This is a genomic window from Glycomyces tarimensis (genome assembly GCF_054776215.1).
This window is the reverse complement of sequence record NZ_BAAHCB010000005.1, coordinates 63,307-117,048: the sequence shown is the minus strand read 5'-3', so window position 1 is coordinate 117,048 and position 53,742 is coordinate 63,307. Positions and strand designations below refer to the sequence as shown.

48 protein-coding genes are annotated in these 53,742 nt (G+C 70.4%); 22 read left to right on the top strand and 26 right to left on the bottom strand.

What is annotated here, in order from left to right; all coding sequences use genetic code 11:
* The 3 genes from ACYVK3_RS06150 to ACYVK3_RS06140 form a co-directional block, all read left to right on the top strand.
* The coding region (locus tag ACYVK3_RS06150; protein WP_460496401.1) for a carbohydrate ABC transporter permease at window positions 1–909 on the top strand (909 nt) is incomplete at its 5' end.
* Complete coding sequence (locus ACYVK3_RS06145; protein WP_460496400.1) at window positions 909–1,754, top strand: carbohydrate ABC transporter permease; 846 nt, start codon at window positions 909–911, stop codon at window positions 1,752–1,754. The genes ACYVK3_RS06150 and ACYVK3_RS06145, both read left to right, overlap by 1 nt.
* 43 nt (window positions 1,755–1,797) lie before the next feature.
* Entirely contained in the window at window positions 1,798–3,681 is a 1,884-nt protein-coding gene (locus ACYVK3_RS06140; protein WP_460496399.1) for a beta-propeller domain-containing protein, read from the top strand.
* On the opposite strand, the gene ACYVK3_RS06135 is transcribed toward ACYVK3_RS06140, so the two are convergent.
* The 3 genes from ACYVK3_RS06135 to ACYVK3_RS06125 form a co-directional block, all read right to left on the bottom strand.
* Window positions 3,651–5,849: an HNH endonuclease signature motif containing protein gene (locus ACYVK3_RS06135; protein WP_460496398.1), complete on the bottom strand. Its 2,199-nt coding sequence runs from the start codon at window positions 5,847–5,849 to the stop codon at window positions 3,651–3,653. The genes ACYVK3_RS06140 and ACYVK3_RS06135 overlap by 31 nt on opposite strands.
* Before the next feature lie 467 nt (window positions 5,850–6,316).
* Window positions 6,317–7,153 carry an ABC transporter permease gene (locus ACYVK3_RS06130; protein WP_460496397.1) on the bottom strand — a complete coding sequence of 279 codons (837 nt, stop codon included), beginning with the start codon at window positions 7,151–7,153 and terminating at the stop codon, window positions 6,317–6,319.
* The gene (locus ACYVK3_RS06125; protein WP_460496396.1) at window positions 7,150–8,109 is read right to left on the bottom strand and encodes a DrrA family ABC transporter ATP-binding protein; all 960 of its coding nucleotides are present in this window, start codon (window positions 8,107–8,109) and stop codon (window positions 7,150–7,152) included. The genes ACYVK3_RS06130 and ACYVK3_RS06125 overlap by 4 nt, the downstream gene beginning before the upstream one ends.
* 86 nt (window positions 8,110–8,195) lie before the next feature.
* On the opposite strand from ACYVK3_RS06125, the gene ACYVK3_RS06120 reads away from it, so the two are divergent.
* Window positions 8,196–8,969 (top strand): TetR/AcrR family transcriptional regulator, encoded by a 774-nt coding sequence (locus ACYVK3_RS06120; protein WP_460496395.1) that lies wholly within the window; start codon window positions 8,196–8,198, stop codon window positions 8,967–8,969.
* A 51-nt stretch (window positions 8,970–9,020) separates the two neighbouring features.
* Here the strand turns inward: ACYVK3_RS06120 and ACYVK3_RS06115 are convergent, their stop codons facing one another.
* Window positions 9,021–10,658 (bottom strand): alpha/beta hydrolase family protein, encoded by a 1,638-nt coding sequence (locus tag ACYVK3_RS06115; RefSeq protein ID WP_460496394.1) that lies wholly within the window; start codon window positions 10,656–10,658, stop codon window positions 9,021–9,023.
* 10 nt (window positions 10,659–10,668) lie between these two features.
* Window positions 10,669–11,058, bottom strand: a complete 390-nt coding sequence (locus tag ACYVK3_RS06110; RefSeq protein WP_460496393.1) for a hypothetical protein — start codon at window positions 11,056–11,058, stop codon at window positions 10,669–10,671.
* A 232-nt stretch (window positions 11,059–11,290) separates the two neighbouring features.
* Between ACYVK3_RS06110 and ACYVK3_RS06105 the strand changes: the two genes are divergently transcribed.
* Entirely contained in the window at window positions 11,291–11,854 is a 564-nt protein-coding gene (locus ACYVK3_RS06105) for a TetR family transcriptional regulator C-terminal domain-containing protein (protein ID WP_460496391.1), read from the top strand.
* An 88-nt stretch (window positions 11,855–11,942) separates the two neighbouring features.
* Here ACYVK3_RS06105 and ACYVK3_RS06100 read toward each other — a convergent pair whose 3' ends face one another.
* From ACYVK3_RS06100 to ACYVK3_RS06085, 4 genes are all read right to left on the bottom strand, one after another.
* A complete protein-coding gene (locus ACYVK3_RS06100) occupies window positions 11,943–13,067 on the bottom strand; it encodes a DUF4253 domain-containing protein (RefSeq protein WP_460496390.1) in 1,125 nt (374 codons plus the stop codon).
* Between the two features lie 127 nt (window positions 13,068–13,194).
* Window positions 13,195–13,803 (bottom strand): DUF1349 domain-containing protein, encoded by a 609-nt coding sequence (locus tag ACYVK3_RS06095; protein ID WP_460496389.1) that lies wholly within the window; start codon window positions 13,801–13,803, stop codon window positions 13,195–13,197.
* Between the two features lie 132 nt (window positions 13,804–13,935).
* Window positions 13,936–14,697: an SGNH/GDSL hydrolase family protein gene (locus ACYVK3_RS06090; RefSeq protein WP_460496388.1), complete on the bottom strand. Its 762-nt coding sequence runs from the start codon at window positions 14,695–14,697 to the stop codon at window positions 13,936–13,938.
* Window positions 14,698–14,924: 227 nt separating this feature from the next.
* Entirely contained in the window at window positions 14,925–15,392 is a 468-nt protein-coding gene (locus tag ACYVK3_RS06085) for a VOC family protein (RefSeq protein ID WP_460496387.1), read from the bottom strand.
* A gap of 102 nt (window positions 15,393–15,494) precedes the next feature.
* On the opposite strand from ACYVK3_RS06085, the gene ACYVK3_RS06080 reads away from it, so the two are divergent.
* Complete coding sequence (locus ACYVK3_RS06080; protein ID WP_460496386.1) at window positions 15,495–16,475, top strand: helix-turn-helix transcriptional regulator; 981 nt, start codon at window positions 15,495–15,497, stop codon at window positions 16,473–16,475.
* Window positions 16,476–16,566: 91 nt separating this feature from the next.
* On the opposite strand, the gene ACYVK3_RS06075 is transcribed toward ACYVK3_RS06080, so the two are convergent.
* Together ACYVK3_RS06075 and ACYVK3_RS06070 are read right to left on the bottom strand one after the other, a co-directional pair.
* Window positions 16,567–18,489: a beta-galactosidase gene (locus ACYVK3_RS06075; RefSeq protein ID WP_460496385.1), complete on the bottom strand. Its 1,923-nt coding sequence runs from the start codon at window positions 18,487–18,489 to the stop codon at window positions 16,567–16,569.
* A 110-nt stretch (window positions 18,490–18,599) separates the two neighbouring features.
* On the bottom strand, window positions 18,600–19,424 hold the full coding sequence (locus tag ACYVK3_RS06070) for a diacylglycerol kinase family protein (protein WP_460496384.1): 825 nt from the start codon (window positions 19,422–19,424) through the stop codon (window positions 18,600–18,602).
* Window positions 19,425–19,550: 126 nt separating this feature from the next.
* Between ACYVK3_RS06070 and ACYVK3_RS06065 the strand changes: the two genes are divergently transcribed.
* The 7 genes from ACYVK3_RS06065 (at window position 19,551) to ACYVK3_RS06035 (ending at window position 28,456) form a co-directional block, all read left to right on the top strand.
* A complete protein-coding gene (locus ACYVK3_RS06065) occupies window positions 19,551–20,837 on the top strand; it encodes an adenylosuccinate synthetase (RefSeq protein ID WP_460496383.1) in 1,287 nt (428 codons plus the stop codon).
* Window positions 20,838–21,081: 244 nt separating this feature from the next.
* A complete protein-coding gene (locus ACYVK3_RS06060; RefSeq protein WP_460496382.1) occupies window positions 21,082–22,461 on the top strand; it encodes an ABC transporter substrate-binding protein in 1,380 nt (459 codons plus the stop codon).
* Window positions 22,458–23,411 carry a carbohydrate ABC transporter permease gene (locus ACYVK3_RS06055; RefSeq protein ID WP_460496381.1) on the top strand — a complete coding sequence of 318 codons (954 nt, stop codon included), beginning with the start codon at window positions 22,458–22,460 and terminating at the stop codon, window positions 23,409–23,411. Before ACYVK3_RS06060 ends, ACYVK3_RS06055 begins: the two co-directional genes overlap by 4 nt.
* Entirely contained in the window at window positions 23,408–24,247 is an 840-nt protein-coding gene (locus tag ACYVK3_RS06050) for a carbohydrate ABC transporter permease (RefSeq protein ID WP_460496380.1), read from the top strand. Before ACYVK3_RS06055 ends, ACYVK3_RS06050 begins: the two co-directional genes overlap by 4 nt.
* A 5-nt stretch (window positions 24,248–24,252) precedes the next feature.
* The gene (locus ACYVK3_RS06045) at window positions 24,253–25,584 is read left to right on the top strand and encodes a Gfo/Idh/MocA family oxidoreductase (RefSeq protein WP_460496379.1); all 1,332 of its coding nucleotides are present in this window, start codon (window positions 24,253–24,255) and stop codon (window positions 25,582–25,584) included.
* Complete coding sequence (locus ACYVK3_RS06040) at window positions 25,581–27,170, top strand: glycoside hydrolase family 13 protein (RefSeq protein ID WP_460496378.1); 1,590 nt, start codon at window positions 25,581–25,583, stop codon at window positions 27,168–27,170. Before ACYVK3_RS06045 ends, ACYVK3_RS06040 begins: the two co-directional genes overlap by 4 nt.
* Window positions 27,171–27,406: 236 nt before the next feature.
* Complete coding sequence (locus ACYVK3_RS06035; RefSeq protein WP_460496377.1) at window positions 27,407–28,456, top strand: fatty acid desaturase family protein; 1,050 nt, start codon at window positions 27,407–27,409, stop codon at window positions 28,454–28,456.
* Here the strand turns inward: ACYVK3_RS06035 and ACYVK3_RS06030 are convergent.
* The gene (locus ACYVK3_RS06030; RefSeq protein WP_460496376.1) at window positions 28,453–29,046 is read right to left on the bottom strand and encodes a hypothetical protein; all 594 of its coding nucleotides are present in this window, start codon (window positions 29,044–29,046) and stop codon (window positions 28,453–28,455) included. The genes ACYVK3_RS06035 and ACYVK3_RS06030 overlap by 4 nt on opposite strands.
* A gap of 304 nt (window positions 29,047–29,350) precedes the next feature.
* Here ACYVK3_RS06030 and disA point away from each other — a divergent pair, with 304 nt between their 5' ends.
* Window positions 29,351–30,442: a DNA integrity scanning diadenylate cyclase DisA gene (gene disA, locus ACYVK3_RS06025; protein WP_460496968.1), complete on the top strand. Its 1,092-nt coding sequence runs from the start codon at window positions 29,351–29,353 to the stop codon at window positions 30,440–30,442.
* Here disA and ACYVK3_RS06020 read toward each other — a convergent pair.
* Window positions 30,439–31,104, bottom strand: a complete 666-nt coding sequence (locus ACYVK3_RS06020) for a hypothetical protein (protein ID WP_460496375.1) — start codon at window positions 31,102–31,104, stop codon at window positions 30,439–30,441. The genes disA and ACYVK3_RS06020 overlap by 4 nt on opposite strands.
* Before the next feature lie 60 nt (window positions 31,105–31,164).
* Here ACYVK3_RS06020 and ACYVK3_RS06015 point away from each other — a divergent pair, with 60 nt between their 5' ends.
* A complete protein-coding gene (locus tag ACYVK3_RS06015) occupies window positions 31,165–32,037 on the top strand; it encodes an HhH-GPD family protein (RefSeq protein ID WP_460496374.1) in 873 nt (290 codons plus the stop codon).
* 535 nt (window positions 32,038–32,572) lie between these two features.
* On the opposite strand, the gene ACYVK3_RS06010 is transcribed toward ACYVK3_RS06015, so the two are convergent.
* Together ACYVK3_RS06010 and ACYVK3_RS06005 are read right to left on the bottom strand one after the other, a co-directional pair.
* Window positions 32,573–32,794, bottom strand: coding sequence for a BldC family transcriptional regulator (locus tag ACYVK3_RS06010; protein WP_460496373.1), 222 nt, complete (start codon window positions 32,792–32,794; stop codon window positions 32,573–32,575).
* 208 nt (window positions 32,795–33,002) lie between these two features.
* Window positions 33,003–33,839 carry a hypothetical protein gene (locus ACYVK3_RS06005; protein WP_460496372.1) on the bottom strand — a complete coding sequence of 279 codons (837 nt, stop codon included), beginning with the start codon at window positions 33,837–33,839 and terminating at the stop codon, window positions 33,003–33,005.
* A gap of 305 nt (window positions 33,840–34,144) precedes the next feature.
* Here ACYVK3_RS06005 and ACYVK3_RS06000 point away from each other — a divergent pair, with 305 nt between their 5' ends.
* Both ACYVK3_RS06000 and ACYVK3_RS05995 read left to right on the top strand, forming a co-directional pair.
* Window positions 34,145–35,215: a Glu/Leu/Phe/Val dehydrogenase dimerization domain-containing protein gene (locus tag ACYVK3_RS06000; protein WP_460496371.1), complete on the top strand. Its 1,071-nt coding sequence runs from the start codon at window positions 34,145–34,147 to the stop codon at window positions 35,213–35,215.
* A gap of 217 nt (window positions 35,216–35,432) precedes the next feature.
* Window positions 35,433–35,729 carry a DUF3073 domain-containing protein gene (locus ACYVK3_RS05995; protein ID WP_460496967.1) on the top strand — a complete coding sequence of 99 codons (297 nt, stop codon included), beginning with the start codon at window positions 35,433–35,435 and terminating at the stop codon, window positions 35,727–35,729.
* A 176-nt stretch (window positions 35,730–35,905) separates the two neighbouring features.
* On the opposite strand, the gene ACYVK3_RS05990 is transcribed toward ACYVK3_RS05995, so the two are convergent.
* The gene (locus ACYVK3_RS05990; protein ID WP_460496370.1) at window positions 35,906–36,619 is read right to left on the bottom strand and encodes a hypothetical protein; all 714 of its coding nucleotides are present in this window, start codon (window positions 36,617–36,619) and stop codon (window positions 35,906–35,908) included.
* Window positions 36,620–36,727: 108 nt separating this feature from the next.
* Between ACYVK3_RS05990 and ACYVK3_RS05985 the strand changes: the two genes are divergently transcribed.
* The 3 genes from ACYVK3_RS05985 (at window position 36,728) to ACYVK3_RS05975 (ending at window position 40,189) form a co-directional block, all read left to right on the top strand.
* Window positions 36,728–38,173, top strand: a complete 1,446-nt coding sequence (locus tag ACYVK3_RS05985) for an aldehyde dehydrogenase family protein (RefSeq protein ID WP_460496369.1) — start codon at window positions 36,728–36,730, stop codon at window positions 38,171–38,173.
* 90 nt (window positions 38,174–38,263) lie between these two features.
* Window positions 38,264–39,139: a hypothetical protein gene (locus tag ACYVK3_RS05980; protein WP_460496367.1), complete on the top strand. Its 876-nt coding sequence runs from the start codon at window positions 38,264–38,266 to the stop codon at window positions 39,137–39,139.
* Between the two features lie 57 nt (window positions 39,140–39,196).
* Window positions 39,197–40,189 carry a hypothetical protein gene (locus ACYVK3_RS05975; RefSeq protein WP_460496366.1) on the top strand — a complete coding sequence of 331 codons (993 nt, stop codon included), beginning with the start codon at window positions 39,197–39,199 and terminating at the stop codon, window positions 40,187–40,189.
* 46 nt (window positions 40,190–40,235) lie between these two features.
* Here the strand turns inward: ACYVK3_RS05975 and pstB are convergent, their stop codons facing one another.
* The 8 genes from pstB to pdhA form a co-directional block, all read right to left on the bottom strand.
* Entirely contained in the window at window positions 40,236–41,045 is an 810-nt protein-coding gene (gene pstB, locus ACYVK3_RS05970) for a phosphate ABC transporter ATP-binding protein PstB (RefSeq protein WP_460496966.1), read from the bottom strand.
* A 199-nt stretch (window positions 41,046–41,244) separates the two neighbouring features.
* A complete protein-coding gene (locus ACYVK3_RS05965; protein ID WP_460496365.1) occupies window positions 41,245–42,099 on the bottom strand; it encodes a DUF6042 family protein in 855 nt (284 codons plus the stop codon).
* 175 nt (window positions 42,100–42,274) lie between these two features.
* Window positions 42,275–42,472, bottom strand: coding sequence for a hypothetical protein (locus tag ACYVK3_RS05960; protein WP_460496364.1), 198 nt, complete (start codon window positions 42,470–42,472; stop codon window positions 42,275–42,277).
* 114 nt (window positions 42,473–42,586) lie between these two features.
* Window positions 42,587–44,374, bottom strand: coding sequence for an NHL domain-containing thioredoxin family protein (locus ACYVK3_RS05955; RefSeq protein WP_460496363.1), 1,788 nt, complete (start codon window positions 44,372–44,374; stop codon window positions 42,587–42,589).
* Between the two features lie 83 nt (window positions 44,375–44,457).
* Complete coding sequence (locus tag ACYVK3_RS05950) at window positions 44,458–45,915, bottom strand: hypothetical protein (RefSeq protein ID WP_460496362.1); 1,458 nt, start codon at window positions 45,913–45,915, stop codon at window positions 44,458–44,460.
* A 450-nt stretch (window positions 45,916–46,365) separates the two neighbouring features.
* Window positions 46,366–47,718: a dihydrolipoamide acetyltransferase family protein gene (locus tag ACYVK3_RS05945; RefSeq protein WP_460496361.1), complete on the bottom strand. Its 1,353-nt coding sequence runs from the start codon at window positions 47,716–47,718 to the stop codon at window positions 46,366–46,368.
* A gap of 10 nt (window positions 47,719–47,728) precedes the next feature.
* A complete protein-coding gene (locus ACYVK3_RS05940) occupies window positions 47,729–48,703 on the bottom strand; it encodes an alpha-ketoacid dehydrogenase subunit beta (protein WP_460496360.1) in 975 nt (324 codons plus the stop codon).
* Window positions 48,700–49,854: a thiamine pyrophosphate-dependent dehydrogenase E1 component subunit alpha gene (gene pdhA, locus ACYVK3_RS05935; RefSeq protein ID WP_460496359.1), complete on the bottom strand. Its 1,155-nt coding sequence runs from the start codon at window positions 49,852–49,854 to the stop codon at window positions 48,700–48,702. Before pdhA ends, ACYVK3_RS05940 begins: the two co-directional genes overlap by 4 nt.
* Window positions 49,855–50,047: 193 nt before the next feature.
* Here pdhA and ACYVK3_RS05930 point away from each other — a divergent pair, with 193 nt between their 5' ends.
* The gene (locus ACYVK3_RS05930; protein ID WP_460496358.1) at window positions 50,048–50,602 is read left to right on the top strand and encodes a hypothetical protein; all 555 of its coding nucleotides are present in this window, start codon (window positions 50,048–50,050) and stop codon (window positions 50,600–50,602) included.
* Window positions 50,603–51,290: 688 nt separating this feature from the next.
* Here ACYVK3_RS05930 and ddaH read toward each other — a convergent pair.
* Entirely contained in the window at window positions 51,291–52,136 is an 846-nt protein-coding gene (gene ddaH, locus ACYVK3_RS05925; protein WP_460496357.1) for a dimethylarginine dimethylaminohydrolase family protein, read from the bottom strand.
* 103 nt (window positions 52,137–52,239) lie between these two features.
* Window positions 52,240–52,833, bottom strand: a complete 594-nt coding sequence (locus ACYVK3_RS05920; protein ID WP_460496356.1) for a TetR/AcrR family transcriptional regulator — start codon at window positions 52,831–52,833, stop codon at window positions 52,240–52,242.
* 84 nt (window positions 52,834–52,917) lie between these two features.
* Between ACYVK3_RS05920 and ACYVK3_RS05915 the strand changes: the two genes are divergently transcribed.
* Complete coding sequence (locus ACYVK3_RS05915) at window positions 52,918–53,673, top strand: SDR family NAD(P)-dependent oxidoreductase (protein WP_460496355.1); 756 nt, start codon at window positions 52,918–52,920, stop codon at window positions 53,671–53,673.
* Window positions 53,674–53,742 lie beyond the last annotated feature (69 nt).

Here is a 53,742-nt window from a genome sequence, read left to right as displayed (position 1 = left end):
CGGCCGGGGGCCGGGACCATCGCCGCGTTCCTGATCCCCGGTCTGGTCCTGTTCCTGCTGTTCGTGCTCGCGCCGATCCTCTTCGCGGCGTACGTGGGCTTCTTCCGCTGGAACGGCCTGGGAGGACCGCCCACCGACTTCATCGGCTTCGAGAACTTCGCGAACCTGCTCAAGGACACGGTGTTCCTGGGCGACCTGTGGCGCGTGGCCGTGCTCATCGTGCTCTCGCTGGTCGTCCAGCTCCCGCTCGCCTTCGGCCTCGCGATGCTGCTCCATCAGCGCTTCCCCGGGCGCACGATCTTCCGGCTGCTGTTCTTCGTGCCGTACGTGCTGTCCGAGGCGATCACCGCCGTGCTGTTCCGGCTGATCTTCTCCGAACGCAGGGGCTTCGCCGACTCGCTGCTGGGAACGCTGGGCATCGAGAGCAGCGTCGGATGGCTCTCGGACCGCTCCATCGTGCTGTACGTCGTCTTCGGCGTCCTCACATGGAAGTTCTTCGGGTTCCACATGATCCTGTACCTGGCCGGGCGCCAGAACATCCCCGACGAGCTCTACGAGGCCGCCGCCATCGACGGCGCCAGCGGCGCGCAGATGTTCCGCCGGATCACTCTGCCGCTCATGGGACCGACCGTGCGCATCACGATCTTCCTGTCCATCATCGGCGTGGTCCAGCTGTTCGACCTCGTGTTCGTCCTGACCGGCGGCGGCCCGTTCCACGCCTCCGAGACCATGGCGATCACGATGTACGAACAGGGCTTCCAGCGCAACCAGATCGGTTACGCCTCGGCCCTGTCGATCGCGATGTTCCTCATCAGCTTCGTCTTCGCACTGTTCTATCAGCGCTATGTGCTGAAACGCGACTTGCAGGGCGGCCTCACCGGAGGCGGATCGAACGGAGGTGACCGCTGATGCCGGCCGTCAACACCGCGCGCGGCAATCTGCTGCGCAACACCGGGTTCTACATCGCCGCGTTCCTCACCTTGGTGTTCGTGGCGACGCCGATCCTCTTCGCCCTGCTGGGCGGCTTCAAGGACAACGCGCAGCTGCGCGAGAACGCCCTCGGACTGCCGAGTCCCTGGAACGCGGCGAACTACACCGACGTGATCGCCTCGGACCTGTTCTGGAGGCAGTTGTGGAACTCGGTCTTCATCGCGCTGGCGACCACCTTCATCGTGGTGGGCGCGGCGGCGATGGTGGCGTTCGTGTTCGCCCGCTACGCGTTCCGGGGCCGGGAGGTCCTGTTCATGCTGTTCGCGACGGGGCTGATGTTCCCGTTCGCGGTGGCGGTGCTGCCGCTGTTCATCATCCTGCGCACCATGGGCCTGCTGGACAGCCCGCTGGGCGTGATCCTGCCGCAGGCGGCGTTCGGCCTGCCGTTGACGATCGTCATCCTGCGCAGCTTCTTCCGGGCCATCCCGGGGGAGATCGAGGAGGCGGCCGTGATCGACGGGGCGAGCCCGTGGCGGTTCTTCCTGACGATCCTGCTGCCGATGGCGCGCCCCGCGCTGGCGACGGTCTCGGTGCTGGCGCTGGTGGGCAGCTGGAACAGCTTCCTGCTGCCGCTCGTGGTGCTGCAGGACGCGAGCCTGTGGACACTGCCGATCGGTGTCACGCAGTTCTCGGGCCAGTACGCCTCGGACACGGCGAAGGTCCTGGCGTTCGTCATGCTGGCGATGCTGCCGGCGCTGGTCTTCTACGCCTTCGCCGAACGCCACCTGATCAGCGGCCTGACCGCGGGCAGCACCAAGGGCTAGCCCGCGAAGGAACCGGAACCGCATCGGCGGCGTCGGAGGGTACATGAGACACCGACTCGTACCCCTCGGCGCCGCCGCCGTTCTGGCCGCCGGCGCCTGCACCTCCGAGCCAGACCCCTCCATCGATACGGCCCCTTGGGTTCCCGCCTCGGCGCAGCTGGCGTCATACGACAGCTGCGAGGAGGCCCTGGAGGGCATCCACCGGTCCTTCATCGGCACGCTCAACGACATGCGCCGCTACCAGAACGCGCGCGGCCCCGTGGACGAGCTCGCCCGGGGGGACGCCGGGAGCACCGCCGAGGGCGAGTCGGCGCCCTCCGCCGGGGACAACGCCGCGGCCACGGACCACTCCGAGACCAACACGGCCGTCGCCGGCGTCGACGAGCCCGACATGGTCAAGACCGACGGCCAGTTCGTCTACAGCGTCGTCGACGCCGTCATGCGCGTGGTGAACGCGCAGACCGCCGAGGTCGTCGCCGAGCACGACTACGGCTGGGAGACCTGGGACCACCGGCTGTTCCTCGGCGACGACGAACTGCTGGTGATGTACACGCGTGAACACCAGAGCGGCGAGGAGTACTACTCCGAGTTCGTCCTCGAACGGCTCGACCCCGCCGAGCTCGAGGTGCGCGACACCTTCGCCCTCGAAGGATCCATGCTGGACGCGCGCATGGTGGAGGGCGAGGTGCGGCTCGCGGTCGACTCCTCGCCGCATATCGAGCCGCTGTGGGAGGAGTTCTACTCCGGCTCCGACGCCGCCGAGCTGCGCGAGGCGGTGCGGTCCACGACGATCGAGGACTGGCTGCCGAGCTACAGCGTCGACGGTGTCGAGAGCGAGACCGAGTGCGACGCGATCGCCCACCCCGAGCGCTTCGAGGGGTCGGCGACGGTCACGGTGGCGGCGCTGTCGGCCGGCGGCGAATGGTCTGATGTGGATCCGACGACGGTGATGGCGGACGGCGGCACCGTCCACGGCACCGCCGAGAGCCTCTACCTGGCGCACAGCGACCACCACTGGGACGCCGAGGAGCCCGCGGCCGAGACCGAGCTCTACCGCTTCGCCTTCGACGGCGATCAGCCGCGCCTGGCCGGGGAGGCCGCCGTGCCGGGGACGCTGCTCAACCAGTACTCGATGAGCGAGCACGACGGGCATCTGCGCGTCGCCACCACCGAGAACAACGACACGTGGTGGGGCCCGGCCGAGGACGGCATCGCACCCGGCGGGCAGTCCGAGCCGTCGAGCTCGACCGTGACGGTCCTGGCGATCGGCGAGGACTCGCTGACCGAGGTCGGGGCCGTCGGCGACCTGGGGCTCGACGAGCAGATCTACGCGGTCCGCTTCATGGGCGACACCGGGTACGTGGTGACGTTCCGCCAGACCGATCCGCTGTACACACTGGATCTGTCCGATCCGGCGAATCCCGAGGTGACCGGGGAGCTGAAGATCACCGGCTACTCCGCCTATCTGCACCCGCTCCCGGGCGAGCGGTTGCTCGGCGTCGGCCAGGAGGCCACCGAGCAGGGCATGACCACCGGCCTCCAGGTGAGCCTGTTCGACGTCGCGGACGAGGAGGCGAGCGTGCTCGACCAGTACGAGCGCGACGGCGCGAACTCCGCGGCCGAGTGGGACCCGCACGGCTTCCTGTACTGGGAGGCGGAGGGCATCGCGGTCCTGCCGGTGTGGGACTGGGAAGACCACGAGAGCAGCGCGGGCGCGGTGGTGCTCGAGATCGGCGAGGACACCGTGACCGAGACCGCCTGGATAGCCCACGAGGCGGAGGCGCAGGAGGACGAGAACTACAGCTACGGCACCGAGATCGTGCGGAGCCTGGTCATCGGCGATCAGCTGTGGACGCTCTCGTACGCCGGGCTCCAGGCCACCGAGATCGGCGGCGGCTACGAGACGACCGAGTGGATCGCCTGGTAGGGGGGCAAGGACGGGGCCGCGCCGCATTTCGGGAGGCGGCGCGGCCCGGGCGTGCGTTGGCGGGAACGGGCGAGTGTGATGGTCGTTCTGGGCCAAGGGCGGCAACGATGACGAGGTGGTGGGTGGGCTGGTGCCGGTGTCTGTGGCGGGCACCGTGGTGGCCTGGGGTTGCCTGAGGAGCCCGGCAATGGTCGCGGGGGCGTTGGCGGGAACGGGCGAGTGTGATGGTCGTTCTGCGCCAAGGCAGCGACGAAAGCGGTGGCGGGTGGGCTGGTGCCGGTGTCTATGGCGGGCACCGTGGTGGGCTGGTGCCGGTGTCTATGGCGGGCACCGTGGTGGGCTGGTATTGGTTTGTCGGCGCGGAGGTGGCCGGTGGGGCCGCCGTGCCGGGCGTGATGGTGGCCCGCTGGGCGGCGAGTATTCGGGTGGCTGGTGTGCCGGTTCGGAGTCCGGGCATGGGGAAGTGCTCGAAGCCGTTGCCGGTTTCGAGCTGGCGATCTATGAGGTGCCTTCCCCGCCACGGCATCCCGCAGCGGGCAGGGTAAGAAGGAGGGCGGTACGTAGTCGGGTGCCGGTGCGGCGCTTGCGGCTCCGACCGGTTCACGAGGCCGCCTCGATTCCGCTAGTGGCGTGGAAGGCTCAAGTTCGGTCCCGGTCTCGCTCTCGGTCGCCGTTCCGGTCTCCGGTTCAGGCTCCGGTGTCGGGGTGGTGAAGCGGGCTCGTACTTTGGCGCGTGCGGCTTTCGCGGCGGCCATGACCTGCTCGGTCTCGGCCTGTTCGGCAGCCGCTTCGAGGTCGGGTTTCAGGGTCTCCGACCATTCTTCGGGGTACAGGCCGGTGGGGAAGGCGTTCGCGATGTCGTCGGCGAAGCCCAGATCCAGGTCGGTGTCGGTGCGCCAGTCGGCGCACCCGCATGTGAGGTCGGGGTCGGTGTCCTCGTGCCCCTCATGGTGCACGATCAACGCCTTGCCCGGTCCGGTCTTCTGAATCGTCCAGCCGGGGGTGTGGATGCGGCCGTGGTGGAACCGGCACAGCAGGATCAGGTTCTCGGCCACTGTCGGTCCACCATTCGCCCAGTGGCGGATGTGGTGGGCTTCGGTCCACTGCACCGGGGCGAGGCAGCCGGTCCAGGCGCACCCGCCGGGTTGCTCCAACTCCAGCTTCCGCCGCAGGGCGCTGTTGGGCAGGCGCAGGGCCCGGCCGAGTTCGATCGCTTCGCCGGTGGCGTAGTTGAACACGTTGGGGATGACCAGGCCTTCGCAGGCGAGCAGGCGGGCCTTACCGAGGGAAATGGGGTCGCCTTCGAGGGTCGGGACCCGTCCGGTGTCGTCCCCGGCCAACGTTTCGATGTCGACTGACAGGTGCAGGGTGGCGGTGTGCCCGTGCCGCTTGGCCGCGTTCGGGTCGGCCCCGTGGGCCGCGAGCACCTGGTGGAAGGCCTCGGCCCGCCGGTTCGCCGCCGGAGGCAGCGACCCGTCCTCGTCGACCTCATCCTGACGCGGCGGGGGCACGGCGGTGGTCAGGAGCTTGGCGAACAGCTTCCCGGTATCCGAAGACAGCAGCCCGGAGAGGACGAACATGCCGTTCTCAGTCTCCACCAGATCCAGCCGCTGCAACGACTGCTGCCCCAGCCCGTCCAACAGCTCCTCACCGTTGTCCAGGGCGGCTTGAAGTTCGTCGAGCTGGGCGTGCACATCCTTCACCGTCGCGTGAATGCAGTACTGCGCGATCAAATGCTCCGGCGTCGGGCAGCGGGTGTCCGCGTCGAACGGGGAGGACACCGGCTCCTTGTAGGGAGTCCGGGCGTACACGCGGAGGGCCTTGGTCGCGTCCAGGCGGCGCACGGCCGCCGCGACCCGGTCGATCCGCGCCCGAGCCGACGTCGCGGTCTCGGCGAGGACGGTGAACTTCCCGGCGGTGCGGGCGATCGCCGCCAGATCAGCAGCCGTGCGCAGGTGGAAGTCGAAGGTCGTCACCAGCCACTCCCGCAGCGCCGAGAATCCGTCGCAGTCGCGGTGAATATTCCAGGCTTTCGCCTCGATCACCCGGGCGAGGATGTCCGCGTGGAGGGCGTTGATGGCGGCAGCCGCCTCATCGAGTTCGGTGTGGATGGCCGCCGCCCGCTCGGTCCGCTCGGTCCTGCTGGGCTTCGTGTCCACCTTGGCCATCTCACACCTCCCTCGATCATTGAGGTCTCGTACGAACCTGCTGTTTCCGCCGGTTCGTGCTATACCTCTATTCTCCCAGGTCACAGCCGCTCTGTCATCACCCATTAGGGTGGGAAAACACTCACGTTTCCCGGCCGGACTACCCACTCGCTTTGCCTCGCAAGACAACCCGGACAAGATCCGCCGATCCGGCCAGCGCCCCACGCCCTCCCGACAGCCCGCGAACCCGACCGTCACAGACAACCCACCTCTCCGTCGCTGACGCCTTTAGTGCAGCGCAACCACAACCAACACCATTCCCGCCAGCGCCCCACGGTCCATTGCCGGTCTCCCCAGGCGCCAACCCACCGCCCCGACTACCGACGGCCGCGCCGACGCGTCGTCCACGAGCCTGTCCGGTGTAGGGCTGCGGCGGGGCCGCGCCGCCGAAGCGGCGCGGCCACGCCTTTCCTGTTTCCTTCAGGCTCTTATCGTCCGAGGTTGCGGAAGCGGCGGACGGCCAGCGGCAGGAAGATCAGCGTGATGATCACCGGCCAGATCAGCGCCGCGGCCAAGGCGTGCTGCTCGGGCCAGGAGCCGCCGACCGCGACCGGGTTGCCGAACAGCTCCCGAATCGAGGTCGCCGTCGCGGACACCGGGTTCCAGGCGGCGATGGCGCCCATCCAGTTCGGCATGAGTTCCGGCGGGGTGAACACCGAGGAGACCATCGCGAACGGAAAGGCGATCGCGAACAGGTTCCCTGCCTGCTCGACGCCCTTGACGAGCAGGCCGAGCCAGACGCCGACCCAGATCAGCGAGAAGCGCAGCCACAGCAGCACACCGAAGGCGGCCAGCGTCTCCCAGAACGTGCCGTCCGAACGCCAGCCGATGGCCAGCGCGATGAGCGCGAGGATCGCCAAGTCGACACCGGCGTGGATGGTGTCGGCGATATTGCGGCCGACGACGACCGCCGAGGAGGCCATGGGCATCGAGCGGACCCGGTCGATGAAGCCCTTCTCCTTCATCTCGGCGACCGCCCAGGCGGTGTTCGTGAAGCCGAAGGCCATCGTCAAGGCGAACATGCCGGGCATGGCGTAGGCGACGTAGTCGACGCCGGCGCCCTGGCCGGTGACGTCCATGGCGGAGCCGAAGACGTAGACGAACAGCAGCACCATGACGATCGGGAAGCCGAGCTGCCAGGCGAAGTTCGCGGGCTGGCGCGCCATGTGGGCGAACTCCTGGCCGACGATGGTGCGGTAGTCGTGGACGGTCCACTTGACGCGGGAGGCGAGGGTCTCGGGCGGGAGCGGGGCGAGTGTGGTCATCGACCGGCCTCCTTCTCGTTTTCGGAGCCGATGAGTTCGAGGAACGCCTCATCGAGGGTGGGTCGGCGCAGGCCGATGTCGGCGACGTCGAGCTGCTTGTGCTGGATGGCGGTGGCGGTCGCGGTGAGCGCGGTGACCGGTTCGGCGACTGGGGCGGAGACGGAGCCGGTCGCCGGGTCGGTGGCGATCTCGCCGGTGGCGACGGCGCCCATGAGGTCTTTCGCGGCGTCAAGGTCGCCGTGGTCGGCGACGACGATTTCGAGGCGGTCGGCGCCCATGCGTCGTTTGATGCCTGCCGGGGTGTCGTCGACGATGTTGCGGCCGTGGTCGATGACGGTGATGCGGTCGCAGAGCCGGTCGGCTTCGTCGAGGTAGTGGGTGGTGAGCAGGACGGTGGTGCCGTCGGCGGCGAGCCCCGAGACGGCGTCCCAGACCTCGCGTCGCCCGGCCGGGTCGAGACCGGTGGTGGGCTCGTCGAGGAACAGGACCTGCGGTGCCAGGATCATGCTCGCGGCCAGGTCGAGGCGGCGCTTCATGCCGCCGGAGAACTTCTTGACCTGGCGGTCGGCGGCTTCGACGAGGCTGAACTGGTCGAGCAGTTCCTCGGCTCGCTGGCGGGCCTGGGTCTTGGTGAGGCGGAAGAGCTTGCCGAAGAGGACGAGGTTCTGGCGGGCGCTGAGCATGTCGTCGACTGCGGGGTTCTGGCCGGTCAGTCCGATGCGGCGCCGTACTTGACGGGCGTCGCGGGCGATGTCGAAGCCGGCGACGGTGGCTCGGCCGGTGTCGAAGCCGAGCAGGGTGGTGAGGATGCGCACGGTGGTGGTCTTGCCGGCGCCGTTGGGTCCGAGGAGTCCGAGGACGGTGCCGGCCTCGGCCGAGAGGTCGAATCCTTCGAGCGCGACGGTGTCTTTGTAGCGTTTGCCGAGGTTCTCGGCCTCGACGGTGGTGGTTGGCATTGCCTGGTTCCCCCTTAATCGGGTACGTTGTACCCAATATTAGAGTACGCTGTACTCGGTTTGCAAGCGGATATCATGAGGCCTCTATGGCGACACCACAGACCGGGGCGGGCGACCCCAAGCGAAGTCTTGAACTGCTCTGGCGCGAACTCGAGCCGCAGCCGAGCAAACCGGGGCCCAAACCCAAGCTCACCGTGGAGCGGATCGTCGAGGCGGCGATCCGCGCCGCCGACCGCGAGGGCAGCTGCTTCGGCATGCGGGAGGTCGCCGCCGAACTCGGTGTCGGCACCATGACGATCTACCGCTACGTGCCCGGCAAGAAGGAACTGATCGACCTCATGGTGGATCGGCTCAGCCGCGTCGGCCCCGAGGCGCCCGACCTCACCGGGCTCGACTGGCGCCAGCGGCTGGAACTGCTCGCCGAGAGCACCTGGCACGTCTACTCCGAGCATCCGTGGCTGCTGGAGATCGACCAGCGCCGCCCGGTCCTCGGGCCGGACTCGCTGGACGGCTTCAACTTCGCGGTGGCGGCCTTCGAGGGCCACGAGCTGCCCGACAAGGAGGTCAACCTCGTCATCACCGCCGTGTCGAACCTCGTCACCGGCACCGCCCGCCAATACCTGCTGCGTGACTCCGCAGAGGACGAACCGGCCGTCGGCGAGCAGGAATGGTGGGAGGCGCAGCTGCCGTATCTGGAGAAGGCCGTCGCGTCGGGCCGCTACCCGGCCATCGCGCGGTTCACCGACGAGAACGCGTGGGACATCTCCGCGCACGACGCGATGCGGTACGCGCTCGAACGCTTGCTCGACGGCCTGGCGCCCCGCATGGAGCAGAGCCGCAAGCACCCCGACGGGGCGTGACGCTCCGAGCCTGGCGGGGACACGGGTGTCGACGCGCGCGGATCGAATCCCTCAATCCCCGGTGACGATGTCCCCGAGCTCGCTCAGGTTGTCCTGGTCGTAGAAGTAGTACATGTGGTGGTCGAGCGTGTTGAGGTCCTCGCGATCCGAGACTTCGGTCCGCTCGCCGCCGAAATGCTCCGAGGTGGGATCGGCGCCGTGGGTGCCGGTGGCGGCGTTGATGGCGTCCCGGTCGCTGTGCATGACGTGGACGTCGTCGGCCCCGACGTTGAAGTTCTGCGCGGTCCCGTTGTCCGCGCCCGGCCCCGGCGCCCCGACCAGCACCACCCGATCGGCGGCGCTGCCGCCGCCGTGCTGGTCGGCGTACCCGGTCACCACCCCGCCGTAGCTGTGTCCGATCTGCGTGATGCTCGAACCCTCCACCTGGTTCGTGGCGGCGGCTCCGGTGGTGAAGCGGTCCAGCGCCGCGCCGCCTTCCTGCGCGGCGGCGTCGAAGGCCGCCCCCGGGAGCCCGGACGGCGAGTCGTAGCCGAGCCACATGACCGTGACGTTGTCGTCGCCCCCTCCGGCGGATCGGTCGATGTTGCCGGCGAAGTCGATGTACGAATCGGTGCCGGTGAACGCGGGGTTCCCGGCCATGCTGGTATCGCTGCCGACACCGGGAACATAGATGGCGGTGTTCTCGGCGTGGTCCGGATCGCCGCCTACGGCGACGATGACGTTCCAGTCCCCCAGCAGCGTGCCCGGGGCGTTCGGCGCGTTCAGTCCGGAGTCGGTGATCCGCGGGTCGAGCCCGAGCAGCATCAGGTCCTCGTTGAGCACCCGGTCGCGCAGTGCCCTGGCGTCGCGGTCGCCGGGGTGGGCCTCGATGTACTCGTCCAGGTAGTCCATGTTGGCCTCGTGGCGCACCTGCGAGGGGATGCCGTCGAGGCCGCGGACGGCGTCGCGCTCCTGCTCGATGATCTCCTGGCGCTCGCTCTCGGACAGGCGCTCCCACCACCCGGCGACCACGTGGGGGTCGGCCTCACCGCTGAGCATCTCCTCGCGCTCGGCGGCCTCGTGCTCGGCCAGCGCCTCCTCGTACGCCTCCACGCCGTCGCCGTAGCCGGATCCGACGAACGGCGGCATGGGGGCGGCCTCGCCGGCGAGGCCCTCCAGGAGCGCGGCGGCCTCGTCGTCCGCGGTCCTCGCGCTCTCCATGGCCGCGCGGACGCTCGCTTCGAGCATCTGGGCTCGCTCGGCAAGCGCGTGGTAGCGCCCGACCGGGTCGTCCCGCTCCTCCGAGACCTCGGTGGCGAGCTGCTCGGACATGACGACCCGCTCGGACCCGGCGTCGCCTTTGAGTTCGAACCGCTCGGCCTCCACCTCGTCGATGAGGTCGTTCAGGTTGTTCTGCTGTGTCTCGAGCGCCGCGTGCAGCTCCTCGATCGTGGCGGCGATCCGGACCGAGGCGTAGTCGTGGATGTCGTCCTGGAACTGCCCGGCGAGGCGGCCGAGCTGCTCACGGCATTCGTCGGCGGTGTCACTGTCGAAGTTGTCGACGCCGAGCGAGCCGCCGACGACGTCACCTGTGACGCGCTCGGCCTGCTCGACCATCGCCGAGGCGTGCGCGGTCCAGGAGGCGGCCAGCTCCGACAGCGGTGCCAGGTCCGCGGTCGACAGATCCTGCCAGGTGAGGGATGAACTCATCGACGCACTCCTACAGTCCGCCGTTCGGCCGGGCGGGGTAGTCGGCCACCTGGGCGTTGGGTCTGTCGGCGTACCGGTCGAGGTCGGCGTATTCGCGGAACGCGTCGGCGTTGTACTCGTCGATCTCGACCGCCTCTTCGGCGCAGGTGGCGAGGTATTCGCCCATGTTGCCCAGGCGGCGGCCGAAACCGCCCGCCCGCAGGCCGTGCCACCAACCTCCGGCCGAGGTGAGCGCGGCGCCGACGGCGAAGTTGCCTCCGGCCAGGCCGGAGCCGACCGTCTCGGTCTCGTCCTTGATCGCCGAGGAGGCCGAATCGACCTCCGCCTCAATGTCGAACAGGTCCTCGACCGCGCTGTGAACCCGGTCGGGCTCCATCGCGAACACTTCCGCACCGCTCATAGGACTCCCATCCTCTCGGCGGCGCGGAGGCGAGCACCCGGGTCGGGGTCGCCGAGTCCCGGTCGTGCGCGCAGCGGCGGGGGCACGAGGTCCGGGTGGGGTTCGTCCGGTCTCGGCGGCTGCGCGCGACCGGCCGCGCCGTCATCGTCGATCGGCCGAAATGTACACGGACTCACTTGCCATCCACTTGTCGACGCGGGCTTCGGGACCCCTTGGACGGCATGGGGAGACGATGCCACCGACCGCTACGGCCACAGCATCGCCGTGGCCGGCGGACTGGTCGGGACGGCGTCACCGCCGTCCGCGCAGGGCGAAGCCGGCGACGACGGCGACCACGGCCAGCAGGGCCGCGCCGGTCCAGGCGGCCGTGTTGACGCTGGAGGTGCTCGAAGCGACCGGCGAATGGGGCGACACGGTCGAGCAGGCCGTCCGAGAGGCCGGAGCCGAGGACCCGGCCCACCGCTTCGAGGTCCTGATCCGGAGGCTCTTCCATCTGATCCCGGCTTCCCGCGAGCTGCACATCGCCAGCGCGCAGGCATTCGCGGAAGCCCAGTTCGACGAGGAGCTGCGAGTCGCGCTGGCCTCGGGGCTCGCCGAGGCGCGCACGTCGCTGGCCTCGATGATGGCGGGAGTCGCGGCCGAGCAGACCGGACCCGCCGACGAGCACGGGGTCGGCTCGGCCGCCTACGCGATGGTCACCGGGTTCCTGGTGCAGGCCTTGATCGACCCGGACTCGATGCCCGAGCCCGAACAGGTCATCGAGGCCGTGCGGTTGCTGGCCGGCTCCGGTATCTGAATCCGCGTTCCGATGGGACTACGTCCACCGGCGGCGCTCACGTTCCGATGGGATTACGTCCACCGGCTGAGCTCACGTTCCAATGGGACTACGTCCACCGGAAGTACCACGCCCGCGAGCGGATCATGTGCTCGGCGAGGTCCTCCAGGGTCGGCACGCCCGAGTCGAGCAGGTCCGGGCAGTAGGCGTAGGCCTCGCCGGCCACGCCGAGCACCTCGTCGGCGCTGGGCGGGTGCGGGACGTACAGCTCCAAGACGTCATAGGTCATCGCCACGAGCTCGGCCTCGAAGCGGTGGTGCCAGTGCTTGAGGATCGCCGCGTGCTCGGCGCCGTACAGCTCCCAGTTCGTCGAGCCCTTCCACGGGAACATCGCCGGAATCTTCCAACCGGCGTCGGTCTCGACGAGGCCGAGCAGGCCGTCGCGCTGCGGCGTCGCGAAGTCGGTGTCACCGCGCCTGGGCAGGATCGGGACGCCGCGGGCCGGCTCACCGGCCTCGGCGGCCTTGTCGTGCAGGAGTGCGCCCGCGTCGATGCCGTCGGCGCGGCCGAGCTCGTCGTCGCCTTCGTGGATGATGGCCTCGCCGGAGTCGCGCCACTCCTCGGGCGCTCCGAGCAGGACGGGCATCCAGCCGGTCTCCTCGGCGGACTGGCGGATCTCCAGCCACCAGTGGAGGGCCTCGGAGGCGCGGACGCCGAAGGCCCACATGGTCGAGTTCTCGCCGCGCACCAGCTGGTGCATCTTCGGGACGGCGAGCCCCGCGGCGCGCAGCGCGGCTCGGGGCGAGCCGGCGATGTCGAGCGCGTCGGTGTCCTCCTCGCGCGGCATCATCTCGTCGCGGCCGGTCGTGGCCGGGCGCTGCGGCGGTTCGGGTTTGTCCAAGGTGAGCAGTTCCCGCTTCGGTCGCTCGGGCACGAAGATGTCCTCCGGCTTCGACGAGGGCTCGGGTGCGGGCTGGGCGTCGAGCAGCGGCTCGGGTTCCACTTCGGTCTCGACGTCCTCCGGCTCGGGCTCGGGATCGGGCACGGCTTTGAGCCTCGGCCAGGCGTCCGGCTCGGTCGCGGGCGCGATGCTGTCCTCCTCCTGAGGTTCCGTCTGGAGCGCCTCGGGGGCGGCATCGTCAAGGGCGCCCGAGGAGACCGCCGACGGTTCGTCGGACGCTGACTCGGGCTCGGGCTTGGCTGTCGGTTCCTGTTGGGCGGCGGGATCGGGCACTGAGTCAGGCGTGTCCCGGCGCCCCAACAGACGCTGGAGGAGTCCCACAGTTCTCCATGATGCCCTGTCTGCGTTGGAAACGCCACGGGCACCCCCGGAGTGGAGCCTCGTGAAGCCGCCGATGCTCTCAGCTTCCGTCGCGCAGCTCCTTCAACGTCTCGGCCTTGAACGCGAGCGATTCGAAGGCGACTTCGCAGCCCTGGCCGGAGGGCGCCTGGACGAGCAGGCCCGTCCTCAACGGCAGGTCGGAGTGGAGGGCGAAGCACCGGACGAACTCCCAGTGCTCGCCGTCGGCGGAGGCGTGGAAGGCGAAGCCCTTGCCGAGGCGGCTGATGCGGAACCAGTAGGCGTTGCCCTCGACGGTCCAGCCGTTGGCGTCGTCGGAGACGCCGTTGGTGACCACGGAGACGACCATGCCCTGGCTCTGCGGGGAGAACTCGAAGCAGAACTTCGCCCAGTGCGCGTCGTCAGCCGCCAGCGCGAGGGCCCCGGCGTCGTAGGTGCCGTTGAAGCCCACGGTGATGCGGGCGCTGAGCTGCCAGTCGCCGTCTGGCGGGACGCCGAGCAGTGCGGCGGCGTTGCGCGTCGCGACGTTCGGATCGGGGGCGTAGGTGTACCAGTCGGTCTGCGCCGCGGCGGTCGCGTACAGACCGGTGTCGGACTGGGTCCACGAGGGCGGCTCGACTCCTTGGTCCCACGCGAGCGCGAAGGGGAGGCCGATGAGGTTGACGCTCATCCCGGGAGCCTACCGGCAGTTGCCGGCAGTGCGCGATCGACTATCCCTTTCGGCCTTTTTTGAACAGCATGCCGAACCAGAACGCGGCGAACAGGATGATCACCAGTACCACGAGGAGCTTGAAGACGATCATCATCTCACCTGCGTCAGAGTAGGGCGTTTGGGTTCGACTGTATCCCCGCTCGACCTGCCGGTGATGCGCCGCTTGATCCAGGGCGCGAGGTGCTTGCCGGCCCAGGCGGCGCCGTTCATCTCCCGGCGGACCTTCGCCAGGGTCGGCAGTGGTTTCAGCCAGTCCTCGTCGGGTTCGATGCCGAGGGCCTCGCACACGTCGACGGCGACGCGGCGGTGGCCGTGGTGGTTGAGGTGCAGGCGGTCCTCCGACCACAGGCGCGGGTCGGCGAAGGCGTCGTCCTCCCACAGGTCGATGAGGATCGCGTTGTGGCGCGCGGCGACGCGCCGGTAGGCGTCGTTGGTGGCCATGAAGCGCTTGCGCAGCATCTTCATGCCCGGTATGTGGGCGGTGACGTCGGCGCAGGTGAAGAGCATGACCTCGGCGCCGGAGGCCTTGAACAGGCGCACCACCTCGTGGGCGCGGGTGGACAGCTGGGTGGCGTTGAAGCCGGGGCGCAGGGCGTCGTTGCCGCCCGCGGCGAAGGAGACGAGGTCGGGGCTCTGCTTGATCGCGGGGACGACCTGCTCGTCGACGATCCGGTCGAACAGCCGGCCGCGGACGGCCAGGTTGGCGTAGGAGAAGTCGGGCCAGAACTCGGCGGCGCGGTGCGCGAAGCGGTCGGCCCAGCCGCTGAAGCCGATGCCGCCGGGGCCGGGGTCGCCGACCCCTTCGGTGAAACTGTCGCCGATCGCCACGAAACTCGAGAACTCCGCGGGCACTCCCACTCCCCACCTTCAATCCGCATCGAACGTCTGGACTGCCCCCAACCGGGTGCTGACCAGCATGCCTCACGTAGATAACGATCGGGTTTCGATCAGGTGGCGAGCGTGACGGTGCCGTTCGGCAAGCGCGGCACTCGGGGACGAGGTGAGTGCGGGCTTCGAGCGATGGCGAGAAGGCGAACTGCGACACGGGGTCGGTCCCGCGCCGCAGTTCGCGGGGCCGGTTACTCCGCGCTGTGGGCGGGGGCGACGTCGAGGATCCAGGTCACGCCGAAGCTGTCGGTGAGCATGCCGAATCCGGGACTCCACGCTGACACTGCGAGGGGCTCGATGACGGACGCGCCGGCCGAGAGCGCTGCCCAGTAGCCCTGCACCTCGTCGAGGGTCTCGCCGCGGACGGAGACGAAGAACGGCTGGTCGGTGACGGTGGTGCCGTTCTCGCGGTACGTTGAGCCGGCGTCGGCGGCCGAGCCGCCGGCCTGGCCGGGGATGTCGTAGGCCATCACGCGGAAGCCCTCTTCGGTCTCGACCTGGCCGAAGACGACGTTCTCGGCGCCGGGGAGCTCCTTGGGCATGCCGAAGTCGCCGTAGGTCGCGATCGTGACCCGGCCGCCGAAGACGGACTGGTAGAACTCCAGGGCCGCACGGGCGTCGCCGCGAAAGTTGAGGTGGGTGGTGGTCTTGAGGCTCATGTCTGCTCCTAGTAGCAACGGTGCCGGGCTTCTCCCTGACGACAGCCACTCTCCCAGGCGTATAGGCCAGCTCTAGTCCTAGACTCGATTTAGTATCGACGAATGACGACGACGACCTCTCGGCTCCTCAATCTGCTGTCGCTCTTGCAGACCAGGCGCGACTGGCCCGGCGCCCTGCTCGCAGAGCGGCTGGAAGTGAGCCACCGGACGGTGCGCCGCGACATCGACCGCCTGCGCGAGATGGGCTACAGCATCCGGGCGACGATGGGGCCGGACGGTGGATACCGTCTTGACGCCGGAAGCGAGCTTCCGCCGCTGCTGTTCGACGACGACCAGGTCATCGCTTTGACGGTCGCCTTGCAGGCCGCGACTGTCACCGGAGCGAACATCGGGGAGGCGGCTCTGCGGGCGCTCACCACGGTACGGCAGGTCATGCCTTCACGCCTGCGCCACCGCCTGGACGCCGTCGAATTCACCACCGTCCCGCGTCCCGGCGACGGCCCCGCCACTCAGGTCTCGCCCGAGGTGCTCATCGCCCTCTCCGCCGCCGTCCGCGCCCGGGAGGTGCTGCGGTTCGACTACGCGAGCCGGCGCCCTGGCGCCGACGACACCGAGGTGGGCCCGCCGCGGCGGGTCGAACCGCACCACCTGGTCACCTCCCACGGCCGGTGGCACCTCGTCGCGTGGGATCTCGAGCGCGACGACTGGCGCGTCTTCCGCGCCGACCGCATCACCCCACGCACCCCGACAGGGCCCCGGTTCACTCCGCGCGAGATCCCCGAAGGCAGCGCGCAGGACTACGTCTCGGCACGGTTCAAGGGCTCCGACCATGTCGACACCTGGCCGTGCACCGGCACCGTCGTCCTGCACCTCCCCGCGGGCGCCGTGCTCCCGTTCGCCGGCGACGGCACCGTCGAGCCCCTCGGGGCCGACCGGTGCCGCTACACCGCCGGCTCCTGGTCCTGGGTGGCTCTCGCCGCGTCCCTGGGGCGCTTCGACACGGACATCGACGTGATCGCCCCGCCAGAACTGACCGCGGCATTCGCACAGCTCGCCGCACGCAACGCGGCGACGGCGCGATAGCCCGAGGGCGATCGGGCGGCGATCATGAGGCCCCCGCGAAGCGCCGAGCGCCCGCGGGGAACCGGTCCCTTCGGGTGCTCGGCGATTCGCGCTATGCGTGTTCGGCGTACACGACGACTTCGCCCGAGGGGACGTCGACGGTGGCTGTGGCGGTCTTGACCTGGGCGTCGTGGTCGAGGTGGTTGATGCAGAACAGCCACGAGCGGCCGTCGCCGTGGGAGCGGCGGACGACCTCGACGCCGGCGGGGGCGTCGGCGGTCGGCTCGACGCGGGCGTCGGAGGCCGCGGCGGCGACGACGCGGTCGAGCGTGTCGTCGTCGACGAACGTCGTCAGGTAGTGCGCGGTCCCCTCGCCGAAGCGGTTCACGGTCCACGCCGGGGTGCCGTCCCGGTAGATGTCGCGGACCTCCGCTCCGCGGCTCTCGGCGGCCTCGCTCCAGATCGAGCCGGTGCCGCCGGAGGCCAGCTCCACGCGGGCGTCGATGAGCGGGTAGAACTCCTCGGTGCGGACGCCGACGAGGTCGCTGATCGCGCCGGGGTAGCCGCCGAGGTAGACCGTGTCGGTCTCGTCGGCGATCCCCGAGTACGGGGTGACCAGAACCGTGCCGCCGCCTCGGACGAAGTCCTTGAGGTTGTCCGCGGCCTTGCGGGACATCAGGTAGACGGCCGGGACCACGACGAGGCGGTAGCCCGTGAGGTCGCCTTCGGGGTGAGCGATGTCGGCGGTGATGCCGGCACGCCACAACGCGGCGTAGTAGTCGTTGAACACCCGCTGCGGGTCGAGGTCGCCGGTGGGCTTCGCCTCGTGCTCCTGCGCCCAGAGGTTCTGGTAGTCCCACAGGATCGCCGCGTCGGCCTCGACCGTGGAGCCCTCGATCTCGGCGAGCTCGCCGAGGCGCGCGCCGAGCTCGCAGACCTCGCGCCAGATCTTGGAGTCGGTGCCGACGTGCGGGACCATCCCCGAGTGCCACTTCTCGGCGCCCTGCCGGGAGGCGCGCCACTGGAAGAACATGATCGCGTCCGCGCCGCGGGCCAGATGCGACAGGGAGTTGCGCAGCATCTCGCGCGGGGCCTTGGCGCGGTTGCGGCCCTGCCAGTTGACCGCCGAGGTGGAGTGCTCCATGAGCACCCACGGCTTCCCGCCGCCGAGGGACCGGGCGAAGTCGGCGGCCATGCCGAGGTTGACGTGCTCGAAGGGCGCCTCGAGGTAGTGGTCGGTGGCGACGACGTCGACCGCTTCGGCGAACTCCCACAGGTCGATGTCCGGGTGCGAGCCGGTCATGAAGTTCGTCGTCATCGGCACGCTCGGGTCGATCGAGCGCAGCAGTTCGGCCTCGGCCTTGTAGAGCTGGAGCAGCTGATGGGAGGAGAAGCGCTTGAAGTCGAGGACCTGGCCGGGGTTGGGGATCGTCGGGGTCGGCAGCGGCGGCAGGATCTGATCCCACGAGGAGTACGCCTGCGACCAGAACGCGGTGCCCCAGGCCCGGTTGAGGCCGTCGAGGTCGCCGTAGCGCTCGCGCAGCCACACGCGGAACTTCGCCGCGGCGGCCGGCGAGTAGGAGCGGGCGTTGTGGCAGCCGTACTCGTTGTGGACGTGCCACAGCTTCACGGCGGGGTGGTCGTGGTAGCGGCGGCCGAGCTGTTCCGTGATGGCCAGGGCCTTGGCGAGGTAGACGTCACAGGAGGGGTCGAAGCCCTGGCGCGAGCCGTGGGTGAGTCGGCGGCCCTGGGCGTCGACGAGGACGGCCTCGGGGTAGGTGGCGGCGAACCACGGCGGCGGCGAGGCGGTGGGCGTCGCCAGGCACACTTCGACGCCGTTGGCGTGGAGCAGGTCGAGGACCTCGTCGAACCAGGCGAAGTCGTACCGGCCCTCCTCGGGCTCGAGCTTGGCCCACGAGAAGATGCCGACGCTGACGCGGTTGACGCCGGCCTCGCGCATGAGGCGCATGTCCTCGTCCCACGTCTCGCGGGGCCATTGTTCGGGGTTGTAATCGCCGCCGTAGACGATGGCCATGGCGGGTCTCCTTTGCAACGAGAGGGCGGGTGCCGGACCAAGGCTACGGCAAACGGTTGCTGCCGCTGTGGTCCCGGTCTACTTTTTTCAACCGTCTCAGAAAGGGACGGCTACCGCAACCATCCGGCGGCACCGGGCTCGACCCACCAGGTGCGCTTGCGCCTGAGCTCGTCGACCAGGCCGTCGGAGACGAAGGTGACGCCGTCCTCGGGATGGACGGCCACCGCCCGCCCGCGGGCGCGGCGCACCTCGATGCGCACGCGCTTGCGCAGTCGGCCCACGGTCACCGGCACGGCCACGGCGACGTCGATCTTCCCGTCGGCCGGATCGGGCTCGACCAGGACCATGTCGTCGGCCGCGGCGTAGCCGTCGGCGTTGGCGACCACGCACGCCAGGATCTGCTCCGAGCCGTCGGCGAGCACCGCGTCGTCGAGGTTGACCACGCCGCGCCAGGGGCGGTCGCCACCGCCCAGGCGCACCCCGTCGAGGCCGACGCCGCCGCCGTCGTGGCGCATGAGATCGGTGCGCAGCACCGTGCCGCCCATGACCGCCTCGGCCACGTCCGCGGGCCCCGTCGGCAGGCCCAAGCGCGCCACCAGGCCGGGGGCCGTCCCCTGCGGCAGGATCGCCAGCGGCGGCAGGTCCGGGATGGTGCGCCCCTCGGGCAGGCCGTCCGGGCGTTCGCTCGGAGCGGGGGCCAGGCGCCGCACCGCCCGTGCGACCACGGCGTTGACCTGTTCGTCCGTGTCGGCCGCGAGGACGATCCGGGCGTCGGGGTCGTCGAATACGGGATCGACCTGCCCCGGTGTCGAGGCCTCCACGGTGCGGATCTCGGCCCCGCGCCCCTTGAGCTCGTCGATCAGGTGCAGCGTCTGCGTCCGAGGCCCGGTGTTCGAGCAGTTCGTCTCCACGAGGGTCAGCACGACTACGTTCACCTCGCCGACTCTACGGTGTGATGGAGGTCCAACCCATAGCGCTCAGCCCTGGTGAGACCCGGCGACGGGCAGTGCCAGTAGGCTTACGAAGTAATCGGGTGATCAAGTTCCCGGGAGGGTGGGCAAATGCCAGCGATCGCGGTCGTCGGAACGCAGTGGGGCGACGAAGGCAAGGGCAAGGTCACGGACCTGCTCGGCGCGGACATGGACTACGTCGTGCGCTATCAGGGCGGCAACAACGCCGGGCACACGGTCGTGACGCCCGACGGCACCAAGTACGCCATCCACCTGGTCCCGGTCGGGATCCTCACACCGGGCGTCGTCCCGGTCATCGCCGGCGGCGTCGTGGTGGACCCGAAGTTCCTCATCGCCGAGCTCGACGAGCTCATCGCCGGCGGCGTCGACGTCTCGAACCTCAAGCTCTCCGCGGACGCCCACCTGATCATGCCCCACCACCGCGCCCTCGACCGCGTCGTCGAGCGCTACCTGGGCTCGTCCCGGATCGGCACCACCGGCCGGGGCATCGGCCCGACCTACGCCGACAAGGTCGCCCGCATGGGCATCCGCGTCCAGGACCTGCTCGACCCGGGCATCCTCACCGAGAAGCTCGAGGCGATCCTGCGCGAGAAGAACCAGATCCTCGTGAAGGTCTACAACCGCAAGGCGATCGACCCCGAGGCCGTCGCCGAGGAGTACCTGGGCTACGCCGAGCGCCTCAAGCCCTACATCACCGACACGCGCCTGCTGCTCAACAAGGCCCTCGAGTCCGGGAAGAACGTCCTGCTCGAAGGCGCGCAGGCCACCATGCTCGACGTCGACCACGGCACCTACCCGTTCGTGACCTCCTCGAACCCCACCACCGGCGGCGCTTGCGTCGGCACCGGCATCGCACCGAACAAGATCACCACCGCGATCGGCATCATCAAGGCCTACACCACCCGCGTCGGCTCGGGCCCGTTCCCGACCGAGCTGCACGACGAGTACGGCGAGTTCCTGCTCAAGCGCGGCGGCGAGTACGGCGTCACCACCGGGCGGCGCCGCCGCTGCGGCTGGTTCGACGCGGTCCTGGGGCGCTACGCGGTGCGCGTCAACGGCATCACCGACCTGTTCGTCACCAAGCTCGACGTGCTCTCCGAACTCAAGCGGGTGCCGATCTGCGTGGGCTATGAGATCGACGGCGAGGTCGTCGAGGACATGCCCATGACGCAGACGGACGTCCACCACGCCAAGCCGGTCTACGAGTACCACGACGGCTGGTGGGAGGACGTCTCCGAGTGCCGCAAGTTCGAGGAGCTGCCGCCGAACGCGCAGTCCTACGTCGAGCGGCTCGAGGAGCTGTGCGGGGCGCGCGTCAGCGTCATCGGCGTCGGCCCCGGCCGCGAGGAGAACATCATCCGCCACCCGCTGATCTAGGGTCGGCTCTCGACCGATCCGAACGGATCCCAGGGGCGACCGCCGCCCCGTCTTCGCGCTGCCGTGCGGCTCGCCCGCCGGCCGGCGACCGTTTCCATGCCACCGCGTCCGCCGTCATCCGAGACCGGTTCATGCGCATCGGGACTCGTCCGGTCTCGGGGTACCGCCCGGACCGGTCGGACCGCTATAGTGCGAATTGGGCGTGATCTACCACACGCACCGATTCGTCCCCTTGGGAGCGGCTATGCGGACAGTGACGACCACCGTGGCGGCAGCGGCGCTGCTCATCAGCGCAGCGGCGTGCAGCCCAGACGACGCGAACGAATCCGGCGACGGCTCCATCACCTTCTGGACCCCCTACACCACACCGGCACGGCTCGCCGTCCAGGAACCGCTCGCCGAGCGGTTCACCGAGCGGACCGGCATCGAGGTCGAGATCGTCGCCCTCGAACCCGACCAGGCCAGCCAGACCCTCGTCACCAGCGCCGCCTCAGGCGACGTCCCCGACGTCGTCGCCCACAACCCCAGCCAGACGGCCTCCTGGAGCGCGCAAGGACTGCTCGACACCGAAACACCGCAGGAGATCGTCGACGAACTCGGCGCCGAGACCTTCCACCGCTCGGCGCTCGACATGGTCACCGTCGACGGCGAGCTCGCCGCGGTCCCCTCCGACGGCTGGGGGCACATGATCGCCTACCGGACGGACCTGTTCGAGGCCGAAGGCCTCGCCGCGCCCGAATCGGTCACCGACCTCGTCCAGGCGGCCGAGGCGCTGCAAGGCGACGGGATGGCCGGAATCGCGATCGGGTCCATGCCGGGCGACCTCTACACCTCCGAGGGCATCGAGTCGATGCTCCTGCCGATGGGCTGCCGCCTCGCCACCGACGGCGAGGTCACGATCGACTCGCCCGAATGCGTCGAGGGCCTCGAGCGCTACCAGCGGCTGGCCGCCACCGCCGGCAGCGGGCAGATGGACGTCGAGGCCGCGCGGGCGAGCTACCTCGCGGGCGACGCCGCGATGCTGCTGTTCTCCTCGCACGTCGTCGACGAGATCGCCGGGCTCGACATCGACAACCCGCTCACCTGCGGCGAATGCGCGGGCGATCCGGAGTTCCTGCACACCAACACCGGTTTCGTCACCGCGCTCAGCGGTACCGGCGCCGAAGCCTCCGTCCAGTACGGCCAGACCACGAACTACGGGATCCCCACCGGCGCGAACGCCGAGGACGCCAAGGAGTTCATCGCCTTCATGCTGTCCGAGGGCTATGTGGAGAACCTGTCGACGGCCACCGAGGGCCGCATCCCGATGCGACCGGGACCCGAACCCGGCTCGACGGAGTACCTCGACGGCTGGGCGCGCCTGCCCTTCGGCAACGACCCCGCGAGCGACTTCTCCATCGAAGAGGTCTACGGGACCGAACTGGTCGACCGGATGGCCTCGGGCGCCGAGTCGCTCACCCGCTGGGGCTGGGGCACCGACGACGCGGCGCTGGCCGGGGTCGTGTTCTCCCAGACGATCCTGTCCACCGAGGCCGAGGAGCTGTTCGCCGGCGGCGACCCGGCCGCCGCCGCCGAGCGGATGGCCGAAGCGGTCACGGCCGCCCAGCGGGACCTGGGTGAATGACGAAGCGGCTCATACTGACCCGCTGGGGCCGGCCCCTGACGCTGTCCCAGCGCGAGGACCTCCAAGGCAGGCTCCTGGTCGGACCGACCCTGCTGGTCGTGACCGTCTTCGCGATCGCGCCGTTCCTGGCGGTGCTGCTGCTGGCGTTCCTCGACATCAGGCTCGTGGACATCCCCCACCTGTACCTCGACGAGCTGGTGTTCACCACCGACAACATCACCCGGATCTGGAACTCCGAGCGGTTCTGGTCGTCGCTGGGCACCACCGTCGCCTACGCCTCCGCGTCCACCGTCGGGGCCGTCGCGGTGGGTCTGGCCGTCGCGCTGTCGCTGCGCCGGCCCTTCCGGGGACGGGCGCTGATCCGGGCCCTGGTCCTCATTCCGTACATCCTCCCGGTGGTCGCCGCCGCGACCATCTGGAAGTCGCTGCTGAACACCAGCCACGGGCTGGTCAACGCGGCGGGCGCCGAATGGCTCGGATGGAGCGAGCCGATCGCCTTCCTCACCACCACCAGCCGGGACGTCGGCGGCGTCAGCGTCCCGGTGGCGCTGCTGACGGTCATCGCCTTCGAGGTGTGGAAGACGTTCCCGCTCGCGTTCCTGTTCATCACCGCGCGGCTCCAGGTGGCGCCGCGGGACCTGGAGGAGGCCGCCGCGATCGACGGGGCCGGCAGCGTCCGCACCTTCGTCCACATCGTCCTGCCGCAGCTGGTGGGCGTGATGGCGCTGCTGGCCGTGCTGCGGTTCCTCTGGTCGTTCCAGAACTTCAACGACATCTACCTGCTGACCGGCGGCGCGGGCGGCACCGGCGTGCTGTCGATCCGCGTCTACGAGGAGCTCGTCGGCCGCGCCGACATCGGCACCGCATCGGCCACCGGACTGCTCATGACCGGCATGCTGGTCGTGGTGGTGGGCGTCTACGTGTGGATGCTCAGGCGGGAGGCGCGATGAGTCTCGGAGACCGGATCCTGGCGGTGCTGCGCTGGGGGGTGATCGCCGCGGCGGTGCTCGTCTCGGTCGGTCCGCTGCTGTACGCGTTCCTGCTGTCGGTCCAGCCCTACACCTCGATCATCGCCGAGCCGCTGTCGCTGCTGCCGTCCAGCGACGAGGCGAGCCTGGACGCCTACCCGACGGCGCTCGGCGAGTTCGGCATCGGCGCCAACATGTGGACCTCGCTGCGGGTGTCGCTCGCGGCGGCGGCACTGGCGATCGTGTGCAGCGTGCTCGGCGCCTACGCGGCCGTGCGGCTGCGGTTCTTCGGGCGCGGGCCGGTCAACGCGGCGTTCCTCGGCGTCTACCTGCTCCCCGGCATCGTCCTGGCCGTGCCGCTGTTCGTCGGGCTCAGCCGGGTAGGGCTGACCGGCACGCTGGTGGGCCTGGTGCTGGTGTACGTCTCCCAGACCGTGCCGGTCGCGCTGTACATGCTGCGCAACTACCTCGTCGCGGTGCCCGTCGGCGTCGAGGAGGCCGCGATGATCGACGGCTGCGGGCGCCTGGCCCTGATCCGGCGGGTCGTCCTGCCGATGGCACTGCCGGGCATCGCCGCGACCTCCCTCTACGTGTTCCTGATCGCCTGGAACGAATACCTGTTCGCGCTGCTGTTCCTGATCCACGACAGGCCGAGATGGACGGTGTCGCTGGGCATCGCGCAGCTCACCGAGTTCTCGGTGCCGACCAATGTGCTCATGGCGGGTTCGATCAGCATCACCGTCCCGGTGGTCGCGGGGTTCTTCCTCGCGCAGCGACTGCTGATCAGCGGCCTCACCGCCGGAGCCGAGAAGGGATGAGACACATGCCGATCCGTCTGGGAATCCTCGGCGCCGGCGGCAGGGGCGCCGACGCGTACGGCAAGTGGGTGCTCGAGAGGCCCGAACGGGCCCGCATCGCCGCGGTTGCCGAGGCGCTGCCGCACCGGCGCGACCGCCTCGCCGACGCCGCTGGCCTGCCGGCCGACGCCCGCTTCGGCGACTGGCGGGGCCTCGTGGCCGACGCCGACCGCCTGGACCTGGACGCGGTCGTCATCGCCCTGCCCGACCGGCTCCACGTCGAGGCCTCGATCGCGGCGGCCGAGGCCGGGATGCCGATCCTGCTGGAGAAGCCCGCGGCGCCGACACCGGACGAGCTCGACCGGCTCACCGGGGCCGCGCGGCGGCTGCGGGCCCGCATCTGGATCTGCCATGTCATGCGCTACCAGCCGTTCTGGCTGACGCTGCACCGTATCGTGACCTCCGGCGCGATCGGGCGCCTGGTGACGATGCGCCTGGAGGAGAACATCGGGTTCTGGCACTTCGCGCACTCCTACGTGCGCGGGAACTGGCGCCTGGCCGCCTCGTCGAGCCCCATCGTGCTCGCCAAGACCTGCCACGACCTGGACGCGATCCGCTGGTTCGCCGGTTCGGCGCCCGAGAGCGTCGCCAGCGTCGGGGAGCTGACGTACTTCCGGCCCGAGCACGCCCCGCCCGGCGCGCCCGACTACTGCCTCGACGGATGCCCCGCGGCCGAACAGTGCCCGTTCTACGCGCCGCGCTACTACGTCGACGCGCTCGCGCACGTGACCGGCTGGCCGGTGGCGCTGCTCGGCGACGACCTCAGCCCCGAGGGGCGGATGGAGGCGCTGCGGCACGGGCCGTACGGCCGGTGCGTCTTCCACAGCGACAACGACGTCGCCGACCACCAGCAGACCACGATGCGCTTCGCCGACGGGCTGACCGCGACGCTGTCGACCTCGGCGTTCACCGGGCAGAACACGCGCACCGTCCGCCTGACCGGCACCGGCGGCGAGATCACCGGGCACCTGCGCACCGGCAAGGTCGAGGTCGACCTGTTCTCCCCGGCCGCCGAACTGCCGGACCTGCCGGCGCGCGTCGTCAAGCGCTTCGAGCGCCGGCCGATGGGCCACCGGGCGTTCGAACTGTTCGCCGGTCCGATGACCGCCGAGGGACACGCGGACCACAGGGGACACTCGGGCGGCGACGACGCGCTCATGGACGCGTTCGTGTCGTCGCTGGCCGAGGGCGGCGAGCCGGCCACGACGCTGGAGGCGTCGCTCGACAGCCACCGGATGGCGTTCGCCGCCGAACGCTCGCGACTCGAAGGCCGCACCGTGGCGATGGAGGCGGCATGACGTGGTGGCGTGACGCGGCGATCTACCAGGTGTACCTGCGCAGCTTCGCGGACGGGAACGGCGATGGCGTCGGCGACCTCGCCGGGCTGCGGTCCCGGCTGCCGTACCTGCGCGAGCTCGGGGTCGACGCGGTGTGGATCACGCCGTGGTACCGCTCGCCGATGGCCGACGGCGGCTACGACGTCGCCGACTACCGCGCGATCGACCCGGTGTTCGGGACGCTCGGCGAGGCCGAAGGGCTCATCGAGGCGGCGCACGAGCACGGACTGCGCGTCATCATCGACATCGTCCCCAACCACACCTCGGACGAGCACCCGTGGTTCAGGGCCGCGCTGCGCGCCGGACGCGGCTCGCGCGAGCGGGCCCGCTACCACTTCCGGGACGAACCGAACAACTGGCCCTCGCGCTTCGGCGGCAAGGCGTGGACACGCGTGGAGGACGGCCAGTGGTACCTGCACCTGTTCGACGCCAAGCAGCCGGACCTGAACTGGGAGCACCCCGAGGTGCGCGCCGAGTTCGAGTCGGTGCTGCGGTTCTGGCTCGACCGTGGCGTCGACGGCTTCCGCATCGACGTGGCCGACCGGCTCGTCAAGGCACGCGGGCTGCCGGACAAGCCGCACCCCGCGAACCCCGACCATCCCCCGGCCTACGAGTTCACCGGTTCCGACCAGCCGGACAAGGACCGGCCCGAGGTCCACGAGATCTACCGTGCCTGGCGGCTGATCCTCGACGAATACGAGGGCGAGCGGACCTTCGTCGGCGAGATGTGGGTGCGCGACCCCGAGCGGTTCGCACGCTACCTGCGGCCCGACGAGCTGCACACCGCGTTCAACTTCGCGTTCCTCAAGTCCGCGTGGGAGGCCGGCGCGCTGCGGGCGGTCGTCGACGAAACCTTGGACACGCACCGCCGGGTAGCCGCCCCGCCGACATGGGTCCTGTCGAACCACGACGTGACCAGGCACGTGACGCGCTACGGCCGCGAGGAGACCCACTTCGCCAAGCGCCGCCACGACCTGCCGAGCGACCCCGAACTGGGACGGCGGCGCGCGCGTGCGGCGGCGCTGCTGTCGATGGCCCTGCCGGGCAACGTCTACATCTACCAGGGCGACGAGCTGGGCCTGCCCGAAGTCTTCGACCTGCCCGACGAGGTGCGCCGCGACCCGGTGTTCCGCCGCACCGAGGGCGAGGACCTGGGCCGGGACGGCTGCCGGGTGCCCCTGCCGTGGTCGGGCGAGGAGCCGCCGTTCGGCTTCGGCGAGGACGGCTCGTGGCTGCCGCAACCGCCCCAGTGGCACAAGCTGACCGTCGAGCGCCAGTGGGGCGACGCCGAGTCCATGCTCTCGCTCTACCGCTCGGCGCTGCGCGTCCGCCGTGCCGAGCCCGCCCTCGGCGACGGCCGGATGCACTGGCTGCCGAGCCGTGAAGGCGTCCTCGCCTTCGCCAGGCCGCCCGGCTTCGCCTACGTGGTGAACTGCGCGAAGCAGCCGGTCGACCTGCCGGACGGCGCCCCGCTCATCGCCAGCGCCGAACTCGACGACGGCCGCCTGCCGCCGGACGCCGCCGTCTGGCTGCGGACGCCTCCCTGAACGGAGCCGACCGCCCCGCCCGAATCCGGCCCGCGGCGCGTCCGCACGGACTGAGCCGCACGGCGTCGCGCCGGGAGACCTCCTCCGGGGCCGGCCCTGGCATTCGCCCCGCTCGCCTTGGTAGTGCTAGCACCACTCGGACTGTAAGGGCAGCGGCAATGGCATTCGGGCGGTGCGCGGTCAGAGTTGACGGCACCGGGCCGCGACCGCGCGGCCGCCGGTTCCGAAGGAGCTTCATGGAATCCACAATGACCGAAGCGGTGCGGGCGAGCAGTGATTTCGCCGCGCTGGCACGCCGCGTCAATCAGGCGGGACTCATGGAGCGCCGCCCGCGCTACTACGCGCTCCGTTTCACCCTCGTCGGTGCCATGCTCGCCGGATCCTGGGTCGCCTTCTTCTGGATCGGCGACAGCTGGCTCCAGGTCGCCACGGCGGTCGTGATGGCGATCGTCAGCGGGCAGATCGCCCTGCTCGGCCACGATGTCGCCCACCGGCAGGTCTTCCGCACCCGCCGGCCGAGCGACCGCGTCGGCATGGTCACCGGAGACCTGGCGATCGGCCTGGGCTACGGCTGGTGGCAGGACAAGCACACTCGCCATCACGCCAATCCCAATCATGAGGAGCTCGACCCTGACGTCGAGCCGAGCATCCTGGTCTGGTCGCAGGAGCAGGCCCGCCAGAGCGAGGGCGTCACACGCTTCATCGGCGCCAGGGGCGCGCTCCTGTACTTCCCGCTGCTCACGCTCGCCGGAGTCAACCTCCACGTGTCCGCGATCAAGTCGGTCTTCAACCCGGCGATGAAGCACCGCGCGCTCGAAGCCGTGCTGCTCTTCGTGCACTTCGCGGCCTATCTGACAGCGGTGTTCCTCGTCCTCTCGCCCGGCAAGGCGGTCGTGTTCGTCGTGGTCCACAAAGCGCTCTGGGGTCTCTACATGGGTTCGATCTTCGCGCCGAACCACAAGGGCATGCCCACCTACAGCGGGGACCAGAACCCGGATTTCCTCCGCAAGCAGGTGCTGACCTCGCGCAATGTCAAGGGCAGCCGGTTCACCGACGTGGCGCTGGGCGGCCTCAACTACCAGATCGAGCATCACCTCTTCCCCGCGATGCCCACGCCGCACCTGCGCCGCGCGAAGCCCATCGTCCGCGACTTCTGCGACGAGCTGGGCGTCGACTACCACGAAACGGGACTTCTCGAGTCGTACCGTGAGGCGCTGCGGGAGCTGCACCGCAACGGCGCGCCCATCCGCGAAGCGTCGCGGAACGCCGACTCGCACCGCAGCTAGAGGCGGTCGACGACCTGGACGTGGCCGGGCGCGAACGACGCGAGGCGGGCGAGGAGCTGCTGCGGTTCCGGCGCGAAGTCGTTGCAGCGCATGGCGAGGTCGAAGCCCGCGACGAGGCCCTCGGTGGCGCGGTTGGCCTCGCGCAGCACCGACCGGTCGATGAAGCCCGGCCGGTCCGAGCCGCCGCGCCCGAGATAGACGTCGGTCGCCAGCAGCAGATACGAGTGGCCCCTGCGCCCGGAGCCGACGGTGATCGCCGCCAGCTCCTCGACATTGCTCCACGGGATGAGCAGGACCTTCCCGAAGCTCGGGCGCACGCGCAAGCCGAAGTGGTTGACGTGCAACTGCGGCGACCTGATGAGCGGCGCCAGCAGGAGGACCGCTCCCAGGGCGGCCACGGCGGCGAAGAAGCCCGGCAGCGCCACCACCGGATTCGGCTCGCCGGAGTCGAGCGTCCCCGGCTCGGTGTGGACCAGCCACGCGAGCGCGCCGATGCCGACGGCGCACACGAGGGCGTAGAGGATCAGCGAGGAGATCCGGCGGGTCGGTGAGCTTCGTTCGACGACGGTCCACTCCGAGCTTCTTCGCACCGGCCACCTCCTCGTCGGCAACTGTAGCCAGGGCCCGAAATCGGGCCGTAACGGGTCGCTTCACCGCGGTTGGACGAGACGCGGATCACCGGTGAACCACCTGTGTATACGGGGTGAAAAGACCCGGTTCGAGGGGCGATTCACGCGTGGCGGCGAAATGCGGTTCCCGCCCGAGCGGCTCTCGTCCGTACACTGGTGTCAACCACCCGGTGTCCGCTTCGTCCGCCCCTCACGGAGAAGCTCGGGAGCCGAGCCTCGGCTCCGGACGTCGGATCATAATGTCCAACCGGCCCAGCCGGATCAGATAATCCAGTTATGGGGGGTTCTCGTGCCGGCGATCCCGGATGAAGGCCTACGCGCGACACTGGCCACGATGGCTCCCGGAACGGCGCTGCGCGACGGTCTGGAACGCATCCTGCGAGGCCGCACGGGCGCGCTCATCATCGTCGGCTGCGACGACGACGTCGAGGCCATGTGCACCGGCGGATTCGAACTCGACATCGAGTTCTCCGCCACTCGCCTGCGCGAGCTGTGCAAGATGGACGGCGCGGTCGTGCTGACCACCGACGGCTCCCGCATCGTGCGCGCCGGCGTCCACCTCATGCCCGACCCGTCGATCTTCTCGGCCGAGTCCGGCACCCGCCACCGCACCGCCGAGCGCGTCGCCAAGCAGACCGGCCTGCCGGTCATCTCCGTCAGCCAGTCGATGCACACCATCGGCCTGTACATGGGATCGGTGCACCACCTGCTCGAACCGTCGACGAAGATCCTCTCCCGCGCCAACCAGGCGCTGGCCACGTTGGAGCGCTACAAGCAGCGCCTCGACGAGGTCGCCGGGAACCTCTCCAGCCTGGAGATCGAGGACCTCGTGACCGTCCGCGACGCCGTCACCGTCCTCCAGCGCCTCGAGATGGCCCGGCACATCGCCGACGAGGTCGAGGGCAACGTCATCGAGCTCGGCACCGACGGCCGGCTCCTCGCGCTCCAGCTCGACGAGCTCATGGCCGGCGTCGACACCGACCGGGAGCTCGTCGTCCGCGACTACCTGCCCGAAGGCGCCGACTTCCCCAAGGCGCTGCGCACCGTCGACGAGATGAGTTCGACCGAGCTGCTCGACCTGACCTCCGTCGCCCGCGCCCTGGGCTACCCCGGTTCCCCGGACGCGCTCGACCGGCGCGTGAGCCCGCGCGGATACCGGATGCTCGCGAAGGTCCCGCGCCTGCCCGAGGCCGTCATCGAACGCGTCGTCTCCCGCTTCGGCTCGCTGCCCGAACTGCTCGGCGTCTCGGTCGAGGACCTGCAGGGGGTCGACGGGATCGGCCGCGGCCGGGCCCAGAACATCCGCGAGAGCCTCACCCGCCTGGCCGAGGTCTCGATCCTCGACCGGTACATCTAAGTCAGTGTGAGCGCGGTCGGCTGCGAGACGGCCGCGCCCAACTTGGCGCGCAGCTCGTAGTCCCCCGCCGGCAGCTCCCTGCGCTCCCCGTCGCATCCCGGCTCGGAGGCGAGCCCGTCGAGCGTGAACTCCACGGTCTGACCGGCGCCCTCCTCCAGTTCCACCGTCTTCGCCTCGGCCTCTCGGCAGTGCGCGGTGGAGTAGACGACGTCCTCCCCGGCGGCGAGCTCCACCTCGACCTCGCCGAGCTCGGCCGTGCAGGTCTCGGCCGCGCCGCTGGCCACCAGCACGCTCACCGGCACTTCGGCGCCCGAGCGGACCTCATCGAACGCGGCCACCACCTGGAGCATCAGCTCGTCCTCGACGCACGGGGCGAGGGCCGGCTCCGTCGGCGACGGCGAGGCGCTGCTCGGCTCCGGCTCGGCCGTCGGCGAGACATAGGGCCGCAGCAGCGTGCTCGACGAGGACGGCGCCACCCACTCCTGCGGCTCGGCCTCGGCCCCGCCCTCGACGCTCACCCCGCCGCCCGGGCCCAGGACCTTGAACCCGAGCACGACGACGAGGACCACCGCGACCGCCGATCCGGCCACGATCGCCCGGCGCTTCCAGTACACCGACGCCGGCTCCGAGCCCTTCACGAACCTCTCCTCGAAACGCTGCACGTCGGGACGCTAACCCACCCTCCCCTCGCATCGGGGGAACTACACGCGGACAATGGGCTCATGCTCGCACCCGACCGGCTCGCCGAACGGCTCCTGCCGTGGTTCGACGCCCACAACCGCACCGAGCTGCCCTGGCGGCGGCCCGGCACCACCGCATGGGGCGTCCTGGTCTCCGAAGTCATGAGCCAGCAGACCCAGGTCGCCCGCGTCGCCCCCGTCTGGGAGGCATGGATGGCGCGCTGGCCGACCCCCGCCGACCTCGCCGAGGCGCCCACCGCCGAAGTCCTGCGCGCCTGGGGCCGCATGGGATACCCCCGGCGCGCCCTGCGCCTCCAGGAGTGCGCTCGCATCGTCGCCGAGCGCCACGACGGCGAGGTGCCCGCGGATCCCGCCGAGCTCGAGAAGCTGCCCGGCATCGGGGTCTACACCGCCGCGGCCGTGGCCGTCTTCCACTACGGCAGGCGCCATCCCGTGGTCGACACCAACGTCCGCCGGGTCGTGGCCCGGCTCGGCGGCGAGGCCGACGCCGGCACCGCCACCACGAAGGCCGACCTGGCCGCCGCCGAGGCGCTGCTGCCGGTCGAGGCGCGCACGGCGGCACGGGTGTCGCTGGCGCTCATGGAGCTGGGGGCGCTGGTGTGCACCGCACGCAAGCCCGAGTGCGGCGAGTGCCCGGTCAGCGACGCGTGCGGATTCTCCGGCCAGGAGGTCCCGGCCGGGCCCAGCCGCAAGCCTCAGCGCTACAAGGGGACGAACCGGCACGTGCGGGGCGAGGTCATGAAGGTCCTGCGCGAAGCCGACGGGCCGGTCGAAAAGGACCGGATCGACGCGATCTGGCCCGATCGGCGCATGCTCGAAGAGGCCGTGGCGCAGCTGATCACGGAAGGGCTCGTGGGGACCGACGAGAACGGGCGATTCGAGTTGCCGACTTGATGACAAGCGGCGATCCCGCTGTTAACGTATGAATTGAGAGAACTTCACGATGCTCGGTTGGTGCCGATTCGCAGAATCGGCGGCTCTGGGTCCAACTCCGCTTCTCACACAAGCGGGGCGCCGGGCGGGCCTCGCGGCCCGTGCTCACCGCCGGTGCTGGAGCCGAACACCGGTCGCCAAGGCCGCCCCCGCGCGGCCGGCCAGGAACACGACGACGCGGCTCGCGCCATCACAACGTCGCGTCGACCGCGGATCCGGCCGCATGAAAGCGGCCGTGGCGACTGCGAGCGCCGAAGGGCGCCGCGACCGGGCGACGACGATGCCGCCGAGGTACCGCGCGCTCAGACCCCGGCGGCACCGTCACGTTCCGGCCTGACACCGCTTGCCGCGCAGGCGGGCACAAAAAAACACCGCCGGGCACGAGTGCCGGCGGGTGCTTTTTTGCGGGCCCTGAGGGAGGGCCCGCACTCCCCAGTAGGGATGATCGGGCAAGTGATCGATGCGGGAGGCCGGCAGGGTGGCCCGGCCGGGCCCGCTACTCGACCGGGTCGCGCTGGACGGGCACGTCGCCGTTGATCAGGGCACGGATCTCGGATTCGCGGTACCGGCGGTGACCGCCGAGGGTGCGGATCGCCGAGATCTTCCCCGCCTTGGCCCAACGGGTGACGGTCTTCGGGTCGACGCGGAACATCGCGGCGACCTCAGAGGGCGTGAGCAGGGCCTCTGTTTCCACCGGAAGGTTCAAGTCTGTCGTCATAGTTCAATCTCCTCCACAGACGGGCTAGGAATCACCGGCTGCCGCAGCCTGGATTCGTTCCTTCTCTAATCGTCCGTGCTGTCGCAGATGTCCGACATAGTCCGAACGGTCGAATTTAGCTGGACTTTCCGCGCGTCCACCTCATCCGAGTGATCACTCCACTGAAGAATCACGAGTTCGCGAGCGGCGCCCGGACCGACTTCGGCGTTCAGTTCAGACGCTCCTGGAGACGACGATCACGCCACCGCTCCACCAAGCGCGCGTAGCACTCCTGCGCGCCCTCCGGCTCTCCCGCGCCGAGCCAGTCGAGGGCCTCCCAGGTGAGGTCCACCGAGTCCTCCCGGCGCAACTCCTCGTAGTCCATGCGCGAGACCAGGCCTCCGTAGTCGAGTTCGACGAGCGAGTCGGCGTGGAAGCCCTCGAGCCACTCGGACGTCTCGGCGATCACCGCGGCCATGTCCGCGTCGTCGCCGAACTCGCCGCGCAGGAGGTTGCGGGCCACCACGAGCTGCGTGCGGGCCTTGGCGATCGGGGTGCGGTAGCGCAGCCAGGTCGCCCTCGGATGGATGACCAGCTGCCGGTCCTCGGGCCGGACGCAGGCGAACCAGCGCAGCGGCACCGACCAGCACGCGACCTGCTCGTGGGAGTCGGTCGGCGCCTCGTGCCGGTCGGTGAGCTCGTCGTGCGCGACCACCTCGGCCGCCGAGGCCAGGAACTCCGGCGGCACGAGCGCCTCGGCGACGGGCTCGGGAGTCAGGCGGCGCAGCTCGAGCGCCGACTGGGCGATGCGGTAGCGCAGGTTCCAGGGGCACACCAGGGGGTCGGCGTCCTCGCCCCGGTCGATGACATAGGCCTCGCGGCCGAAGGAGGGGACGCTCCGCCACGGCCAGCCGATGCGCTCGTACAGCGCCTCACGCCGCATCCTCGGGCCCTCGTGCGGCTCGGGAGCCCGCCCCGAGGCCGCGTAGGCGCGCCAGTAGCCCGCGTCGGCGAATGCGCCGGCCGGCTCGTAGACGCGCAGATACGAAGCGTTCGGTGCGTACACGAGCCAGATACTTCCATAACTCTTCGGGAAGGGACCCAGTGCCCGCGCGCACGCCAATGATCGGAGCACCACGGCCCGGATGCGGCGGACGCTGCGATCACCGAGCGGTCGGCGGCGCTCGGGCGGCTCGAGGCGGGAATCGCCTCCGCCGAAGCGGGCATTCGAAGTCTTACACTGTTGGCGTAGCCGTACCCGCGCTACGCCAAAACGCCCCGGCCGCGATCCGGCCGACCATAGGACGGCATGCCTCGGCGCCGCTCGCGGAGCCGGCTCTCGCGCCGTCGTCCATAGAACTGGAGCAAGCCATGAGCATCTTCGACGAGTACGGCCATGAGCAAGTCGTGTTCTGCCACGACCCGGACTCCGGGCTGCGAGCCATCATCGCGATCTACTCGACCGCGCTCGGCCCGGCCCTCGGCGGCACCCGCTTCTACCCCTACGCGACCGAGCACGAGGCCCTCACCGACGTGCTGCACCTGTCGGAGGGCATGGCCTACAAGAACGCGCTCGCCGGGCTCGACCACGGCGGCGGCAAGGCCGTCATCTGGGGCGACCCCGCCACCGACAAGAGCGAGGCGCTGCTGCGCGCCTACGGCCGCTTCGTCGAGACCCTCGCCGGACGCTACGTGACCGCCTGCGACGTCGGCACCTACGTGGAGGACATGGACGTGGTCGCGCGCGAGTCGCGGCACGTCACCGGGCGCTCGCCCGAAGCCGGCGGCGCCGGCGACTCCTCGATCCTGACCGCCTTCGGCGTCTTCCAGGCGATGAAGGCCGCCGCCCGGCACCGCTGGGGCACCGACGACCTCGCGGGCCGCACCGTGGGCCTGGCGGGGCTCGGCAAGGTCGGCAGGCACCTGCTCCCGCACCTGACCGAGGCCGGCGCCGACATCGTCGCCACCGACGTCTCCGAGGCCGCCCGCTCGTGGACGGCGGAGCACTTCCCGAAGGTGCGGCTCGTGGCCGACACCGAGGAGCTCACCGCCTCGGGACTCCACGTCTACGCGCCGTGCGCGCTCGGCGGGGTGCTGAACGCGCGGTCGCTGGGGGCCCTCGACGCCGAAGTGGTGTGCGGCGCCGCCAACAACCAGCTCGCCGAGCCCGGCATCGCCGACGAGCTCGACAAGGCCGGGATCCTGTACTGCCCCGACTACGTCGTCAACTCCGGCGGGGTCATCCAGGTCGCCGACGAGTACGGCGGCGCCTTCGACTTCAAGCGGGCCGAACGGCACACCGCGACGATCTTCGCCACCACCGCGGCGATCCTCGACCGCGCGCGGTCCGAAGGGGTCACTCCGGTCGCCGCCGCGGACGCGATCGCCGAGGAGCGGATGGCCGCGGTCGGCCGGCTCCAGCGGCTGCGCCTGTTCAAGTGAGCCGACCGCTCACATCGTGGAAGCTCGTTCTCACGATGTGAGTGGTCGTTCGTCCCGCTCTCGGCACGATCGACACGAATCTGTGGCATCCAACTCATGGGCCGGGATGCAATCGAGCGCCGTGAGGATGTACCGTAGGAGCCACGAAGAGATTGCAAGCATTCCGGGGCGCCGCATTGGCTGCCCCGATGATTTCTGTGCGAGGGGGTCGAGCCATATGGGGCGCGGCCGAGCTAAGGCAAAGCAGACCAAAGTGGCCCGGAAGCTCAAGTACCATGCTCCGAACACCGACCTGCGCGCTCTCGAGCGCGAGCTCTCGGGCGGTCGTGAGGAAGCCGTGGACGTCGAGCCGGAAGAGGACCCGTACGCCGCTTATGCCGATCGGTACAACGCGGACGACGACCAAGTCCGTGACGAGGACTGGATCCCGCCAGACAAGAGGTTAGCCGATTCGGCGAAGCCCGCAGCCCCACCGGCGGCGGGCCGGCCCGGCCCGGCGCCTGCAATCCCATAATTCAACGCCGCTCACCGCTTCCGCTCATCACTGCGCCGCCGGTCTACCGGCCCGCGCACCGGGTGGCCGCGGCGGTGGCGTCGAGTCGGAGCAGTGAGTCTCGGCGGAGCGCAACACCACAGAGCACGAAACGAGGCGGTCGCGACCAGCGGGTCGCGACCGCCTCGTGCGTTCGGCTACTGCTGCGGCGCCTGCGGCCACTGGTTCTGCTGGGTCGGCTGCCCACCGGCCTGGCCGGTCGCATAACCCCCGGCCTGCTGCTGCGCGGCGGCCTGCTGGGCGGCCTGCTGCTGCGCGGCGGCGCTCTTCGCGGCGGCCTTCGCCGCGGCGGCGTCGGCACTGCCCGGAACCATGAGCGCCCCGGCCACGAAGGCGGCATAGGCGCCGAGCAGCAGGATCGCCGCGATCCACGCCGAGGCGTCCGAGCCGGCGTCGCCGTCCGGCAACCCGAGCACCGTGTAGAGGAACTCCGCCAAGAACAGCGCCGCGCCCGCCAGCGCCAGCGTCTTCCACAAAGGGCGCAGCCGCTCGCCGGCGAACAGGGTGAGCGCGAACATGACGATGACGCCCACCAGGATGGTCTGGACGCCGCCGAACTGGAAACCGATGTAGTCGCCGAGGCTCGTGCCGTCGCTGGTGCCTGCGATGAGCCCCGCCAGCGCCAGCGCGCCGAGGCCGGAGATCCCGAGGATCGCGGGCATCGCGGGCACACCGAGCTTGTCGAACAGCGACGGCCCGGACTGGCCGTAGGCCGCGTACTGCTGCTGCTGGGCCTGCTGCGCCTGGTACTGCGCCTGTGGGGAGGCGTACTGGGGCGGGTAGCCCTGCTGTTGCGGTTGGCCGGAGGTCGGCTGCTGCGGATACCCCGCACCTGATTGCTGTTCACTCATGGCTTCATCATGCACTGCGGTCGCAATATCGGGGGCAAGTGGGTGGGATCGGCGACCGGGCCGGTGAGATCGAAGCGCGCCACCGGGCAGAGACCGTAGGCTGGAGTCATGTCGCAACGTCTCCGTCCCGTTTCGCCTATTTGGGTGGCCGGTCGACCGCAGCACGGCGAGGAGGAATTCTTCGTCACACACCCCTACGACGACTCTCCGGTCGGCGCCACGTCCTGGGCCACCGCGGGTCAGATCGAGGCGGCGGTGGCGGCCGCCTCCGGGGTCGCGCGCGAAGCCGCGGCCCTGCCCGCGCACGTCCGCGCCGAAGCGCTCGAGCATGTCAGACGCCGCCTCGACGAGGAGGCCGAGACGTGCGCCGAACTCATCACCGCCGAATCCGGCAAGCCGATCGCCTGGGCGCGTCTCGAAGTGCGACGTGCGGTCTCGACGTTCCGGTGGGCCGCCGAGGAGGCCCGCCGCTTCTCCGGGGCCGTGCAGCGGCTCGACACCGACGAGGCCGCCGAGGGCCGCATGGCGCTGGTGCGGCGGTTCCCGCGCGGCCCGGTCCTGGGCATCTCGCCGTTCAACTTCCCGCTGAACCTGGTGGCGCACAAGATCGCGCCGGCGATCGCCGTCGGCTGCCCGATCGTGGTCAAGCCCGCGCCGGCGACGCCGCTGTCGGCGCTGCATCTCGGCGCGCTGTTCTCCGAGACCGAGCTGCCGGCGGCGATGGTCTCGGTGCTGCCGGTGCCGAACCACCGCGCGGGGCAGATGGTGGACGATTCGCGCATGCCGGTGGTCTCGTTCACCGGCTCGGCGCCGGTCGGCGCGCAGATCCTGCGGCAGGTGCCCGGGAAGCACGTCACGCTCGAACTGGGCGGCAACGCCGCGGCGCTGGTGGCCGCGGACTACCCGAGGCGGGACTGGGCCGCCGAGCGCATCGCCACGTTCGGGAACTACCAGGCCGGGCAGTCGTGCATCGCGGTGCAGCGCGTGTTCATCGAGGCGCCGGCGTTCAGCGACATGGCGGAGCGGATCACCGAGAAGGTCGAGTCGCTGCCGACGGGCGATCCGAACGACCCGGCGTGCAAAGTCGGGCCGATGATCAGCGCCGCCGCCGCCGAGCGGGTGGAGTCGTGGGTGGCCGACGCGGTCGACGGCGGGGCGAAGGTGCTGTGCGGGGGCTCGCCGCGTTCGGGCGCGACCCTGGAGCCGACGGTGCTCACGGACGTGCGCCCCGACGCGCAGGTGCTGCGCGAGGAGGTGTTCGGCCCGGTGCTCGTGCTCCAGAGCGTCGACTCGTTCGAGGCGGGTCTGGCGGCGGTCAACGACTCCAAGTACGGGCTCCAGGCGGGTGTGTTCACCGAGAGCCTGCAGCAGGCGATGCTGGCGCACCGGGAGCTGGAGGTAGGCGGCGTGGTCGTCGGCGACGTGCCTTCGTTCAGGGCCGACCAGATGCCGTACGGGGGTGTGAAGGCCTCCGGGATCGGCCGCGAGGGCGTGGCGTCCGCTATGGACGACTACACGATCGAGCGGGTGCTGGTCCTGCCCGACACCCTTTAGCGTCCGAGCCGCCCCCGCGCGAGCGTGACGAGGTGGCGCAGGACCCGCGGGCCGAGGGGTCGACTTGACGCGGCCTTATAGCTTGGCAATATGACCGTTCCTCCGAACTACAGTGTCCCGTCGGACCGCCCGCCGGTGCCGGGCTATGGGTTCCAGCCGCAGTACGGCGTGCCGTCGTCTCCGGAGGAGCCCCGACCGCGCAACTACGCCCTCATCGGGGCGATCATCGTGGGCTGCACTGTGCTGACGCTCGGAACGACGCTGCTGATCGCCCTGGGGCTGACCAGGGACGAGCAGAAGGAGGACGTTGGCCCGGTCGTCGCGGCCGAGACGTCGTCGACCGCCGAGGAGACCGCGAGTCCCGGCGGGGACGAGAACACGAGCCCCGACGCCGAGGAGACGAGCGCCGAGCCGACCGTGGACGAGGAGGTCGGCAGGTGCATGGTCTACGACCCCGAAGTGGTCGGCGACGGTCTGGAGCTGTTGGACTCCTGCGGCGATGCCGAGGCGTTCTGGAAGGTCACGAACATGTCCTTCGATGTCAGCGCCACCGTCGACGACGAGGGGAATCTGACCGACAACCAGGTCGCCTACGACCTGTGCGGCGCGGACTACGGGATCTCCCATCTCGGCGAGCCGTGGACGAACTGGCACTGGGTGTACTCCGAGGGCACGGTCGACTCGCTGTACTGCATCGAGGCGATCGGCAATCCCGACGCCGACGGCCGCGTCCCGTACACGCCGGGCGACGGCGACTGCTTCGACGACTCCAGCGAGTGGTGGACCGTCCCGTGCGATTCCGACCTGGCGCTCTACGAGGTGGTCGACACCGTCGAGTTCGACGAGCCGAAGGAGCTCAGCGACGACGAGGCGGCGGCCGAGGCGACCTGCGGCGGCGAGTACTACTGGGAGGTCACCGACACCGAAGGGCGCACCTCGGCGATCATCTGCGGGAACGAGTTGTAAGGGACGGAATCGGCTATTTCGCCTGTCAGGGCTGAGCAACGCTCATAGTCTGGGGCCATGGTGCAGCCTCCGAACTACGGCGGCCCTCCGACGGGCCCCGAACCGCAGTACCCGCAGGGCCAGGGGTCCGCGCAACCGCCGGGAGGCCAGGGCCCGCCGTACCACCCCCCGCCGGGCCAGGACCCGATGGGACCGCCCGGCGGCGCGCAGCCGCCCTATCCGCCCCCAGGCGGTCCGCCGCAGTACCCGCCGCCGCCCGGCGGCTACGGAGGCGGTTTCGGGTCCGGAGGCGAGCCGCCCCGCAAGGACCGCACCGGCCTGATCGTCGGCGTCGTCATCGGCGCGGTCGTGCTCCTCGGCGGGCTCGCGCTGCTGCTGTGGTTCCTGCTCCGCGATGACGACGGCGAGATATCGGATCCCCCGGCGGCCGAGGAGACCTCGGCGGAGGAGACGACCGAGGCCGAGGAGGAGACGACCGAGGCGCCCGGGGTCGACGAGGCCGTGGGCCGGTGCCTGCCGTTCGAGCCGGAGGTCTCGGGCTACTCCTTCGACATGTCCACGGCGTGCGAGAGCGACGAGGCGTTCTGGGAGATCACCGCCGCGAGCGACGCGGTCGAGGCGAGCGTGGACGATGAGGGGCGCATGGAGGACCCGCAGGTCGCCTACGACGTCTGCGGCGAGGAGTACGGGACGTTCCAGCCCGGCGAGCCGTGGAAGGACTGGTACTTCACCTACGACGAGGCGACGCTCGCGATCGAGGAGCTGTACTGCGTCGAGGCGATCGGGAACCCCGACCCCGAGGGCCGCGTGCCGGTGACGCCGGACGCGGGCGCGTGCTTCGACGACTCGGACCTGTGGTGGAGCGTGCCGTGCGACTCCGACCTGGCGGTATACGAGGTGGTCGACACGGTCGCCGTCGACCCGCCCGAGGAACTGAGCAACGAGGAGGCCAACGATGCCTCCTCGCCGTGCTCGGGGGGCGATTTCTTCTGGCAGGTCACCGACGTCGAGGGCCGCACGACGGCGATCCTGTGCGGCGACGAGCTCTGAGCCCCGCCGGCCGAAGCGACCGGTGGCACACCCCCGTCGGTGAGCCCTAGCCGAAGCGACCGGTGATGTAGTCCTCGGTGCGCTTGTCCGACGGGCTGGAGAACAGCTTCTGGGTGTCGTCGAACTCGACCAGGTAGCCGTAGCGCTCGCCGGCGTCGTCCACATCGGCCGAGTAGAACGCCGTCGAGTCCGAGACGCGGGCGGCCTGCTGCATGTTGTGGGTGACGATGACGATCGTGTAGTCCTCGACGAGCTCGTTCATGAGCTCCTCGATGCGCGCCGTGGCGATCGGGTCGAGCGCCGAGCACGGCTCGTCCATGAGCAGGACCTCGGGCTGGACCGCGATGGCTCGGGCGATGCACAGGCGCTGCTGCTGGCCGCCCGAGAGCGCCAGGGCGCTCTTCTTGAGCGTGTCCTTGACCTCGTCCCACAGGGCCGCGCCGCGCAGAGCCTGCTCGACCCGGTCGGCGAGGCCGTCGGTCATGCCGTTGATGCGCAGGCCGTAGGCGACGTTGTCGAAGATCGACTTGGGGAACGGGTTCGCCTTCTGGAAGACCATGCCGATGTGGCGGCGCACGGCGATCGGATCGACGCCGGAGGCGTAGATGTCCTGTCCGTGATAGGTGATCTCACCGGTGACGCGCGCGCCGGGGATGAGGTCGTTCATGCGGTTGATCGAGCGCAGCACCGTGGACTTGCCGCAGCCCGAGGGGCCGATCATCGCGGTGATGCGGTTGCGCGCCACCGGAAGCGAGACGCCACGCACGGCGTGGGCCTTGCCGTAGTGGATGTCGACGCCCTTGAGTTCGATGACGGTCTCGAGCCTCGTCGAAGCTCCCGAGCCGTCGACCGGCACGGCCTGCTGCCGTGCGCCGGGGGCCCTGGTTTCCACCTGGACCGTTTCGGTCCGCCGACCGCTCTCGTTCACTGGCACGCGAACTCCTATCACCGAATTTCAACCGCTGTTAACGTGTCCTGTACTCATAGAAGGCCATTCAGGTGCACGGCAGTGGGCTTGCGAGTGAACGTAGCGTGAACGGTGTTTGAGTTGCGTCTCAGGCGTGCTCGGGCGGCAGGAGCTCGTCGTTCGGGTAGCCGCCGAGCAGGTCGTCGGAGGCCGTGAGCGTGAAGTCCTCGCTCAGGCCGACGGTGCCGAGGTCGACCGAGGCGCTCACGTCGCCGTCCTCGGCGAGCTCCATGAGCATGCCGCGGACGACCTGCGCCGGGACGCCCGCGTCGTCGCCGAGGGCGACGAGGTCCACGGTGACGGTGACGGACGAGGCGCCGCCGGGGAGCGCGAAATGGCCCTCATCGTCGAACTCGTATTCGACGCCGCCGACGCGCCTGATGGCGATCGCGGTGAGCTCTTCGAGGTCGCCGCGCTGGTCGGCGGCCTCCTCGATGGCCTCGAGCTTGTCGAAGGCGAGCACGTCGAACGGGTTGATGTACAGCTGCGGCGCGACGTGCAGCTGGCCGTCGCGGGTCTCACCGCGGTACAGGCCGAGGGCGAGCAGGAATTCGAGCAGGTCGCGAACGGTGTGCGGCACGGGCAGGCCCGAGCGCTCGCAGTGGGTGGTGAACGTGGCGATGCGCTCCGAGCGCTCGGCGGTGGCCCGGTCGTACTCCTCGCGGGCCTCCTTCTCCACGACCTCCGGGGAAGCCCCGTAGTGGTGCTCGCGGGCCTCGGCGATCCAGTCGTCGACGTCGCCCGGGTCGCACCAGACCGGCTCGTTCCAGATGTCGTCCTCGGGGAAGACGTCGGCCCACCATGAGGCGGGGAACGGGTTCAGGGACGGGACGGTCCGGAACAGCTCGATGCTGCACGGCATGAGCCGGATCCACGCGGGGTGCATCGGGGCTTGGACCGGGCCGGTCTCATCGCCGCCGAAGGGCCTTTCGAAAGCTTCCACTCATCGACGGTAGCAGCGCGGGACGACAGCGCCGCAGCGCGCGGCCCCAGCGTGGTTCGCCTGTAGCGGAATCGGGGGCACCGGCGGGGGCGCCGGGGCGCGATGTAGTGCGGCGGGCAGCGCTGACACTACTCCGATCGCCGTCACCGGACATCGATCGGAAGGGCGTGCTCGCCTAGCCGTGCAACTGAATACCGGTGAGGTCCGGTTCGAAGTCGGCCAGCGAGCCGTCGTAGCTGGGCGCGAGGTACTCGACGGTCCTGACCTGCTGGGCCAGCAGCTGGCGGACCTCGACGATCTGGTCGGCCGGGTTTATGACGAGCCAGTGCTCGTACTCGGCGTACTGTTCCCGGACGTGCACCTCGGCGGTCACGGCGTTCCTCCCTCGAACGAGCGGTGTGCTGTGGCAAAGCTAATGCGCGCTCGGTTCGCACCGGACGCCGACACGCCGCCCGGACATGAAATATGCCAGACCGGCGCAGAGCGGTCACGACCGCAGGACGAGCTTGAGCGTGTCCGCGGCGCCGGCCGTGACGTCCACGGGCACGCCCCAGTCTTGGCGGGTCAGGTGGCAGGCCGGGTGTTCGGCCTCGGCGTCGCACGTGGCGGCCTGCGCGACGACCTGGAGGACGCCGCGCTCGACGCCGTCGGCGAGCTCGATCTCGCGGACGAGCTCCTGTCCGGGGCCCGCGCCGGAGACGAGCATCTGCGGCGGGTCGGCCGAGACCTTGAGGGAGATCGGCGAACCGAAGCTGTAGTCGAGCTTCTGGCCGGCGGCAGGCTCGAAGAGGACCTCGAGTCGCAGACGCCCCGGCGCCACCGCGGTGCGCTTGCGCGTGACGCGGTGGTGCTCACCGTCGACGGCGGCCTCGGCGAGCTCGGGCGCGAGGAGGCGGTGCGCGGCCGATTCGACGACGATCGCCTCGCCGCCGGCGACGATGACGTCGCTGGGCTCGGCCAGGCCGGTCGCGAGCGTGGTGACCTCACCGGTCCCCGGATCGTAGCGGCGCAGCGCGCCGTTGTAGGTGTCGGCGACGGCGACGGCCCCGTCGGGGAGGACGCCGACGCCGAGCGGGTGCTGCATGAGCGCCTCGGCGGCCGGACCGTCGACGTGCCCGAAGTCGAACAGGCCTTGGCCCACGACTGTGTGCATCCGGCCGCCTTGGACGTAGCGGAGCGCGGAGGTCTCCGAGTCGACCAGCCACAGCCGCTCGCCGTCGGCGGCGAGCCCGGAGGGCTGGGCCATCCACGCCTCGGCCAGCGGCCCGTCCTTGAGGCTCTCGACGGTGGTGCCGGCCCACGGGCCGGCGGTGCCGGCGACCGGGTCGAAGTACCACAACTGGTGGATCCCGGCCATCGCGACGATGATCTTCCCGTCGAACCAGGCCACGTCCCACGGGGAGGACAGGTCGGCCTCGAGGGCGGCCTCGGAGGCGCCGTCGCCGCGCCACTGGGCGCCGGTGCCGGCCACGGTCCTCACCTGGCCGTCGGATAGGCGCAGACCGCGCAGCAGGTGATTCACGGTGTCGGCGACGACGACGTCGTAGCCGACGCGTTCGGCGACGTCGTCCGGCAGGAGTGCGAGGCCCTGCGGCTCGTTGAACTCGGGCTCGGCGCCGTCGGCGCGGCCGCGCTCGCCGGTGCCGACGACGTCCGCGACGGTGGCGAGGTCGGGGCCGAGGCGCACGAGGCGGTGGCGGGCGGAGTCGGAGACGAGGACGTCGCCGCCGGGCAGGGCGAGGGCCTTGCCGGGGAAGCGCAGCGTGGTCCCTGCGGGCGGCGGGGGGACGTACGGGGAGCCTTCGGTGTCGAGCGTGCCGTCGGCGGTGTGCTTGTCGACGAGCCCGCCGATGATCGCGTCGAGTGCCGTGACGTGGCCCTCGCCGGCCATGGTGGAGACCACGTACCCGAGCGGGTCGATGACGACGAGGGTCGGCCAGGCGCGGGCGGCGTAGGCGTCCCAGGTGGTCAGGTCCGGATCGTCGAGGACGGGGTGGGCCACGCCGTAGCGTTCGACGGCGGCGGCGAGCGCGTCGGGGTCGCGCTCGTGGTCGAACTTCGGCGAGTGGACGCCGACGATGACGAGCGCGTCGCCGTACTTCTCCTCGAGGGGCCGCAGCTCGTCGAGGACGTGGAGGCAGTTGATGCAGCAGAACGTCCAGAAGTCGAGGACGACGGCTTTCCCTTTGAGGCTCTCGAGGTCGAGGCGGCGCCCGCCCGTGTTGAGCCACCCGCGGCCGACGAGTTCGGCCGCTCGCACGCGAGACTGTGTCACCCCGAGAGCCTAGCGCGCACGCGACGACCCGGGCCCCGTGGGAAAACGCCATGGGACCCGGGTCTCGAGCCGTGGATCTGCGGTTATTCGCCTTCGGTCGCCTCGGCGGTGGGCTCGTCCGCGCCCTCTTCCTCGGCGCCGATGAGCGTCAGGCAGTAGACGTCCTCGCCGACGGTGAGGGTCTCGCGGCCCGCGTCGGCGCATTCGGAGCCGTCGCTGACTTTCGAGGTGATCTCGTAGTCCTCGCCTTCGACGGCCTCTTCGCAGTCGATGGCCTCGGCGGTGTCGCCGCCGGTGTGGCGCACGCACCCGCCCTCTTCGAACGAGGGGGGCCGGAACAGGAAGAACGCGGCCGCGGCGGCGCCGCCGATGACGACGACGGCGGCGATCACGATGACCGGGACCAGCCACTTCTTGCGGCCCTTGCCCGGCTGGGGCTGGGGCGGGTACTGGCCGGGGCCGCCCTGACCGGGCGGGACCGAGCCGGGAGGAACCGAACCGGGCGGCATCTGCCCGGGATAGGCGCCGGGGGCCGTGGGTTGGTACATCCCGGGCTGGGACATCTGCTGGTCCTGGTGTGTCGGCTGCTGGTGCGACTCGTAGCCGGGCGCCATCGGCCGCGGCGGCTCGCTCTGCGGCGACTGGGCGCCGATGATGAGCCGCTGCGTGTCGTCTGACTGCGGCGGGGGCTGGTGGCCGGCGTTCGGCATCTGCGGGTGCGCCTGCGGCGGCTGCTGCGCGGGCGGCAGACCGGCGTCGGCGGGCGGCATGACGCCGCCGAGCGGGCTCGGCGGCGGCGACGGCCACGACGAGGGCGACGGCTGCTGCTGTTGCGGCTGCTGGGGCTGCTGCTGCGGAGGCTGCTGGCCTTGGAACTGGTCGCCGTAGGGGGCCGGGGCGTTGAAGCCGACGCCCTGGGGAGGAAGCACCGTGGTGGCCTCATCGGCGACGTCCTTGGCCGGGGACGGCTCGGGCTGCTGGTCCGAGGCGCTGTAGCGCAGGACCGTGGTGCCCTCGTCGTCGAAGCTTCCAGTGGCGGAGGCGGTCTCGGCGGGGGCCTCGGCCGCCGGGGCGGCGGGCTCGGACGGCGGCACCTGCTCGGGCGCGGAATCATCGGCCGCGGGCGCGGGAGGGATCTCGATGTCGACCGAGGAGGTGGCCGGGATGGACTGCGTGGCGCCCTCGTCGATCGACCCGGCGGGGGCTTCGGGCTCCGGCGCGGCTTCGGCCGCTGGTGTCTCGGCGGGCTCGGGAGTGCTCCCGGCCGCCTGGGCCTCGTCGGCGGCGTCGGCCGAGGTCTCGGCCTTCGGTTCGCTTGCGGCGCCGGGCTCGGCATCGGCCGGCTCGGGGGTGCGCTCGGCCTCCGGCGGCGGCACGGGATCGGGCGCCGAGGGCGTGTGCGACTCGGTGGCTTCAGGGGCGCCCCCAGGCTCAGGGGTGCTTTCCTGTGTCGTGCCGTCCTCGACGGAGGCACTGTTCTCGGGGGCCCGGTCTTCGGGGGCCTCGCCCTTTTCTGACGCGTTGCCTTGCTCGGAGGTCACGGCTGCTCCTCAATGGTGCTTTCGGCCCGGCGTCCCGGGGAGGACGCCAGACGAAGCACACGGTACAGCAGCAGGGCACGCGCTCACTCGACAGGGTTACGGACGAATTGCGCCGATGCGGTGAGCGATGAGCAATGCCGAGGCAAAGAGAAAGGCCGGGCGCCGACTGTAGCCCACCCCTCATGGCTACGCGGCGCCCGGCCGGTGTGAGAACCCCCTGGAGAGGGTCTCCGTGCGGTGCGGGGACTCGGCGCTGTCCGCCGCACCATTGGGAGGAGATAAGTCAACGGCCTCAGTTGTCATTGAGGCATCCGCCACCATTCGACGCTCGACTCCCCGTCATCGATAGGCGACGCAATGAAACTTCGATGTTATGTTTCCTCGTCGTTTCATTGCCTCAATTACAACACCGGATACTGAGATCTGCCATTGAATCTCAGGTGCGATGCATCACGTCCACGCGAGCAGCGTTTCCCCTGGGTGCGTGAGGAACGCGCCCACGTCGGCGAGGAACTGCGAACCGAGCTCACCGTCGATGAGGCGGTGGTCGAACGACAGGCCCAAGGTGGTGACCTGCCTGACCGCGATCTCGCCCTCGTGGACCCACGGCTGCGGCCTGACGGCCCCGAACACCAGGATCGCCGACTCCCCCGGCGGGAGGATCGGCGTGCCCGTGTCGATGCCGAAGACGCCGACGTTGGTGATCGAGAAGGTCCCGCCGGCCATGTCGCCGGGCTGGGTCTTGCCGTCGCGGGCGGTGCGGACGAGGTCGACGATCGCCTCGGCCAGGTCGACCATGCTCAGGCTCTGGGCGGCCTTGATGTTCGGCACCACCAGGCCCCGCGGCGTGGCCGCGGCGATGCCGAGGTTCACATCGCGCTTGACGACGATCTCGCCGGCGGCCTCGTCCCAGGAGGCGTTGATCATCGGGTGGCGACGGCACGCCAGCAGGACGGCCTTGGCCACCAGCAGCAGCGGCGAGACCTTGACGTCGGCGAACTCGCGTCGCGTCTTGAGCTCGGCGACGGTCGCCATCATGCCGGTGACGTCGCAGGTGAGGAACACCGTGGCGTGCGGAGCGGTGAACGCCGAGGCCACCATGTTCTGCGCGGTCATCTTGCGGACGCCCTTGATCGGGATGCGCTCCTCGCCGCCTTCGGGCGACGCGACGCGCGCGGGAGTCGCGGTCGCACCCGTCTGCTCCCGAGCCGAGTCGCGGCTCGCAGGCGTCGCCGAGGCCGCTTCGACGTCGGCGCGGGTGACGGTGCCCTTCGGCCCGGTCGGGGTGACCGAGGCCAGGTCGACGCCGAGGTCCTTGGCGAGCTTGCGCACCGGCGGCTTGGCGAGCGTCGGTGCGGTCGGCTCGGCGATCGGGGACGGCTCCGCGACCGGCGCCGGAGCCTCGGGGGCCTTCGGGGGCTCCGGGGCGGCCGGCTCGGGCGGGGCCCCCTCGGCCTCGCGCTTGCGTTTGCGCCGCTTCGGGGCCGATTCCTTGGCGCCGTAGCCGACCAGGTTGGGGGTGCGCTTGTCCTCCTCCTGCTGCTTCTCGGGCTCGGCGCCCTCGAGCTCGAAGGTGGCCAGGGGAGCGCCGACGTCGACGGTGTCGCCGGGCGAGGCGTGGTGCTCGGCGAGCTTCCCGTCGTAGGGGCTCGGCACCTCCACGAGTGCCTTGGCGGTCTCGACCTCCACGAACGGCTGGTTGAGCTTCACGTCGTCGCCGGGCTCGACGAGCCAGGCGGCGACCTCGCCCTCGGTGAGACCCTCACCGAGGTCGGGCAGGTTGAACGTGATCTTCTGACCCATGGTCCGCTCCTCAGTACTCGAGTGACCGGTCGACGGCGTCGAGCACCCGGTCCAGGTTCGGAAGGTAGTCCTCTTCGAGGCGGCTCGCCGGATAAGGGACGTCATAGCCCGTCACCCGCAGCACGGGGGCCTCCAGGGAGTAGAAGCACCGCTCCGACAATCGCGCGGCGAGCTCGGATCCCATGCCGAGGGTCCCGGCGGCCTCGTGGACGACGATCGCCCGGCCGGTCTTGCGCAGCGACGCCTCCAGCGGCTCCCAGTCGATCGGTGAGAGCGAGCGCAGGTCGACGACCTCCAGCTCCAGGCCCTCCTCGGCGGCGGCCGCGGCGGCGTTCAGCGCGACGTCCACGGTCGGCCCGTAGGCGATGAGGCTCGCCGCCGAGCCGGAGCGGACGACACGGGCCTCGTGGAGGCCCAGCGGGGCCCGCTCGGTGTCCACCTCGGCCTTGGCGTGGTAGCGGCGCTTCGGCTCGAAGAAGATCACCGGGTCGTCCGATTCGGCGGCCTGCTGGATCATCCAGAAGGCGTCGCTCGGGTCGGCGCAGGTGACGACCTTGAGCCCCGCGGTGTGCGCGAAGTACGCCTCCGGCGATTCGGAGTGGTGCTCGATCGCGCCGATGCCGCCGCCGTAGGGGATGCGGACGACCACCGGCAGGCGCACGCGCCCGCCCGAGCGGTTCGGGATCTTCGCCAGCTGGGACACCAGCTGGTCGAACGCCGGGTAGACGAAGCCGTCGAACTGGATCTCGCAGATCGGCCGGTAGCCGCGCAGGGCCAGGCCGATCGCGGTGCCGATGATGCCGGATTCGGCCAGGGGCGTGTCGATGACCCGCTCGGCGCCGAAGTCCTTCTGGAGGGCGTCGGTCACGCGGAACACGCCGCCGAGGCGGCCGACGTCCTCGCCCATGATGAGGGCCTTGGGGTCCTCTTCGAGGACGCGACGCAGGCCGGTGTTGAGCGCCTTGATCATCGTCATCGTGGTCATCGGGACTCACTCCCCTCGTCGAGCGACGCCCGGAAGGCGACCGCCTCCGCGCGCTCGGCCTGCAAGTGCGGCGGCGCTTGCGCGTACACCGAATCGAACATCTCGGTCACGTCCGGGTCGGCCAGGTCCATGACCCGGGACCGCAGCTCGCGGACGTGCTGGACGGCCTCGTCGTCGATCGAGGCGAAGTACGCCTCGTCGGCGAGCGACTCGGCCTCCAGCCAGGTGCGGTAGCGCAGGATCGGGTCCTTGGCGCGCCAGTAGTCCAGTTCGGCCTCGTCGCGGTAGCGGGTGGCGTCGTCGGACGTGGTGTGGGGCTGCATGCGGTAGGTGTAGGCCTCGACCAGGCTCGGGCCCTCGCCGGTGCGCGCCCGGTCCAGGGCGGCCTTGGTCACCGCGTAGGTCGCCAGGACGTCGTTGCCGTCGACGCGGACGCCGGGCAGGCCGAAGCCCTCGGCGCGCTGGTAGGGCGGGACGCGGAACTGGCGGGCGTTGGTCTCGGAGATCGCGTACTGGTTGTTCTGGCAGAAGAACACCAGCGGCGCGTTGAACACCCCCGCCCAGATCAGCGCCTCGTTGAAGTCGCCCTCGGCGGTGGCGCCGTCGCCGTGGTAGACGACGACGGCCTCGCCGTCGTCGCCGCCGACCGCGCCGTCCTTGGCGACGCCCATGGCGTAGCCGGCGGCGTGGAGGGTCTGGGAGGCGATGACGATCTCGTACATGTGGAAGCGGTCGGCGGCCACGTCGCGGCCGCCGAGGTCGACGCCGCGGAACAGCGCGAACGCCGAGATCACGTCGAGGCCGCGGCACCACTGGACGCCGAGCTCCCGGTAGGCCGGGAAGACGGTGTCCTGGGGCTTGAGCGCGCGGCCGGAGCCGACCTGGGCGGCCTCCTGGCCGAGCAGGCTCGGCCACAGGCCCAGCTGGCCCTGGCGCTGCAGGGCGGTGCCCTGGGCGTCGAGCTCACGGGTGATGACGAGGTCGCGGTAGAGGCCGCGGTACTCCTCGTCGGTGAGGTTCAGGTCGTAGTCGGGATGGGAGAGGCGCTTTCCCTCGGGGGAGAGCAGTTGCACGAACTCTGGTTCGTTCGCTGAGGCGGAATTCCGACGGTTCTTGGCCGTCTTCTTGGCTGGACGCTTCTGGTCGCCCATGATTGCCTCCTCGTATTGGTATTCCGGTGTATCCAAGCATCTCAAAGCCGTGGCGTCCGCGCTCCGCACCTCGGGTCCGACTACCATTTGTAGGCTGACATTCGACGCTAAGTAGCCATCTCGGTTCGGCCACCGACATCATCGGTCCTGAACGCGCGTTTCGTCGCACGGGGGTGGCGGGAAGGAGCGCTTCGTGCGCCAGAAGGGCAGCGATCAGGTGGGACGCTGGCCATGGGGGGTGTGGTTCGCGCTGGTGGGCGTGAGCACGGGGACGGTCGCGTCCTTCGCCGCGGTGGGGTGGGCGTTCCTGAGCGCCACGGGCCTCCACGGGGGCGTCGACACCGCCGCACCGCCCGATCGCGGTCAGGGGGAGATCGTGATCGAGGCCGAGCTGACGGCGGATCCGGAGTCCTCGCCTGAGGGGACGGAGCCGACGACGGAGGCCGAATCGGTGCCCGTGCCGCAGCTCGAACGCGTGCGGGTCGAAGCGGAGACGGAAGCGGCGCCCGAGCCGGAGCCGGAGCCGCGGCCACACCCGGTCGAACCGGAACCGGAGCTGGCGACCGAGTCCGAGGATCCGAAGCTGGTGCCCGCCGAGGAGGACTGGAACTGCGACCGTCCTCAGCTGCGGCCGTCGGACGACGGCGAGGAAGACTCGGACGAGGACGACGAGCGTTCGGACACCGGTGCGCCCCTGAACCCGATTGTGGAACAGGAGCCCGGATCATCGCCTCGCCCGAAGGGGTGAGCTGGTGAAACTCTGCACCCGCAGCCGTAACCTGCATGCGCAATTTTTCGTTACAGCTAGTGAGAGCGCATCGCAGAGTGACGAACGCACACGGATACCTGTGGGGTACAAGCACATGGACCTTTTCGCCCGCACCATGCTCGCCTCCTCGGCTGAGGCAGGCCTGACCACGACGATCCTCAGCCGACACGTTCCACTCCTCCGCCGCAACGTCCGGCCTTCGGACCGGGTGGCGCTGCTGACCGGCTGCGTCGGTTCCGACGGTCTGGCCAGCGGCGACTGCATGCTCATGCTCACCACCGAGCGCATCGTCGTCACGAGGCAGTCTCGGTTGCTGGGGCGGATCCGGCTGTGTCTGGACGCGCCGGTCTCGGCGGTGGAGAAGCTGCGCTGGTCGGCGGACCCGAGCGGTCCGGGCGTCGAGCTGAACTTCACGGTGCTGGAGGGCCCGAGCGCGGCCACGCCGCACCGGTGGCATTTCTGGCTGCCGGCCACCCACGCCAAGCGGGTGTGGCACATCGACGCGCTGCTGGCGCGGGCGTTCCGCCGGCCCGGAGCTCCGCCGCTGCCGATCAACGGCCCGGCGGCTTCGCCGTGGGACGCGCCGCGCGGTCAGGCACCGGGCCGGCAGGGGACGCTCGCGGCGGCGCGAGGCGACACCGCCGGCGCGTCGGCCCTGATGGCGTCGTTATCGGCGCAGTTCGGCGGTGCAGCATTTGACGCTGCCGCCGCCCTTTTTGAGCTCGGACAGGTCGACCGGGACGGGCTGGTAGCCGGCGTCCCGGAGCTTCTCGACCATACCGGTGGCCTCGGCGTTCACGACGACGTTGGTGCCGTCGGCGACGAAGTTGAGGCCGAACGCGGCGGCGTCGTCGGCGTCGGCGATGACCGCGTCGGGGAAGAGGCGTTCGAGCAGCAGGCGGCTGCCGGGCGCGAACGCGTCGGGGTAGTAGGCGATGCGTTCGTCGTCGAGGGGCGCCAGTGCGGTGTCGAGGTGGTAGTAGCGCGGGTCGACGAGGCGGAGCGAGACGACGGGGCGGCCGAACACGTCGGCGGCCTCGGCGTGGGCGCGGGCGTCGGTGCGAAAGCCCCAGCCGGCGAGGATGAGCCCGCGGCCGGGCAGGTAGGTGAAGTCGCCTTCGCCTTCGTTGGTGTGTTCGGGCTCGGCGAAGGTCCAGTCGGCGGCGCGGTACCACTTTTCGTGGGCGTCGGCTTCGGGCGTGCGCTCGGGGTGGCGGAAGCGGGCGCCGTAGGCGATGCCGTCGACGACGAAGGCGCCGTTGGCGGCGTAGACCATGTCGGGCAGGCCGGGCTCGGGTTCGATGCGCTGGACGTCGTGGCCGAGGGCGGCGTAGGTGTCGGCGAGGGTCTCCCATTGCGCGCACGCGAGGGCGGTGTCAACGGGAGTCGAGGTGTCCATCCATGGGTTGATGGCGTACTCGACGGCGTAGTAGGCGGGGCGGCACATGAGGTAGGTGCGCCGGCGGGGCTCCCGGATCGCGGGGGCCTCGGGTGAAGAACGGTGTTTCTCCATGGCGGAAGTGTAGACAGCGAAGGCGCCGTTTCGCCCGCCGGCGACGCGCCGACACTCTGGATGTGACCGAACCGCCGCCGATCCGGTTCGGGCGGGCCGCGCGTTACGGCTCGGGCCAGGAGCGCATCGCCAGCTCGGCGATCCCCAGGAGGTCCTGCGCGCTCGCGCCGTCCTGGGCGGAGCACGACATGCCGCGCGCGACGGCCGCTATGTACGCCGCGAGCGCCGAGGCGTCGGTGCGCGCGGGCAGCTCGCCGTCCGCGATGCCCTTGCGAACCCGCTCGGCGATGGCCTCCAGTGTCTGCCTGCGCAGTGCGCGCAGTTCCGCTTCGATGTCGTCGGCGTCCGGGCCGTGGTTGACCGCGCCCGAGATGACGAGGCATCCGGGAGGGTGCGAGGGGTCGGTGTAGTTGAAGGCGATCTCGCGCAGCATCCGCTCGACGGCGCCGCGGGCGGTCGGTTCCTCTTCGAGGGCGGCGGTGGTGAACGAGCCGTAGGTGTCCTGATAGCGGGCGACGGCTTCGCTGAAGAGGCGGCGTTTGTCGCCGAAGGCGGCGTAGAGGCTGGCCGGCCTGATGCCCATCGCCTCGGTGAGCGCGGCCATGGAAGCCGGCTCGTAGCCGTGCTGCCAGAAGACCCGCAGTGCCTGTTCCAGGGCCTTGTCGCGGTCGAAGGAGCGCGGTCGTCCTCTTGTCACCGGCCCATTGTATATCGATCGCTCAAGAATGTGCTACGGTGACGGCCATCAGTTGTTGATCGATCATTCAATAAAGGATGGACCATGCACGACCTCTCCGAGAAGACCGCCCTCGTGACCGGTGCCAGCAGGGGCATCGGCCGCGCCATCGCACTCGAACTCGCTCGCGCCGGTGCCCGCGTCGCCGTCCACCACGGCCACAACACCGATGCCGCCAAGGAGACCGTCAACGAGATCGAAGCCGCCGGAGGCGGCGCCTTCGCCGTCAAGGCCGACCTGGCACGGCCCGAAGGCGCCGACGACCTGATCGACGCGGTCGCGGCCGAACTCGGCGGAGCCGAGCTCGACATCCTCGTCAATAACGCGGCCGTCGGCGCCTTCGGCGGCATCGGCGCGGTCACCGCGGCGGACTACGATCGCGCTTTCGCCGTCAACGTCAAGTCGCTGTTCTTCCTCACTCGCCGCGCGCTGGAGTCGATGCCCGACGGCGGACGGATCGTCAACATCGGCTCGGGCGCCACCCGCATCGCCTTCCCCGAAGGGGTCGCCTATGCGATGACCAAGGGCGCCGTCGACACCTTCACGCTGGCACTCGCCAAGGAACTGGGGCCGCGCGGCATCACGGTGAACACGGTCGCGCCGGGCATCATCGACACCGATATGAATGCCGAATGGCTGCGCGGCGACGACGAGGCCAAGCGGGCCGCCGCCGCGAGGTCCGTGCTGGGCAGGGTCGGCCGGCCCGAGGACGTGGCCGGACCGGTCCTGTTCCTGGCCTCTGAGGCCGGACGATGGACGACCGGCCAGGTCATCGACGCCACCGGGGGCTCAGAGCTCTAGGCCGTGACGGGCCCTCGCCGGTCCCACCCGGCGTGTACCGATCGGGCCGCGGCGGCTTGTCCTGGCCGC

What these genes read in the sequence shown, in the direction of transcription:
- ACYVK3_RS06085 (WP_460496387.1), bottom strand. Translation starts at nt 15,392, where the DNA reads ATGAGCCTCAAGACCACCACCCACCTCAACTTTCGCGGCGACGCCCGT.
- ACYVK3_RS06055 (WP_460496381.1), top strand. Translation starts at nt 22,458, where the DNA reads ATGACGAAGCGGCTCATACTGACCCGCTGGGGCCGGCCCCTGACGCTG.
- pdhA (WP_460496359.1), bottom strand. Translation starts at nt 49,854, where the DNA reads ATGGGCGACCAGAAGCGTCCAGCCAAGAAGACGGCCAAGAACCGTCGG.
- ACYVK3_RS06060 (WP_460496382.1), top strand. Translation starts at nt 21,082, where the DNA reads ATGCGGACAGTGACGACCACCGTGGCGGCAGCGGCGCTGCTCATCAGC.
- ACYVK3_RS06015 (WP_460496374.1), top strand. Translation starts at nt 31,165, where the DNA reads ATGCTCGCACCCGACCGGCTCGCCGAACGGCTCCTGCCGTGGTTCGAC.
- ACYVK3_RS06105 (WP_460496391.1), top strand. Translation starts at nt 11,291, where the DNA reads ATGCCACCGACCGCTACGGCCACAGCATCGCCGTGGCCGGCGGACTGG.
- ACYVK3_RS05945 (WP_460496361.1), bottom strand. Translation starts at nt 47,718, where the DNA reads ATGGGTCAGAAGATCACGTTCAACCTGCCCGACCTCGGTGAGGGTCTC.
- ACYVK3_RS06145 (WP_460496400.1), top strand. Translation starts at nt 909, where the DNA reads ATGCCGGCCGTCAACACCGCGCGCGGCAATCTGCTGCGCAACACCGGG.
- ACYVK3_RS06115 (WP_460496394.1), bottom strand. Translation starts at nt 10,658, where the DNA reads ATGAGTTCATCCCTCACCTGGCAGGATCTGTCGACCGCGGACCTGGCA.
- ACYVK3_RS06135 (WP_460496398.1), bottom strand. Translation starts at nt 5,849, where the DNA reads ATGGCCAAGGTGGACACGAAGCCCAGCAGGACCGAGCGGACCGAGCGG.
- ACYVK3_RS06040 (WP_460496378.1), top strand. Translation starts at nt 25,581, where the DNA reads ATGACGTGGTGGCGTGACGCGGCGATCTACCAGGTGTACCTGCGCAGC.
- ACYVK3_RS06050 (WP_460496380.1), top strand. Translation starts at nt 23,408, where the DNA reads ATGAGTCTCGGAGACCGGATCCTGGCGGTGCTGCGCTGGGGGGTGATC.
- ACYVK3_RS05915 (WP_460496355.1), top strand. Translation starts at nt 52,918, where the DNA reads ATGCACGACCTCTCCGAGAAGACCGCCCTCGTGACCGGTGCCAGCAGG.
- ACYVK3_RS06010 (WP_460496373.1), bottom strand. Translation starts at nt 32,794, where the DNA reads ATGACGACAGACTTGAACCTTCCGGTGGAAACAGAGGCCCTGCTCACG.
- ACYVK3_RS06000 (WP_460496371.1), top strand. Translation starts at nt 34,145, where the DNA reads ATGAGCATCTTCGACGAGTACGGCCATGAGCAAGTCGTGTTCTGCCAC.
- ACYVK3_RS05990 (WP_460496370.1), bottom strand. Translation starts at nt 36,619, where the DNA reads ATGAGTGAACAGCAATCAGGTGCGGGGTATCCGCAGCAGCCGACCTCC.
- ACYVK3_RS06125 (WP_460496396.1), bottom strand. Translation starts at nt 8,109, where the DNA reads ATGCCAACCACCACCGTCGAGGCCGAGAACCTCGGCAAACGCTACAAA.
- ACYVK3_RS06140 (WP_460496399.1), top strand. Translation starts at nt 1,798, where the DNA reads ATGAGACACCGACTCGTACCCCTCGGCGCCGCCGCCGTTCTGGCCGCC.
- ACYVK3_RS06045 (WP_460496379.1), top strand. Translation starts at nt 24,253, where the DNA reads ATGCCGATCCGTCTGGGAATCCTCGGCGCCGGCGGCAGGGGCGCCGAC.
- ACYVK3_RS05995 (WP_460496967.1), top strand. Translation starts at nt 35,433, where the DNA reads ATGGGGCGCGGCCGAGCTAAGGCAAAGCAGACCAAAGTGGCCCGGAAG.
- ACYVK3_RS06130 (WP_460496397.1), bottom strand. Translation starts at nt 7,153, where the DNA reads ATGACCACACTCGCCCCGCTCCCGCCCGAGACCCTCGCCTCCCGCGTC.
- ACYVK3_RS06075 (WP_460496385.1), bottom strand. Translation starts at nt 18,489, where the DNA reads ATGGCCATCGTCTACGGCGGCGATTACAACCCCGAACAATGGCCCCGC.
- ACYVK3_RS05985 (WP_460496369.1), top strand. Translation starts at nt 36,728, where the DNA reads ATGTCGCAACGTCTCCGTCCCGTTTCGCCTATTTGGGTGGCCGGTCGA.
- ACYVK3_RS05980 (WP_460496367.1), top strand. Translation starts at nt 38,264, where the DNA reads ATGACCGTTCCTCCGAACTACAGTGTCCCGTCGGACCGCCCGCCGGTG.
- ACYVK3_RS06080 (WP_460496386.1), top strand. Translation starts at nt 15,495, where the DNA reads ATGACGACGACGACCTCTCGGCTCCTCAATCTGCTGTCGCTCTTGCAG.
- ACYVK3_RS05940 (WP_460496360.1), bottom strand. Translation starts at nt 48,703, where the DNA reads ATGACCACGATGACGATGATCAAGGCGCTCAACACCGGCCTGCGTCGC.
- ddaH (WP_460496357.1), bottom strand. Translation starts at nt 52,136, where the DNA reads ATGGAGAAACACCGTTCTTCACCCGAGGCCCCCGCGATCCGGGAGCCC.
- ACYVK3_RS05975 (WP_460496366.1), top strand. Translation starts at nt 39,197, where the DNA reads ATGGTGCAGCCTCCGAACTACGGCGGCCCTCCGACGGGCCCCGAACCG.
- ACYVK3_RS06110 (WP_460496393.1), bottom strand. Translation starts at nt 11,058, where the DNA reads ATGAGCGGTGCGGAAGTGTTCGCGATGGAGCCCGACCGGGTTCACAGC.
- ACYVK3_RS06035 (WP_460496377.1), top strand. Translation starts at nt 27,407, where the DNA reads ATGGAATCCACAATGACCGAAGCGGTGCGGGCGAGCAGTGATTTCGCC.
- ACYVK3_RS06095 (WP_460496389.1), bottom strand. Translation starts at nt 13,803, where the DNA reads ATGAGCGTCAACCTCATCGGCCTCCCCTTCGCGCTCGCGTGGGACCAA.
- ACYVK3_RS06120 (WP_460496395.1), top strand. Translation starts at nt 8,196, where the DNA reads ATGGCGACACCACAGACCGGGGCGGGCGACCCCAAGCGAAGTCTTGAA.
- ACYVK3_RS06065 (WP_460496383.1), top strand. Translation starts at nt 19,551, where the DNA reads ATGCCAGCGATCGCGGTCGTCGGAACGCAGTGGGGCGACGAAGGCAAG.